48 protein-coding genes (1 of these 48 running past the window's edge) are annotated in these 57671 nt (G+C 49.5%); 23 read left to right on the forward strand and 25 right to left on the reverse strand.

Features of this window, described 5'->3' with window-relative positions; all coding sequences use genetic code 11:
* A partial coding sequence (locus tag H6750_19210; protein ID MCB9776438.1) for a VCBS repeat-containing protein occupies window positions 1–859 on the forward strand: 859 nt, incomplete at its 5' end.
* A 73-nt stretch (window positions 860–932) separates the two neighbouring features.
* The gene (locus H6750_19215; protein MCB9776439.1) at window positions 933–1724 is read left to right on the forward strand and encodes a hypothetical protein; all 792 of its coding nucleotides are present in this window, start codon (window positions 933–935) and stop codon (window positions 1722–1724) included.
* A 445-nt stretch (window positions 1725–2169) separates the two neighbouring features.
* Here the strand turns inward: H6750_19215 and H6750_19220 are convergent, their stop codons facing one another.
* Entirely contained in the window at window positions 2170–3573 is a 1404-nt protein-coding gene (locus H6750_19220; GenBank protein ID MCB9776440.1) for a hypothetical protein, read from the reverse strand.
* An 884-nt stretch (window positions 3574–4457) separates the two neighbouring features.
* On the opposite strand from H6750_19220, the gene msrA reads away from it, so the two are divergent.
* The 4 genes from msrA (at window position 4458) to H6750_19240 (ending at window position 9170) form a co-directional block, all read left to right on the forward strand.
* Window positions 4458–5096 carry a peptide-methionine (S)-S-oxide reductase MsrA gene (gene msrA, locus H6750_19225; GenBank protein MCB9776441.1) on the forward strand — a complete coding sequence of 213 codons (639 nt, stop codon included), beginning with the start codon at window positions 4458–4460 and terminating at the stop codon, window positions 5094–5096.
* A 602-nt stretch (window positions 5097–5698) separates the two neighbouring features.
* Window positions 5699–6934, forward strand: a complete 1236-nt coding sequence (locus tag H6750_19230) for a hypothetical protein (protein ID MCB9776442.1) — start codon at window positions 5699–5701, stop codon at window positions 6932–6934.
* A gap of 369 nt (window positions 6935–7303) precedes the next feature.
* Window positions 7304–7744 (forward strand): hypothetical protein, encoded by a 441-nt coding sequence (locus H6750_19235; protein ID MCB9776443.1) that lies wholly within the window; start codon window positions 7304–7306, stop codon window positions 7742–7744.
* Window positions 7745–7856: 112 nt separating this feature from the next.
* Window positions 7857–9170 (forward strand): matrixin family metalloprotease, encoded by a 1314-nt coding sequence (locus H6750_19240; GenBank protein MCB9776444.1) that lies wholly within the window; start codon window positions 7857–7859, stop codon window positions 9168–9170.
* A 114-nt stretch (window positions 9171–9284) separates the two neighbouring features.
* Here the strand turns inward: H6750_19240 and H6750_19245 are convergent, their stop codons facing one another.
* Window positions 9285–10211, reverse strand: a complete 927-nt coding sequence (locus tag H6750_19245) for an SUMF1/EgtB/PvdO family nonheme iron enzyme (protein MCB9776445.1) — start codon at window positions 10209–10211, stop codon at window positions 9285–9287.
* A 737-nt stretch (window positions 10212–10948) separates the two neighbouring features.
* On the opposite strand from H6750_19245, the gene H6750_19250 reads away from it, so the two are divergent.
* A complete protein-coding gene (locus H6750_19250; protein ID MCB9776446.1) occupies window positions 10949–11512 on the forward strand; it encodes a hypothetical protein in 564 nt (187 codons plus the stop codon).
* Between the two features lie 869 nt (window positions 11513–12381).
* Here the strand turns inward: H6750_19250 and ruvB are convergent.
* Both ruvB and H6750_19260 read right to left on the reverse strand, forming a co-directional pair.
* Complete coding sequence (gene ruvB / locus H6750_19255) at window positions 12382–13395, reverse strand: Holliday junction branch migration DNA helicase RuvB (GenBank protein MCB9776447.1); 1014 nt, start codon at window positions 13393–13395, stop codon at window positions 12382–12384.
* 161 nt (window positions 13396–13556) lie between these two features.
* Window positions 13557–14114 (reverse strand): hypothetical protein, encoded by a 558-nt coding sequence (locus H6750_19260; GenBank protein ID MCB9776448.1) that lies wholly within the window; start codon window positions 14112–14114, stop codon window positions 13557–13559.
* A gap of 180 nt (window positions 14115–14294) precedes the next feature.
* Between H6750_19260 and uvrA the strand changes: the two genes are divergently transcribed.
* Window positions 14295–16811 (forward strand): excinuclease ABC subunit UvrA, encoded by a 2517-nt coding sequence (gene uvrA / locus H6750_19265; GenBank protein MCB9776449.1) that lies wholly within the window; start codon window positions 14295–14297, stop codon window positions 16809–16811.
* 6 nt (window positions 16812–16817) lie between these two features.
* Here uvrA and H6750_19270 read toward each other — a convergent pair whose 3' ends face one another.
* Window positions 16818–16997, reverse strand: a complete 180-nt coding sequence (locus H6750_19270; protein MCB9776450.1) for a hypothetical protein — start codon at window positions 16995–16997, stop codon at window positions 16818–16820.
* Between the two features lie 856 nt (window positions 16998–17853).
* Here H6750_19270 and H6750_19275 point away from each other — a divergent pair.
* The 9 genes from H6750_19275 to H6750_19315 all read left to right on the forward strand — a co-directional run bounded on the left by H6750_19275 (window position 17854) and on the right by H6750_19315 (window position 28685).
* Window positions 17854–18744: a polyprenyl synthetase family protein gene (locus H6750_19275; GenBank protein ID MCB9776451.1), complete on the forward strand. Its 891-nt coding sequence runs from the start codon at window positions 17854–17856 to the stop codon at window positions 18742–18744.
* 130 nt (window positions 18745–18874) lie between these two features.
* Window positions 18875–19861: an NAD-dependent epimerase/dehydratase family protein gene (locus tag H6750_19280; protein MCB9776452.1), complete on the forward strand. Its 987-nt coding sequence runs from the start codon at window positions 18875–18877 to the stop codon at window positions 19859–19861.
* A gap of 583 nt (window positions 19862–20444) precedes the next feature.
* A complete protein-coding gene (locus H6750_19285; protein MCB9776453.1) occupies window positions 20445–20846 on the forward strand; it encodes a phage holin family protein in 402 nt (133 codons plus the stop codon).
* A gap of 144 nt (window positions 20847–20990) precedes the next feature.
* Complete coding sequence (locus H6750_19290) at window positions 20991–22793, forward strand: GHKL domain-containing protein (GenBank protein MCB9776454.1); 1803 nt, start codon at window positions 20991–20993, stop codon at window positions 22791–22793.
* A gap of 183 nt (window positions 22794–22976) precedes the next feature.
* Window positions 22977–23330: a hypothetical protein gene (locus H6750_19295; protein MCB9776455.1), complete on the forward strand. Its 354-nt coding sequence runs from the start codon at window positions 22977–22979 to the stop codon at window positions 23328–23330.
* A 160-nt stretch (window positions 23331–23490) separates the two neighbouring features.
* A complete protein-coding gene (locus H6750_19300; protein MCB9776456.1) occupies window positions 23491–24558 on the forward strand; it encodes an SAM-dependent methyltransferase in 1068 nt (355 codons plus the stop codon).
* A 372-nt stretch (window positions 24559–24930) separates the two neighbouring features.
* The gene (locus tag H6750_19305) at window positions 24931–25161 is read left to right on the forward strand and encodes a hypothetical protein (GenBank protein MCB9776457.1); all 231 of its coding nucleotides are present in this window, start codon (window positions 24931–24933) and stop codon (window positions 25159–25161) included.
* Window positions 25162–25795: 634 nt separating this feature from the next.
* Entirely contained in the window at window positions 25796–27583 is a 1788-nt protein-coding gene (locus H6750_19310) for an SLC13 family permease (GenBank protein MCB9776458.1), read from the forward strand.
* A gap of 97 nt (window positions 27584–27680) precedes the next feature.
* Window positions 27681–28685: a potassium channel family protein gene (locus tag H6750_19315; GenBank protein ID MCB9776459.1), complete on the forward strand. Its 1005-nt coding sequence runs from the start codon at window positions 27681–27683 to the stop codon at window positions 28683–28685.
* 18 nt (window positions 28686–28703) lie between these two features.
* Here H6750_19315 and H6750_19320 read toward each other — a convergent pair whose 3' ends face one another.
* From H6750_19320 to H6750_19405, 18 genes are all read right to left on the reverse strand, one after another.
* Complete coding sequence (locus H6750_19320) at window positions 28704–29492, reverse strand: sulfite exporter TauE/SafE family protein (GenBank protein ID MCB9776460.1); 789 nt, start codon at window positions 29490–29492, stop codon at window positions 28704–28706.
* A 1531-nt stretch (window positions 29493–31023) separates the two neighbouring features.
* Window positions 31024–32634, reverse strand: coding sequence for a PAS domain S-box protein (locus tag H6750_19325; protein ID MCB9776461.1), 1611 nt, complete (start codon window positions 32632–32634; stop codon window positions 31024–31026).
* 103 nt (window positions 32635–32737) lie between these two features.
* Window positions 32738–34171, reverse strand: a complete 1434-nt coding sequence (locus H6750_19330; protein ID MCB9776462.1) for a cytochrome c — start codon at window positions 34169–34171, stop codon at window positions 32738–32740.
* 281 nt (window positions 34172–34452) lie between these two features.
* The gene (locus tag H6750_19335; GenBank protein ID MCB9776463.1) at window positions 34453–34863 is read right to left on the reverse strand and encodes a response regulator; all 411 of its coding nucleotides are present in this window, start codon (window positions 34861–34863) and stop codon (window positions 34453–34455) included.
* 294 nt (window positions 34864–35157) lie between these two features.
* Entirely contained in the window at window positions 35158–36810 is a 1653-nt protein-coding gene (locus H6750_19340) for an FAD-dependent oxidoreductase (protein MCB9776464.1), read from the reverse strand.
* A 26-nt stretch (window positions 36811–36836) separates the two neighbouring features.
* Complete coding sequence (pyk, locus tag H6750_19345) at window positions 36837–38267, reverse strand: pyruvate kinase (protein MCB9776465.1); 1431 nt, start codon at window positions 38265–38267, stop codon at window positions 36837–36839.
* Between the two features lie 208 nt (window positions 38268–38475).
* Window positions 38476–39147, reverse strand: coding sequence for a cytochrome c (locus tag H6750_19350; GenBank protein MCB9776466.1), 672 nt, complete (start codon window positions 39145–39147; stop codon window positions 38476–38478).
* 9 nt (window positions 39148–39156) lie between these two features.
* Complete coding sequence (locus H6750_19355; GenBank protein MCB9776467.1) at window positions 39157–40392, reverse strand: molybdopterin-dependent oxidoreductase; 1236 nt, start codon at window positions 40390–40392, stop codon at window positions 39157–39159.
* 313 nt (window positions 40393–40705) lie between these two features.
* A complete protein-coding gene (locus H6750_19360; GenBank protein ID MCB9776468.1) occupies window positions 40706–41113 on the reverse strand; it encodes a hypothetical protein in 408 nt (135 codons plus the stop codon).
* Window positions 41114–41187: 74 nt separating this feature from the next.
* Window positions 41188–41364 carry a hypothetical protein gene (locus H6750_19365; GenBank protein MCB9776469.1) on the reverse strand — a complete coding sequence of 59 codons (177 nt, stop codon included), beginning with the start codon at window positions 41362–41364 and terminating at the stop codon, window positions 41188–41190.
* Window positions 41365–42071: 707 nt separating this feature from the next.
* The gene (locus tag H6750_19370; protein ID MCB9776470.1) at window positions 42072–42479 is read right to left on the reverse strand and encodes a cytochrome c; all 408 of its coding nucleotides are present in this window, start codon (window positions 42477–42479) and stop codon (window positions 42072–42074) included.
* Window positions 42480–42612: 133 nt separating this feature from the next.
* Complete coding sequence (locus tag H6750_19375) at window positions 42613–43140, reverse strand: DUF1264 domain-containing protein (GenBank protein MCB9776471.1); 528 nt, start codon at window positions 43138–43140, stop codon at window positions 42613–42615.
* 107 nt (window positions 43141–43247) lie between these two features.
* Entirely contained in the window at window positions 43248–43769 is a 522-nt protein-coding gene (locus H6750_19380; GenBank protein MCB9776472.1) for a hypothetical protein, read from the reverse strand.
* Window positions 43770–43845: 76 nt separating this feature from the next.
* On the reverse strand, window positions 43846–44400 hold the full coding sequence (locus H6750_19385; protein MCB9776473.1) for a DUF2892 domain-containing protein: 555 nt from the start codon (window positions 44398–44400) through the stop codon (window positions 43846–43848).
* A gap of 20 nt (window positions 44401–44420) precedes the next feature.
* Window positions 44421–45851 (reverse strand): MBL fold metallo-hydrolase, encoded by a 1431-nt coding sequence (locus H6750_19390; protein ID MCB9776474.1) that lies wholly within the window; start codon window positions 45849–45851, stop codon window positions 44421–44423.
* A 268-nt stretch (window positions 45852–46119) separates the two neighbouring features.
* The gene (locus tag H6750_19395) at window positions 46120–47505 is read right to left on the reverse strand and encodes a sigma 54-interacting transcriptional regulator (GenBank protein MCB9776475.1); all 1386 of its coding nucleotides are present in this window, start codon (window positions 47503–47505) and stop codon (window positions 46120–46122) included.
* A gap of 157 nt (window positions 47506–47662) precedes the next feature.
* Window positions 47663–49426: a hypothetical protein gene (locus tag H6750_19400; protein ID MCB9776476.1), complete on the reverse strand. Its 1764-nt coding sequence runs from the start codon at window positions 49424–49426 to the stop codon at window positions 47663–47665.
* Window positions 49427–49506: 80 nt separating this feature from the next.
* Window positions 49507–49992, reverse strand: coding sequence for a cupredoxin domain-containing protein (locus tag H6750_19405; protein MCB9776477.1), 486 nt, complete (start codon window positions 49990–49992; stop codon window positions 49507–49509).
* Window positions 49993–50192: 200 nt separating this feature from the next.
* Here H6750_19405 and H6750_19410 point away from each other — a divergent pair, with 200 nt between their 5' ends.
* From H6750_19410 to H6750_19430, 5 genes are all read left to right on the forward strand, one after another.
* Window positions 50193–50381, forward strand: a complete 189-nt coding sequence (locus tag H6750_19410; protein ID MCB9776478.1) for a hypothetical protein — start codon at window positions 50193–50195, stop codon at window positions 50379–50381.
* A gap of 754 nt (window positions 50382–51135) precedes the next feature.
* Window positions 51136–52605 (forward strand): YdiU family protein, encoded by a 1470-nt coding sequence (locus tag H6750_19415; protein ID MCB9776479.1) that lies wholly within the window; start codon window positions 51136–51138, stop codon window positions 52603–52605.
* Window positions 52606–52678: 73 nt separating this feature from the next.
* Window positions 52679–53467 (forward strand): SDR family oxidoreductase, encoded by a 789-nt coding sequence (locus H6750_19420; protein MCB9776480.1) that lies wholly within the window; start codon window positions 52679–52681, stop codon window positions 53465–53467.
* A 119-nt stretch (window positions 53468–53586) separates the two neighbouring features.
* Window positions 53587–54270, forward strand: a complete 684-nt coding sequence (locus tag H6750_19425) for a zinc metallopeptidase (GenBank protein MCB9776481.1) — start codon at window positions 53587–53589, stop codon at window positions 54268–54270.
* A gap of 171 nt (window positions 54271–54441) precedes the next feature.
* Window positions 54442–55122, forward strand: coding sequence for a DUF1614 domain-containing protein (locus H6750_19430; protein ID MCB9776482.1), 681 nt, complete (start codon window positions 54442–54444; stop codon window positions 55120–55122).
* A gap of 38 nt (window positions 55123–55160) precedes the next feature.
* Here H6750_19430 and H6750_19435 read toward each other — a convergent pair whose 3' ends face one another.
* Both H6750_19435 and H6750_19440 read right to left on the reverse strand, forming a co-directional pair.
* Complete coding sequence (locus H6750_19435; protein ID MCB9776483.1) at window positions 55161–55349, reverse strand: hypothetical protein; 189 nt, start codon at window positions 55347–55349, stop codon at window positions 55161–55163.
* Window positions 55350–55750: 401 nt separating this feature from the next.
* On the reverse strand, window positions 55751–57046 hold the full coding sequence (locus H6750_19440) for a sel1 repeat family protein (protein ID MCB9776484.1): 1296 nt from the start codon (window positions 57044–57046) through the stop codon (window positions 55751–55753).
* A 321-nt stretch (window positions 57047–57367) separates the two neighbouring features.
* Between H6750_19440 and H6750_19445 the strand changes: the two genes are divergently transcribed.
* Window positions 57368–57671: the 5' portion of a DUF488 domain-containing protein gene (locus H6750_19445; protein ID MCB9776485.1), read on the forward strand. The gene runs 248 nt beyond the window's last position; only the first 304 of its 552 coding nucleotides appear in the window; the start codon lies at window positions 57368–57370; its stop codon lies off the right edge, out of view.

Consider the following 57671-nt stretch of genomic DNA (forward strand, 5'->3'; position numbering starts at 1 on the left):
TACTAATGTGTTTTGGCGGAATGCGAGTAGCGGTGAAGTCGCTGTTTGGCGGATGAATGGGCTGACTATTACATCGGTAGGTTTTCCTGGAAGTACTTCCACGGAATGGAAGATTAAGCAGGTGGGAGATATCAATGGTGATGGTGAAGGAGACATCCTTTGGCAGAACACCATAAGTGGAGTAGTGGGTATTTGGCTTATGAAGGAGGGAGCAATACAATCGTTCGGTTTTCTGGGTGGTGTTTCAGCCGAATGGGTGGTTAAGGGGGTCGGCGATATCAATGGGGATGGCAAAGCGGATGTGATCTGGCGCAATCCTGATAGTGGAATGGTGACTGTATGGTTTATGGATGGGTTGTCGATTCACTCAGTCGGCCTCCTTGGAGGTACTCCAAAAGTGTGGGAAATACAGCAAGTGGGTGATATCAATGCCGATGGGAGGGCAGACCTGGTTTGGCAGAATCGGACGAATGGCACAGTGGCGGTCTGGTTAATGAATGGACTGACCATTACCTCGGTAGGTTTTCCCGCAAGCACTTCGCTGGATTGGGAGATTCAATTACTTGGAGATGTAAATGGGGACAGTAAAGTGGATGTGATCTGGCGCAATAAAAAAACTGGAATGGTGTCGGTGTGGCTGATGAACGGGGCGACGACACCCTTGGCAGGTTTTATAGGAGGCATACCCCTCGAATGGGAAATTAGGCAGGTGAGTGATGCGGATGGAGATGGTAGGGGAGATGTTATCTTGCAAAATCGGACGAATGGCAAAGTGGCGGTGTGGCTGATGGATGGTTTGAAAATCGGTTCGGTGGGTTTTCCTGGCAGTACCCCGGTGAACTGGGAAATTCAAAAATAAAATGGGTGATTACAACATCACCAGTCTGGTCAGATTTCAAGTGATTGGTCGGGGTTACATGCAGGGGTGAACGATGACAAATCAGATACAAGGAAAGCTAGGGTGGGGAGGCCATTTCTTCATGGTATTTGGCGGAGTACTCCTGGGTATCACTCTATGCGGCCTGCCGGATATGGCGTTGTCCTCTGATCGGCAGATTCCGCTTCATCTCGATTCCGGACGAGTGACGGGTCAGTTGCACCAGGTAACTCTTCGCACAGTCCTTGGTCAGTTGCATAAAGAATTGGGACTAGATTATGTGGCACCGGATGCAGAATTGGAGAAAGTCATTTCGGTTAGGTTACAGAAAGAGCCTTTGCACAGGGCACTCTCGAAGATCCTGGTTCAGTGGGACTATGCCTTTACATTGAATGCGGCTGGGAATATCACCACGCTTCATGTGATGCCTAAAGTGGCACCAGAAGTGTCCCTATCGGATAAGAATGCTAAAGTCTGGGGACCGGGATCTTCCGGGCAGAAGACCAGTGCACTCCCAAAAAACGGGTTAGCAGGCCATGGGTTAGATCTGGAGCGTGAAAATCAGGTGAATAGGACTATGTCCAGACCTGAACGGCAATCTCATGGAGAAAAAAGGTCCGGTGGACAGGTGTTTGCCATAAGGAATGTTCCCATGGAGATTCGTCCAGCTGCACCTGGTGCTTCCATGCCAATTTCCCCACCCAGTAGTAGGGACATGCCGATAACTTCGGGAGGAAGTCGTGGGCGCGTGATGAAAATTATTCCTCCGACTGCGTATCCTCCTATGAGCATTCAACCCGTGCCGAAGCATATGCAACAAGAAATGCTTCTTCCCCTGAACCCATAAAATCATACGCTCTCCCCACTGTCCTGCCACGTATTGGCAGGACAGGCCCCTCTGAATTTATGAGAAAAAAAGGCAGAACTATTATGCAAGAGTATTAGCAGTGAATTCGGTATATTCAGGAAGTATTTTATACTGATTAAAGCGGACCCCACCTCCTTGCAAATTCGTATGGCTCGCAGCAGAGGCTGCTTTCTGTTCCTACCATCCCGATGTTCTGAACTTGAATATGTGGTCGCGTTGCTCTGGGCCTACTCCATTTTCCCCTGGGCCTGCTCACCTCCTCATCGGTATCCTCAGCTTTTCCCATTTGGAGTAGTTCTGCTGAACGTGGCATTTTGAACACTCCATCTTTTGATCCTGGGTTGGTATTAAAATACGTTGGGCTTATGCCCCTGGCAAGTCATGGGGAAATCTGTTTATGAGGAAAGAGGGAGACTTTGAGTACTCAGGGAATGATGCTCACGAGCAACATGGCAGAAGTCTGGCCGGATTGGGTTGGAGAAGAAGAGGTATGCATTTGCTGGTTGTGTGCGATTTTGAGGCTGAGGGTTTGTTGTCGATGGTTCAGATGTAAGTAGTCACGGACGTCTTTTTTGAATAACAGTGAAATGTCATAAATTTGAGGATTGGCCGGAGTATTAGTGCGTTGATTGAGAACATATTGTCCGAGAACGGAAACATGCAAGGAGTCATCCATAGCAAGATAGGAGTACCCAAGCTTAGCCGCAAGTGTGTCAGTACGAAGGGCATCAAATCGATTCAGATCCCGGGCGAATTCGACTCCCGGATTGAGCGTCGAAGTTGTAGAAACTCTCAAATTTGAACCAAGCTTGGCAAAGAATCGATCGTTTACCATAGTCCCGCGGGATTTGACTCGTCGAGTAAATCCCCACTGGGGCGCGAGATCTACCGGCTCTAATAAATTTAAAGTTCCCCTCATCTTGGTTCCGATTTCTTCCTCTGATGCATTCTCTACAAAATCACTTTGAGACGTTTTATAGTATGAAGACCAATCGCCTTTGCCCGCTCCGTATAGGAACGATAGATTCGCCGAGACGGATTCTGTGGTAATGGCATTGGAGAGAGGTCCTTCGGGTCGGGTGAAGATGTCTGTCTGTTGCCTGGCATATCCAAGGGATAGGCTGGGCCAATTGGGAGCGGCCAAGAGCAATGAAAATTTTTGCTGGGTAGCGATGGTCTGGGCACGGGCCAGATCTCCCTCCACATTACTGGTGAATCGGCTGAGTTCAATCTTGGGAGTGAGCATGGGAAGACTCCATTCCCACATCAGTTTTCCCCCTATCCGGTCATTGGGTGTGGTAAATGAAGTGTTCCCGGTTTCTTGCCCGGAGAAGCCATACTGAGCATGATACTTCATGCTGGCCGTGGTCCCCTTAATGACGATTTGAGCTCCCATGCGGTTGGTAAAGGGTGTGGCGGAGTTGTCCGTTACCAATGGGTCCCGATACACCATCTGGATTCCAGCTTGCAAAGCTTCCTGAAAAAGAGAAATGTCATTTGACGCTTCGTATAATCTGCTACCGCCTTGGTTCACCAGGGAAGGCATATCACGAGCGCCCTGAAGGTTGAACGGTTCACGTTTTTGGGTAAAGTTGAAACGAGTGAGAGCATATTCATCCTTGGGTTCAGTGCAGAGCGTGCTTGTTGAAAAGAACGGGGAGGAACGTCCTGAAGAGGAATAGATTAGAGAACCACATGCATTGGACGATGTGTCGGTTCGCAGGCCTAGCCGATCAACAAGCGGGATCGCATCCGCAGAAAAGGCGAGGCTGCCCACGAATGGGAGAAGTAAACATCCCAGAACCAACCAGAGAACAGTCCGCACCATCACCTGCCCCCTTCCTCATGATTTTTTCTCCTATTCCTTATCGGTAAGCAACACAGATGCCGTAGTGTAAAAAGGGCAAAAATTTCCTCTCTAATGGTTGAGTTGTGTCAAAAGAAAAGGAAAGGAATTGATCTCATTGCCAGTATTATTGAGGATTTCGACAATTCGGAAACTGGAAAATTATTCCTATCCGCAGAAAAACGTAGGGGAGCCTGGGGGCTTCCAGACACAGGTTCCCTGTGGTTTTATAGCCACAAAAAACTGGGGTGAAAAAGGGGCGATATGAAGTGGAAGTAGATAGGGGGCCAATCCCAAAATCGGTGAACCAATCGTCCTGATTGGCAAATCTTTAAAAAATCAAAAATCTGTATCCAAAAGTCACAAAAGATGCCCAAAACGATATAAATGACGTCTATGGCCACAAATTTTTCACTGAAGAATCTGTGCAGTCGGCATTTCAAAAGCCAATGGATTTGTATAAGCCTAAAGGGCAGAACATTCGATAGAGTCAGTTTTATGCCGTCGTTTGGACGAGAATTTAAGGGATTGGAAGTATAGGATACAACTTGGCATCAGAGATGTGGTTAGCCTATAGGTGTTCTTATGCGTGAACGAACGCTGCACGTTCAAAATGTCATGACGCCAAAAATGGATTTGGAGAAGGGAATAGTGGATCCTCATGGTTGCTACTTTTCATCTCAGCAAGTTTGGGCTTTTGGTCAGAATTTTGGGCATTATGAAACGTCTTGAAATTCCACAAGAATCAGGTCCCGTAATGATATTCAGTTTCTTAAGACTAAGGAGTATGCTTATCTTCATGGGAAGATATATATGTATATTTAACTCATCAACATCCATGAGTTCTTAAAGGAAAGGGTGTTAAAATGGAGGCATTGATGAACCGAAATCCGTATTTTTTATTCAGCGTAGGATTGGCGGTACTGTCGATAGGGGGAATGGCGGCCTTGCCTCAAGGAACTCTTGCAGCAGAAAAGACTCAATATGCCAAAGCCACATTTGCCGGAGGCTGCTTTTGGTGTATGGAAGAGGTGTATGAAAAAGTTGATGGGGTGGTATCTGTCGTCTCCGGGTATACGGGAGGACACCTGGCCAATCCAACATATGAACAAGTGTCGGCCGGAGGAACTGGGCATGCTGAAGCCGTTGAAGTGACTTACGATCCCACCAAGGTCACGTATCAACGTCTGTTGGAGGTGTTTTGGCATAATGTTGATCCTACGACGCCGAATGCCCAATTCTGTGATCATGGCAATCAATATCGAACGGCGATCTTCTACCATGACGAAAAACAAAAAATGTTAATCGACGAATCCAAGCAGGCAGTGGAGAATTCCAAATCATTTCCGCAACCAATCGTGACTGAGATTATTCCGTTTTCGGTTTTCTTCTCTGCCGAAGACTATCATCAGGATTTTTATAAAAAGAATCCCGTCCGGTACAAATTTTATAAATGGAATTGTGGACGTTCGCAGCGCTTGGAAGAGTTATGGGGAAAACCTTAATCCTTCTATAGGACCTACCACCCCTTTCTGGCATTTACTTTCTCGTGGTGGCTTTGTAGCGGTGGTCGGCTTCTTCTTGTTCTCCTGACCTTTCACAGCCGGCACATACCGTGTGAGCTTATCTGACATGATGCACGGTGCTGGAATCGGGCGATTTCTTTTTTCTTCCGCCTGCTCACGGGCTATAGGGGAGCAGGATGGGGCAGCCAGCGCCCCTTTTTTGATGGTTCTATTCTATAATGGAATTCTATGCCGAGGCACTGCAGCAAGTCTAAGAGTCCAATCTATTCCTGGTACCTATACTAGTGAGGTGTGCGAACAATTTTCGAAAATTTTGGCCCAATCTTTCCTGTCCGGAAAAAAGACAATCGTCGTGTTTATTCATTTAGCGTCCCTTCAGTAATGGTATTGCCCACAAGAATGAGCACTGCCCCATAACTGCATGAGCCTCTCTAGTGCCTTTTGGCTATTGGTTCGCGATTCTTTTAACTCCGTCATTAACAATTGACTGCATTATAACCGGCATCTTCAGTTGTAGTCTGATATATTCCTTCCACTGGATGAAGCCCAGATTGAAGGACTCCTGCCTTAACAACGGAAGTATGAAAGACTTTCTCAGTAGCCCGGAATGGAAAAAGGTAATTTTCTCTTTGTGTATGGGCCGGGTGATGTGTGTGTGGAGATTGCTGGGAGTGGTGCTCGTTCTTTCTATTTGGGGTTGTCAGATGCGAGAGGTGCAACCAACATTTAAGGATGAATGTGGGATTCTTCGTTCCAACGTTGATTGGTCCAATCGGATTAAGGTGTTGAATCTCTTAAGCCTGGCCTTTTCCCAAAAATGCGATGCCGCAGTCATTGAGTATACGGAACAAGCGCAAGCTGGATTTCGCGATAAGACTTTTTCTTTTTCTCGTGAAATGGCCGGAGTCTTTTTATCTGATGGGGTGCTTACGGATTATGTGTTGGAATCGTATGAGCGGGCATATTTAAGCGTTTTGCTTGCCGCGAGTTATCTGAGGACCGGACATGCCGAGGATGCAAAAGTGGAATTACGGCGGTTGGACCATGAACTATTCGCCCCTTTGTATAATTTTGGTGAAGACCCTGTCAATCTTGTGCTTTCCGCCGTGCTCTGGGAAGTCCTTGGTGAACCCGGAGATGCCAGAACCGATTGGTTCAGGCTGGCGGAGCCCACCAGTTCTTTTCTTCTGCATGTGCCTCCCGCTCTTCAATCGTTTGCTCAAAAGCAGGTGATCAGGCTGGATCAGGGTGCTCGTCCTACGTCCCGGTGGGTAGCCTATGGGGTGGGTCGTTTTCCTGAGGTCGATTGGGATTTTAAATTGTTTGGCGCCCCCAATGGATACTTTGTGATTCATCCCAAGCCACCTTTTCAGGAGTTATGTGTTTCTGAAACGGGCCTGCGTCTTTCAACGGAAAGTTGGTTTGCGAAAATCGCACACAGGCATGATCATGCATACCATCCCCTTTTGAACATTCAAAGTTGGATTCGTTTACCTGTCGGCGTGGTTTATGGATTAGTGCCGTTTTCTCTTGGAGTCGGGGTAGTTGTTGGTGGATGTGCAGGGGCAGCGTCACTTGGAGGAAGAGGCAGCGGTGATTTGTGTGCCTTGTCCATTCTGGGTGGCACGCAGCTAATGCAAGTTGCTCCCACAGTGTTTCAGAATACCGTACGGCCGGATTTACGTCATTGGGAACTGCTCCCTGCAGCGATTATTGTTACTCAGGAGTCTGATGTGGGCTCTGAGCCCTGTGATAGTCATCAGGCTCCGTTGCACCATTTGGTGACTCGTGCTTCTGTCCCGCCTTTAAGCTCCTAGAATTAGGTAGTTTCTTCATAACCATTTTTCTCCGACGGGAGATCGCCTCCTTCCGGGTTAGTGGTTCATGCCGGTTCAAATAAAATGGATTAGGGTGATATTTCTCTAATGGGTCATAGGGCTTACGGAAACGTTGCGGGTCAATGGTCTAAAGGGATATCGCTACCGAATGAAATAGTTTCTAAGGATTTTATCCATTTAGATACAAGGTGTATCGAAAAAGGAGATTGAGGGAATAGACAAGGATAAGTTGACAGATCGACAAAAAAGAATACGCGTTGAATGTTACCTAGGTTTTTTCTTCACCCCCTGTGTATGTCATACTGCATTATCTTGGGAATAGGTCTTGCTTTATGAAAGGAATACCTTATGACATACACACCACTGGAAGATGCTCGACTGTTTCCTTTAAGGCCAACCGGGTTAATTGGGTCTCTCCGACTTGGCCTGACCTTGTTGGCAATGGGGGTCATGATGATGGGGGCCAGCAAGGGGTGTGCAGATGCCAAGCCTCCGGAAACCCTCGCTCCGGCTCCACAAAGTATTGCGGTTTATGCTCTTTCGCGTGGGAAAGGCGTGCCTGATCAGGCCATCGAGATCCTAGCCCATTCTCGCACCCTTCTTAAGTCTGCCCAGGAACGTGGGGAGGTTCGACGGATAGTGGAGCAACGTATTGGAATAGAAGGGGAGACCAGGCTCTGCGCGGAATTTTCTGATGTGGAATCGGCTCATTCAATAATCGAGCAGATTCAGCAACTTGGCGAGGGGGTGGATTTGATCAATGTAAAAGTTGAGCCCTGTCCTCCATGATCAACTTCTCTTCTCCACGAATCTTTTTTGGGGTAGCCGGTATTTATTGGTTTCCCTGGTGCTCTTCTTGATCAGCAGGGAGGCTCATCATTACTTTCAAAGGAGTGGAATTATGAAAAATTGTCGATTTTTTCTCAATCAGACATTGACGGTGATAGGAATGGTTGTTGGATTGACCGCCTGTTCCCAACTTCATTCATCTCCTCCGCCAGCTGTTGACAGTGGGCCAAAAATTTCTCCGGACCAGGGCAGGCAAATTTTGGCGGATAACGCAAAACAGAAGCGGGACGAGTGGAAAACCAAAACCTTTGAGGAGTTTAAAGCCCAAACCTATAAGGAACCCTTTGAAGGTGGGAAATATATTGTGAACGGTGATACTCCCATTCTCAATGAAAAACTCCTACAGGAATTTTTTGAAACCCGAATAAAGGAGTCGACCAGCTCTCGCGAAGGGGTTCGAACGAAATTAACCGTTCATCAAGTCAATGGTCAGGACGCAGTGTGGAATTCTCTAGAAAAACGGCAACTGACCTACTGCGTGAGTAAAACATTTGGCGCAAACTATGAAAAAATGAAGTCCGACATGGAGGCGGCCGGAAATGCGTGGGAGGCGGTGGCTGCTGTTGATTTCATTTATGTGGGGGGAGAGGATGATGCTTGTACGGCGTCCAACCCGAATGTGGTTTTTGATGTACGGCCGGTCAACGTGAATGGCCAATATCTGGCTCGAGCCTTTTTCCCGAATGAACAGCGGTCTTCCCGAAATGTCTTGGTGGATAACAGTTCTTTTCAATTGGATCCAAATGGCAAGCTATCGTTACAGGGGATATTGCGACATGAATTAGGTCATACGATTGGATTCCGGCATGAACATACCCGCCCGGATTCGGGTACGTGTTTCGAAGATAGTAATTGGCGGCCGTTAACCAGTTACGATGCCTTCTCGGTCATGCATTATCCGCAATGTAACGGTAAAGGGGATTGGACCCTGACTCTAACCAACATCGATAAAAATGGGGCAGCGTGTTTGTATGGCCCTGCGCAGGGATTCACCATTGATACCTCAATTTGTCAGGGACCTGATGAACCGCCGGGACCCATAGCCTGCGGACCCAAAACGGAAACTTTTGTCGGGCAAAGTGTGGCCAAGAATGCGGAGCAAACCTATGGCCCCTTTATGGTGGTTCCAGGAACATTAGTGGAAGTGGTTATGCATGGAGAAGCTAATTCCGGTGATCCCGATCTCTATGTTCGGTTCAACCAGGATCCGACAACGACTGCCTATGATTGCCGTCCTTATCTCTCGGGTGCGGAAGAAAAGTGCGTCCTGGATGTGCCAACCAATGGGACTGCGGTCCATGTTAAAGTTCGGGGATATTCTAACGCGCATTTCAATCTGACCGTGACTCATACTCCTACACATTAATAGCTCAGCACATCTGATCAGGGCAGAGAGGATTTAGCCTCCCTGCCCTGATCCAGTTGAAAGGCTGGAGTGAGGACAGGTCACTGAGAAGTTGTTGATGAGAGATTAACGGTGTTAGGGTGAGGATTGAGCGCAGCGGAAGCCGATGTTCGCGGAACGTTCTTCTGGAATGGCCCCTCCACGGGTCGCTGCCCGCAACATGACCGGCCGACTTTTCCATGATCCCCCACGTACAACCTTATAGCGTCCCGATTTGGGACCAGGCGGATTCCTTGGTGGCATGATGGGGTAATAATCCGGTCCCAGCCAATCATTAACCCATTCCGCGATATTACCGGCCAGATGCAATATTTTATAAATACTTTGGCCATCCTCGAAACTATCTACCGTGGCAACCAGGGGAATTTCATGGACGTGGTATTGTCCGAAAACGGCTAAGTCCTCTGTCGGGTCCATTTCCCCCCACGGAAAGATGCGGCCAGACTCCCCTCTTGCCGCTTTCTCCCATTCGGCTTCCGATGGCAGTCTCTTGTTATGATATTCGCAAAATGTTTTGGCTTCTTCCCAAGTGATGTACAGGGCTGGCCAGGTAGCGAGTGCCTGATCAGGGATGAAATGCACACTAATGAGATGCCAAATGAGTCCCCGTAGTTCCTGAGAGACCGGCCTGTTGGTTGTAAGCAGAAATGCCAGGTATTCGCTTAAAGTGCCTTCATAGCGATCCATGAGAAATCTATCCACCCAAATATGGCGTTGAGGAAATTCCGTGTCGTCATAATGCATTTCAAGACTATGCCGAAGGTCGTCTCGACGATTGGTCCCCATCAAAAATACTCCTTCGGGAATGGCAACTTGTGGGGAGGGTTTGGCCAAGCTGGCGATATGGGCGATATGCTCATCAACTTCGTCGGGAGGTGGGTGAGTCTCTCCGATTGCCAAAAAGGAAAATCCCAGGAGAAACCCTAGGGAAAGGAAGGCAGTCAGCAAACGATAATGTGAGAGTCGAACAGCTGTGAGCGGCAGGAAGAATATGTGAAGCATGTTCTCTAGTTGTGTATGGGAAGTCAAACGAGGGCAGTCTACGTGAAGGGCACATTGGGAGCAAGCCGGAAATAGCCGGAGAGGCAACATGATAATAAAGCCTGGTCGATGATAAGATTCATAAATCGCCCCGTAAGGGGATTAAAGTAATCTGAAATTCTGCCTATGGTCACAACATATACCCGTGCGAAGTAAATCAGGTTGGCGCAGGGCATGCGTTATACGGGAATGCCAGGAATCGTAAGGCGAGGGGTGAAGACATGCACAGATGCCTGATCCACAGTATCCATGCGCATTTTGATGGCTTGGTAATATTGCGGGAGGCGCAGGTTTCAAGGCTCCTAACAAAAATGTATATCAGGGCTGATATGAAAAGGAGATTCCTGAAAGCGCGGGTGCTACGGTGGTTTTGAAATGTGCCTGCCTGATCTTTGTTGAATTTTGAAAATGAGGTTTTTGTATTTAACCCGTATTGCGTCCATCACCTGAGTATACCCTAGCCGGTAGGGATTGTGGCGCGTCTGTTTTCTTTTAAAGGGTCAAAGTTGGAGTTGGGTTTGTCATGGGCTTGTAAGAGAACAAATGACGGATCGGTCCAGGGCCCCAGACGGCATTAATATTTTCAATTCATCAGGGAAAGTTTGTACCCTGCAAAACCCGGAAAGTCCTGTGGGCTTAGCCTATTAGGACAAATTACTGATTTTCACGGACGAGTTTTTGGCGAGGATGTCTGAGCGTTGAAAGCACAGGCTGACCATTATGGTATTTGCGAGAGGAAGATGAATGCCGATATTTTTCATTCTGCTTTGCGCTTGGGCCGGCATGTCTGGTTAAAAATGTTCTGTGGCCTACTAATGGTAGGCACTCTATCCGCATGTATAGGAGACAGGTATCAGCAGCAGGCGAATATCATTAAAGGCCATGTGGAAATGTTCTATGGTCATTTACAATCACATCAAGTTGAGCAAGCCATATTTGAAAATGAACAGATCGAGGTACTTGCGCTAAGAAGTGAAGAGCGCCTGCTCCGTCGTGTAGGCCAGATGAGGCAGGGTGAGAAAACGCAGGAATGGAAAATTATTAAAACGGCCAAAGAAACGGCTGCGGAGAATTGGTTAGCTTTGGCTCGTTATTTTACGGAAACCCAACAGTACAACAAAGCTCTGAACATCTATCGACGGATTATTGAAACCTACCAAGGTTTGGCCAACCAATTGTATGTCGATCGTGCGAAAAGGGGCTTGCGGGACGTGGAAGCCATCCTGCATCCCGGAGCTCTGCCTGTAGCTCCTGAAAGGTAGTCTTAACGGCACTGAGTGTTCTTTTTAGTTTTCTTTTCTATGGACGGGAATATCAATTTTCCCAGCTTTAGGGGAAGAATAGAAAATTTTCTCTGAAATTTACCTATTCCAAGTTTTTATGAAGTCTAAGAATAAGGTGGATGGTTCCGAGAGGGCACAGGAGAGTGTCGGTTTATTGTGCATAAAAACTTTCTCCTTCCAGCGGTGGGCACCAGGCCTTTACCATTTGAACCTTCTGAATTGTGCAGGGGGAAAAACTGGTGCAATATATTTGAGGCGCGACAGCTGTCATGTGTGATCCCACTATAGATTCAGACGCAATCCCCTCCGGCCATGGAGCAATGCCAAAAGCCCACTCGCCATCCGGACTTTTCGTGTCTTCATAAAACACATTAAAGCCAATGTATCCTCTCCCGGATGTTGTGCAATAATCATTGTAGGGTGGTATGTGGATATCAACATGAAAAATATACCCGTCTTCCACCCAGGAGTCCCCAAACTCGATAGGTAGTTCATCCGCCAAGGCTGAGGGTAGCAGCCTCAAGGAACAAAAGATGGCCAGAAAAAGGCCGCAACTCAGGGTTAAATACTTCAACGATGCTAAGGCTTTCCTGTAAACAAAATGAAAGGATGATAAGGCGCGTCTATTCATTTGGATATCCCCTCAAGGTTGTATTCATGAATTGAACAAACATTTTCTATTCATCTGACCCATGCCGTGTTTGTCAGTTTTCCCTACTATACCGCTCATTTTTCGGATACCGTCAATACAGCAAAGGAGGGGAAAGGGTCGGAAGCTTTTTTTTAAAATACAAGTGAGAGAGAAAAAATAAATAGTGGAGGGATGTAATTTAGGAAGGTGGATCAGGTCAGATCCCAATCGAAAAGAGATTCGGATTTTCTCCAAAATGTTGCAAAGCTTTTGCGGTGACTTGTCGGCCTCGGGCTGTTCGGTCCAGATATCCAGATTGAAGCAGAAAAGGTTCGTATACATCTTCTAGTGTGGATTTTTCTTCCTGGACTGCTGCGGCTAGGGCGTCGATGCCAACGGGTCCCCCCCGAAACTTTCTGATTATGGTCAAGAGTATTTTGCGGTCCATTTCATCAAATCCTGCCTGATCGACTCCTAACCATTGTAAGGCTTCCTGTGCGACCGATCTCGTGATCCGTCCTTGGGCTTTAACTTCTGCAAAGTCACGCACACGTTTGATTAACCTATTAGCAATTCGGGGAGTCCCGCGAGCCCGGCCGGCAATTTCTCCTGCTCCTTCATCCTCAATGCGGACTCCGAGTAATCTAGCAGAGCGGGAAATGATGACCTTCAAGTCTTCAGGCAGATAAAAATCCAATCGATAAACAAGCCCAAAGCGCTCTCGCAGCGGAGAGGTGAGGGAGCCTGCACGTGTCGTGGCCCCAATGAGCGTAAAAGGCGGGAGATCTAATTTCATGGTGCGCAAGGAAGAGCCCTGTCCAATCACTAAATCAATTTGGTAATCCTCCATGGCGGGATACAATACCTCTTCGGCTGCGGGGGGCAAACGGTGAATTTCATCGATAAATAGAACATCCCGTGGCTGAAGATTTGCCAAAATGGCGGCTAGGTCGCCCGCGTGGGTAAGTACCAGCCCGGAGGTGGAGCGAATTGTGCCCCCCATTTCTTTGGCGATTATATGAGCGATGGTGGTTTTACCTAATCCGGGAGGCCCATAAAAAATGGCGTGGTCTAAGGCTTCTCCTCTACCAGTTGCCGCGTCAATGCAAACCCGAAGCGATTCTTTCATCCGCTCCTGGCCGATATACTCCGTTAAGCGTTGAGGTCTCAGAGTCCCCTCAAGGCTTTGTTCTTCTTCTATGAGGTGAGTGGTAAGAAGCCGGTCGTCCATATATGGAATCTGTCTAAACCGAACTGTATGAAGAACTGCATTCTTGGCGATGTTGGGAAAATAGAAGAGGGAGGAGAAATTCCTCTTTGGGGAAATGACTCAAAAAACTGAAAGCAGACTGGCAAGTGAGATCAATAAAGCTGTTGCTACAAACAGGTTTCCTAGAATCCTGAAAATAGATCCTGGCAGCCAAGACAGAATTCCACATTTACCTGCCGTTCGAGAAAATTCACGAGAAACCCTTGCTTTTCATATAAGAGTTTGGCACCCATCAGTGTTTCATTGGGGAAATCCTCTGGTCCCAGCAGATCGCGAATTTCTTTTGTGGATTTGGCCCCGAGGATGTGTCGGAAGATGCCACGGACTTTATGGGCAAAGCGATTATTTATAAATATGAGATCCACTTTCCCGTCTGTGATACGGACTCCTGCCATGGCACCAGTTGGATTTTCTTTGTCCCACAATAAAATAAATGTGCCCTCTTGCTCTGCCCGAACACCGGAAATTCTTGCTTCGACAAGGGCCTCCACGGCAGTGGCTTCAGGGTCCCCTAATTTCACTCGATAGAGTGAAATTTCTGCAGCATTTATTTCCTTCGCCTCTTCAATGCTGTTGCGAGTAAGTTCGTATTTGGCCGCCCATCCTGGTGGAGAAATTGACAAAAGACTCGTCAGAATAATAGTGGCAGTCAAGATACATGCTGCTTTCAAATTCTTCATGAAATTCCTCATCAATAAGGGGAATGAAAATAAGCTTGGGGAAAAAAGGATACGATTCCGTCTATTCAAAATAGATCCATGAAAACTGCAAGATTGTATCCGACCTTTTGTGTGAGGGTCAATTCCATTGGTCAAAGAGAAGCCACAGTCAAGGGGATTCGTATGATATACTCGGCTTCCATGAACAACTCTATCGTGATTAGGGGCGCTCGACAACATAATCTCAAGAATCTCGACCTGGAGATACCTCGGGATCAGTTAGTGGTCATTACAGGCTTAAGCGGATCAGGTAAGTCATCTTTGGCTTTTGATACGATTTATGCCGAAGGACAGCGTCGGTATGTCGAATCACTCTCCGCCTATGCCAGGCAATTCCTTGACCAAATGACGAAACCGGACGTGGATTCCATTGAGGGGCTTTCGCCTGCCATTTCCATCGAACAAAAGACGACGAGTCACAATCCGCGGTCCACGGTGGGGACAGTCACGGAGATCTACGATTATTTTCGTCTCTTATTTGCCAGAATCGGACAACCCTTTTGCTATCTTTGTGGGAATGCCATTGCGGCCCAAACGGTACAACAAATGGTGGATGCCATAATCGGGCTTCCTCTTGGCACCAAAATCCACATTTTGGCCCCCATTGTGCGAGGACGTAAAGGCGAATATCGCAAAGAATTATTGGCAGCTCGCAAAGCCGGATTTGTTCGGGCTCGTATTGATGGAGACATTCGGGATCTCGGGGAATCAATTAATTTACATAAACAACGAAAGCATACCATTGAAATTGTGGTTGATCGACTCATCGTCAAGCCAGAGACCGGGGTGACTCGGCGTTTGGCTGATTCGGTAGAAACGGCCCTCAAGATGGCGCAGGGTCTCGTTGGAGTGCTGACAGAAGATAATTCAGTCCGAGTCTATAGTGAACATCTGGCGTGTATTCAGTGTGGTGTCAGCTATACAGAAATTTCCCCAAGAATTTTTTCATTTAACAGCCCCCATGGTGCGTGTGATGGATGTGATGGAATTGGGTATGAAGCTTCCAGTCATTCTGAATGGGAGGAATGGACTTTCGATACCCCCTGTGTGGTGTGTGGCGGAGGTCGACTGAAGAAGGAAAGTCTTGCCATAAAAATTGGGGGGAAGTCTATTGCTGAGGTAACCCATCTGTCTGTGGGGAATATCTTGGCATTTATGGATGCGTTAATTCTCACCGATCGCGAACAGATGATTGGGCAGCGGGTGCTGAAAGAGATTCGTGAGAGGCTGGAGTTCTTGCTCAACGTCGGATTGGGCTATCTCACCCTGGATCGTCCTTCTGCCACTTTGTCTGGAGGGGAGGGTCAACGGATTCGATTAGCCACGCAAATCGGATCGGGATTGGTGGGCGTGCTGTATATCCTGGATGAACCCAGTATCGGGTTGCATCAGCGCGATCACCGACGGTTACTCCAAACATTGTTACGATTGCGAGATATGGGGAATTCCGTGGTGGTGGTTGAGCACGATGCCGAGACCATGCGTGCTGCCGACTATATATTGGATTTAGGGCCGGGAGCCGGCGTGGAAGGTGGGCAATTAGTTGCCCATGGTCCTCCCTCGGTGGTGATGGCTCATCCAGGCTCGCTGACCGGGCAATATCTCAATGGGAGCCGTCGCGTGTCCCTGACTCAACGTGCACGGGTGGCCAAAGGATTTTTGACCGTCGTGGGCGCGAAAAAACACAATCTTCAGCATGTAACTGTAAACTTTCCATTAGGTCTGTTGACCTGTGTTACCGGTGTGTCAGGTTCAGGGAAGAGCACCTTGGTCGTAGATGTGTTATTCCGATCTCTGGAGCAGGGTTTTTCCCGGAAAAAGCCGGTGTTTGAGGGGTGTCGGGACATACGTGGTCTTGAACAGCTGGATAAACTGATTGATATTGATCAATCCCCAATTGGACGGACTCCTCGTTCGAACCCCGCCACCTATATCGGCCTCTTTAGTTTCATTCGTGATCTCTTCGCGCAATTACCGGAGTCTCGAGTGCGAGGCTACAAGCCAGGCCGCTACAGTTTCAATGTCAAGGGTGGGCGATGTGAAGCTTGTCAGGGTGATGGCCTCATAAAAATTGAAATGCATTTTCTCCCGGATATTTATGTGACCTGTGAGGCCTGCAATGGTCAACGGTACAATCGCGAAACCTTGGATGTGACCTATAGGGGGCGAACAATTGCAGAAGTCTTAAACATGACAGTGGCTGAGGCTTTGGAATTTTTCGTGAACATTCCCCCGCTTCGCACCCGCCTGCAAACCTTGTCAAATGTGGGCCTCCATTACATTAAACTCGGGCAATCGGCGACGACCTTGTCCGGGGGGGAAGCCCAGCGTGTCAAGCTTTCCAAGGAGCTCTCGAAACGATCCACTGGTCGCACGCTCTATATTCTGGACGAACCGACGACGGGACTGCATTTTGTGGATATTCAACGGTTGCTGGATGTGCTCGACCGGTTAGTGGAAAACGGAAATACGGTCCTCGTGATTGAGCATAATATGGATGTGATTCAGAACGCGGATTGGGTAATTGATCTGGGGCCGGAAGGTGGAGATCAAGGAGGATGTGTGGTGGCGGAGGGCACACCGCAATCCGTGATGAAGGTCAAGGCATCGTGGACGGGGCAGGCGCTGCTGGAAGATGTTAAAAACCGGCCTTCCTGATGAAGGCTAGGGTTTTTTCTTGTAAACATTCAGCCCGATTTTTTCTTCTCGATCGGGTATCGAGACATTGCCTTCGGTTGAGGCAATGATCGTTGTTTTGCCCGATGAAGAAGGCCCGAAGTCCTTCGACAGGTCTATCCTAATCGTCAGCATCGTTCCGTTGACAGTCAATTCCACATTTTTCATGGTTGTATCCTCTCAGAAGTTCAGATCAGGTTGAAGGGTGCTGGCAGAATTGCTGCCCTATTCTGATAGGCCCGCGAGGACCAAGAGTGCTCCTGCGCCGACGATATAGGGTAGAACGCAGGTATAGAATACCGATTCAAAAGAAGAATATTTCCATGTGGAAGTAGGGCGTGACAAATGGTTCTTATAAATGAATTCATATGAAAAAATAAGCATACCAATGGTCAGAACAAGCACCCGGCTGGTTCGAGGCCACGTGTAGAGACCAACGAACAGATAGCTGGCTGTATGAAAACCACTAAATGCGCAGAGGATGGGGGCCAGAAAAAAATGGAGAAATGATGCTGAAAGTCGAGGAGAACCCATGGCTCGGGGGGGCGAAATCCCTGGATGCTCCATTATTTGACTTCGGCAGGCTCCGAAGGCGTGGACATGGAAGTTTGGGGGAAGGTTTGCTGGTCTGCACACGTTTTGCACACACGCGGGCGTCTTTTCAGATAGGAGACCTTACCGCTAGCCAGACAACTATAATGAACGAAATGTTCACAGATGCTGCAACGAGACCATCCTCCACGGAGCATGGTAAGGTTCCGGTACAGGCCTTCGTGACACACCCCGCACATTTCGGGTTCTATACCCAATAACAGGGGTTCCCAATCTCCAGCTCGATTTCGAATGCTCATAGAGGAAAAGTATACTGAGTAATTCGGATGAAAACAATGAAGAAAACTTTTGGGAACCGTTTCCTGATCCTATGTCCCTAGGTTTTAGGTTCACAATTTGACACTCCAAAAATCCATTTGATAGGGTCACCAACGATTCCATTCGTCCTTCCACGTCGTCTATTCGCTCCTTTGTGAACATTCAAGTCTATTTAGACCAACAGCGCCAACGGGTAGACCGGTTTTTGGAGGGGACCCTGCCTCTGTTATCGGCCAATCCCCAACGATTGTATGAGTCCATGCGGTATAGCCTACTGGGTGGAGGAAAGCGCATTCGTCCGATTTTGACCATTGCCGCTGCCCAAGCCCTGGGGTATGACCGTGACGCCATGTTGCCGTTCGCCGCTTCCTTGGAGTTCGTTCATACCTATTCCCTTATTCATGATGATCTTCCGGCCATGGATGACGATGACTATCGGCGAGGCCGGTTAACCAATCACAAAGTATATGGCGATGGCATGGCGATTTTGGCAGGTGATGCATTGTTAACGATGGCGTTTGAGTTATGCAGTCAAGTTGATGGCACAGAGGATTTTTCGGCCGCTCAACAGTTAGCCATTGTGCGCGAATTGGCAAGTGGTTCTGGACACCAGGGAATGGTGGGCGGACAGGTAATGGATATTCAGGCTGAAAATCAGGAGATTGATTTAGTTCACCTTCAGCAAATCCACACCTTTAAAACAGGGCGTCTGATTCGCGCCGCAGTCCGGATCGGCAGTATTATCGGAGAGGCCACGACCCAGCAAATGCAGTGTTTAACCGACTATTCCGAAGATATTGGTCTGGCGTTTCAGATTGCCGATGATGTGCTGGACATGGTGGGGACACGGGAGGAATTGGGAAAAGATGCAGGGACGGATGAAAGAAGAGGAAAGAGGACCTATCCTTCATTTTTTGGGGTTGAGGGAGCCAGGCAACTGGGAGAGGAATGTGTCCAGCGGGCGATAGCCCGACTGAATACTTTTGATAAACAGGCTGACCCCTTACGACACATTGCCACGTATATAATGGCGCGACGGTCTTGATCCTCTCTAATATGGCGCTGCGGCCTTCACGCGACCTTACACTGTTTCCCGCCTCTTCTCATTGACAACAGTTTTGTTGGTGCAGGTCATGCGGTAATGTTATTGAACGCATTGGCAAGGGCAGATTTTTATGAAAGTACTCATTACAGGGTCTTCGGGCTTCATCGGGGCTGCGGTGACAAGAGCGGTCGTTGCCAAAGGCGATGAGGTCCGCGTACTCATTCGGCCCACCAGTAATCCGAAAAATCTTGAAGGGTTACCCGTCGAAATTATTCAGGGAGATTTGCAGGACCCCGTGTCCCTCAAGAAAGCTGTTGCCGGCTGCGAAGGCCTTTATCACGTGGCGGCGCATTATGCGTTGTGGGATCAAGACCCTTCTATTTTTTATGCCATCAATGTCGAGGGAACTAAAAATTTATTCCGTGCAGCAAGGGAGTCAGGCGTTCAACGAATCGTTTATACCAGCACAATTGGTGCGATCGGGTTGCCTGATGAAGGAGGCCTTGGAAATGAAACCCTCTTTCCTTCCTTGGCCCAACTGGCAGGGGATTATAAGAGATCTAAATTTTTGGCCGAGCAGGAAGTCCTCCGCATGGCTCAAGAAGGGTTGCCGGTGGTTATTGTCAATCCAACGGCTCCCGTGGGAGTGCGAGACGTCAAGCCCACTCCAACTGGCCAAATTATTGTAGATTTTATGCGTGGCCGAATGTTGGCGTATATTGAGACCGGGATGAATTTGGTGGATGTTGAGGATGTGGCCGTAGGGCACGTCCGGGCGATGGAGCGCGGTCGGGTGGGTGAACGGTATATTCTGGGAAATCAGAATCTAACCCTGAAAGAAGTATGTCAGATCCTCAGTCGACTAACGGGAGTGCCTGCCCCGCGGCTTCAATTGCCTTGGAGGCTTGTCCTTCCCATGGCGCATGTGAATCAATGGATTGCCAATCTGGTGACCCATCGTCCACCCAGAATTCCTTTGGAAGGAGTGCGGATGGCCAAATATCACATGCACTATGATTGCACGAAGGCCCGCCAGGAACTGTCGCTTCCCCAAACCCCGGTGGAGACGGCACTTAAAAAAGCCGTACAGTGGTTTCGCCAGCACGGATACGGCTGATCTCTTCTCCGCAAGCTTTTCCCATCTCCATTACAAAGCCAAATTTGGGAATTTACTTGCACGCATTGGGACTCTCTAGCCTGGGGTTTTTTGTCTTTTTCAGGCCTGTGCGAGGCAAAACTCCCAATATGGGGAAGGACCAGCAGGTTTTTCGGCCTCATGCAGGCAATGACTTTCATTTGTGAATATGCCTCGATCCGGATCGGAGTCCCATATGGGGGATGTGCGGTCCTCGGATTCCTCTCTCGTTATAGGTATCGTTGGATGGAGCGTTGCCGAAACGCAACAGACTCCATTTCTCGTGAGGAGGTGAAATGGACATTGCTACTAGGTAATGGTCTCTAGTATGGCATCCTGGCCTTTATTAGCGGGGCTTCTGAATCAGGGAAGGCTAATGGGCATAGGGGATTGCTTTATATTTACCTCCTGTTCACCGTAGTTTTTCTCTCAATGTGGCGAGGATGGTCCAATTGGAAAATTGCCGAGTCTTGAGGCGGGAGGAAGAGGCATCCCCAGGAATTTTTGTCCCCATTGCGGGTCGGGTCGCTTGAGGCCACTACCGCAGGGCCGGTATGATGCAACCATGAAGGGATTTCTAATTCGATGCGGGATCACGGGGTTTGCGGTATTGTTGGCAAGTCAGATAATCCCTGGCATTGAAATTACAGGGATTGCGTCGGGGATCGCTGCCGTGGTCATTCTTGCATTTCTCAATTCCATCATCCGACCTGTGCTTTATCTACTTTCAGCCCCATTTATTTTCGTAACATTAGGGCTATTCATGGTTCTCATTAATGGATTCCTGCTCTATCTGGTATCAATTCTGGTGAAAGGATTTTTGGTCTCTGGATTTTGGCCAGCGGTGGGTGGCGCGATCATTATTAGTCTGGTTAGTGGAGTATTAAATTTCTGGATTTCCGAGCAAGGCCGAATAGAAATTGTCACGCATCCTTCATCGGGTCGAAAAATTCGCCATATAAATTAACGGGACAACTCCTTAAATATTTCATCCTGGTGTTGAGGAGAGGTTCAGGAATTTTTAGAGGGCCGGGAAAACCTTCTTCGTCCCTTAACCATCGGCATATCCGACAATTCATTGTACGCCCATATTCTGAGAGGAAACGCATGCATGTCCAATCGTCTTGAATCCACATTAGCTACCAAGCAACAAAGTACCCTTCAAAAGATTCTGACCTCCGTGGTCAATGAGGTCGGGATGGAAGCGGTCTTGGTCGCAATTATGACGCATGATGGTGGACCATTGGTCGAGCAGGTTTCCAGGGGTTTTTCTCCAAGAGAAGTCCGCGCGATTCTTCGTGCACTTTCAATGGAAGATATGAAAAATTTGGCCATTCGAAATGGGGCGAGCGGGGAACTGGAAAGCGTCCTCAGAATTCGAATGGTGACGCCCGGGAGCAAGGTGGCATTGGTTCTTCCCTTAAAATTTGGTGGCCGAGTGTACGGCACGCTGGTATTGGCCAGGAGAGAAAATTCCGCGCTGACCAAAAGAGAAAAGGCGACTCTCTCCACCAATGTCGCGCATATTTCCACGGAATTAAAGAAAGCGGGACTATTTGGTTCCTCACTGATATTGAGTAAGCCGGTAGTCAGCAATGAACCTTTGGCATCGGTTGTGGCTGGGGAAGAGGGGCCTGCTCCCGTGGCTCGAACCTATTCAAATGCAGAAGTCCAGGAGCGGATAGGGAGCATTTTGACAGAAGAAGTCGATGGGGAATTGTCTTTCGATCGTGGCTGGGTCAGCATTTATGACCCACTCGCCGCGACATTGGAAGTGTTGGGTGTATTCGGAACTCAAAAAAAGGATGTGAGCCCCGGGCAGCTTCTCTCTCTGGATGATTCAGCTTCCGGGTGGTCTGTTCGGCATCGAAAGCCTCGCTGTGACAATAATTTGGCTTCGACCCAAGGGCGTTTTCACGACTATAAACAGCTCTATCGTGATCGGTTTGCGTCGACTATTGTCGTTCCTTTTTACGTCAGGGGACGTGTGGCGGGTACGGTCACATTAGCGTCTAAAAATCCTAATAATTTCGATCAAATTGGGAGCGACTCGAAAAGCCTCGAGGCCATTACAACTAAATTGGTGGAATTGTTTGAAGACCCATCGTGTCATCTCTCCGTCATGGATGTTGCCCCGATTCAATCCGAACCACCTGCCCTCAAAGGGCAGGTGGTTATGGCTCAACCGGAGGGAGGGGATGTTCGTAAGGAAGAGCGACGTGCCGCACTGCATGAAGTGAGCTCGTTTCTGGCTACAGAAATCCGTGAACCTATTGGGTTTATCAGGGCTCAGTTAGAAGAAATTACGACCGATGCCGACCTTGATTTCGATTCGCAAACCCGTGTGGAAAATGCCATGCGGGATATGATTCGTATTGAAACGGTCTTAAATGAAATACTGGACTTTGCCAAACCATTGGAACTTGATCGAAAAATGTGCCGGGTTCAGGATTTATTGGATAAGGCTTTTTCGTTGGTTTCGACGGACATACGCGTCAATCGGATTGAGGTTCTCAAAAAAGTACCGGCTCGGTTGGCCCAAGTCAGGTGGGATGAAGTGAAAATGCAGCATGTATTCCTGTGCATTTTCAAAAATGCCATTGAAGCCATGTCTCCAGGAGGGCATTTGCGGGTGGAAGTCATGCTCACTAGAGCTCGAAAACCGGAACTTCAGATTATTATCGCCAATGATGGAGTGCCCATACCGGCCGAATTTGTGGATAAGGTGTTTGAACCCTATTTCACCACCAAGCGATCAGGGACCGGATTGGGTTTGGCGACCGTGAAAAAAGTCGTTGAGGAGCATCAGGGGCAGATCAGTATCGCGAGCGAGCCGGAAAAGGGAACGACCGTTACTATTCTCATGCCGGCTCCACGACCAAGAACCCCGTATCGGCCGCGCCGTCCAACTTGATTGAACCAAAGAAAGTACCGGAATCGGTGCCATTTCGAAATTTTCGCCATTTTGGTTGGGTAAGCTTGACACTACCGGCCAATCTGAATAAGATCGCCTTTTCTATTTGAATAAACTTGGCTACGTACATATTCAGACCATTTTCTATTGTTAACCAGTCATAACCAACAAAGGAGCGGTCTTATGAAAGGGATTGGAATTTTTCTTGGAACGGTGGGTGCTAGCACCTTCGCCCTATCAATGGCCTTTGCCAATCCAGGGTTGTTACCAGCTCACCCGGGGTATCCGGCTGCTGGGAAGTCTCCAGTGACCGGTCAGCCTACGGCTAATGATCCTGGCCAAACGAATGCAGGAGGAGAGACGAGTCTGTTGTCTTCTCAAGGATTTGGCAGCAAAGCGGCAAAGAATGATGTTAGTGACCCTAATCGGGCGCGGATCCAAAAGTCGGCTGGCGCCGGTCGCCTGCCTGAAGTTGAAGGTCCGCTCAACAAAATTACCCCGAATCCAGCCGGGGCCAAATCGACTGTTATTAAGTAATTTTCTTTTTGCAGTTTGAATATTCAGGAGAAGGGTGTCAGCAATGGCACCCTTTTTTTGTGACATATTTTCCCCTGCAGCATTTTTCATGATCTGCTCCTACCTCTCTGCATGCTTTTTTCACTCTCACCCTCAACACATTTAAGCCTGGACTTATACCTTGAATCGGATTGATACGGAGCTTGGAAAGGCCTTAAAAGCCAAAATTCGAACGCAAGGGCCAATGACCTTCAGGGACTTTATGGCTGCGGCCTTATATGATGAAACTATGGGGTTTTATGCAAAGGCACCAAAAATAGGGAGCCCGGATGGGCCGTTTGACACCAATGCAAGATTCCCGGCCTTCGGATATGCCATGGCCAAAGCCATCACGTATGCCGAGAAGGCGTTGGGATTTCACCTGCGGGTCTTGGAATTAGGTGGAGGAACAGGCCAGTTGGGAAACAACATTATTTCTTATCTTGAAAATGCTCATGAATACGTTGTTTTAGATCCAAGCCCTGGGTTGCGAGATAATCAAAAACAAAGAGGATTGCAGGCGATCCACAATATCGACTGTTTACCCCCAGGGCCGACATTTACGTTCGGGAACGAAGTGCTTGATGCGTTACCCGTTCATCGAGTAATGGGAATGGGCCATGAGGAAGTGTTGGAATTGTATGTGGATCTGGATGAGGATGGGGAGTTTTGTGAGCAACCGAGTCCTCTGTCAACTAGGGAATTAGCCGAGCGGTTGAGTGCCGATAGGGTGCAGCTTGGGCGAGGGCAAGTCGCAGAAATTTGTTTGGAGCTGAAACCATTCCTTAAAAGCATAGGGAGAGTTGTGGATCCAGGGTATGTAATTTTTATCGATTATGGTGATCGCGCCTCAAATTTATATTCACATCGGCATAGAAATGGGACTCTTCGTTCCTACTATCACCAGCAACAAGTGTATGACCCATTTTTCGCTGTGGGCCAACAAGACTTGACGACAGATGTGGATTATACGGCTGCTTGCTTCATCGCAGAGGAAGTTGGTTTTGAGGTAGCAGGGCCTATCCCACAAGGAACATGGCTGAGAAATCTCGGAATTCTGGATTATAAAGGGCAATCGGGTGTTAGGGAGTCTGATCAAGAAGAGATTGATATGCTCACCAGGCCGACCGGCCTGGGAAGTACTTTTGACATTCTCATATTCAAAACAAAGGGTCTCACTGATGGGCCAGGTCTACAGCCGGCTTCATAAAGGACCTGTCAAAATATCCACTAGCCTGCCAAATCTCACCATATTTTTCTTTGAACCGACATAGGCGAACGGGACTGTGGCGAGAGGTATGTCAAAAAAAAATAAATTTTTTTAAACGAGCATGGTGCCTAAATTTTAGTCAGTGTTTCAGTCACACACAAAATGTGTGTTTGCTCTTTTTTTTTATCACAAAATATTGTAGACTCCAAAAATTCATTCGATTTTCTCGTGATCTCCTTTCATTTTCCGCAATCATACACACCTAATTTAGTGGTGCTTTTCGAGATCTCACGTGGTGCGTGGCACGCGTGATGCACTGACTCACCTGTTAGGAAGAGTGGGAAGCAGGAGGCTTTCAAAGGAGGGAGAGTTATGAAGTGTGTACGATGTGATGGGCTTATGGTGGTTGATGATTGTCTGGACATTAAGGGCGCGATGGGGGAACTTTGGATTAAAGCGTATCGATGTATTATGTGCGGGAACCTTATGGACCCCGTCATTAATCATCATCGAACTGATGGTCCGGTTCAGGCGCAGGTTATTCCATTCCGGAAGCGACTACGAAGAGCTCCAAGGACTCCTGTTGCCCGATTGACGGCCTAAAAGGGCGGAAAAAAATTTTAAGAGGTCCGGTACGACTTGGGAGGAAATACTCTCTTAAGTACCGATTGGCTCCTGGCTCAGGATGAAGTTCTCGTGCTCCGCTGTGGCCAGGGCCTGGAAGGAATAAAATACATTCCCGGTTCTTCCGGCATTTTTGAATCGGTTGTGTTTTAATTAAATTTTTTTATTCACATGGCCTTGGTATAGTCCTTTTCTCGAACCGCTGCCAATTTTTCATCTGTGACTATTCTGTTATGACTGCTTGAGTTTGCCTGGTAATTCTTGCCTGAATTTTTTATTGGGCGTGCCCCCCATGGGGATGATGGGCAACCTTCAAGCCGGTATTCAGCTCTGCTTGCCTGTGCCCACCTTTTTGCGGGAGAGTTCCAGCCAGTCTGTAAATGTCATTTTTCCCCGGCTGGATGGGAAATCTGGAATATTTCATTCCTCACGTTGATACGCTATATTGGTTAGGAAGTCTCAACTTGACCTGAGTATGCAATGTAAGGGCGTTTAGGTATAAATTTTAGGAGTGCTTTGGCAGCTTCCCTCCCCTTCCCACCCCCATCATCGATGCCCTGATAGAGGATTCATCTCATTTGTGAACAGTGACCACCTCTTTTTCCTGGGCCTAATGGGAATCCTGTTAGTGTTCTTTATCTGGGAACGATGGCGCTATGATTTGGTCGCCCTCAGTGCCTTGCTTCTTTCAACCGTGTTGGGGTTCGTTCCCTCCGAAGAAGCATTTTTAGGATTTGGTCATCCTGCCGTGATCACCGTGGCAGCTGTGTTAATTATCAGCCGTGGATTGAGTAACGCGGGGGTCGTGGAAATTCTTACGCGCTATGTTAGGGGTGCCACGTCTTTTTCCCCGTCCCTCCATGTAGCGGTCTTATCTTCTCTCGGTGGATTGATTTCAACCGTCATGAATAATGTGGGAGCCCTGGCGTTACTAATGCCGGTGGCTATCCAATCGTCCGTTGAAGCCAAGCGGTCCCCGGCCGTGGTGTTGATGCCCTTGGCTTTTGGAACGATTTTGGGCGGAATGGTTACTCTCATTGGGACACCTCCCAATATCATCGTAGCCCATTATCGCGCAGAAGTGGCCGGCGAGCCATTCGGAATGTTCGATTTCACTCCTGTAGGAGGAGTCATGGCGCTGGTGGGAATTCTCTTTGTGGCGCTGGTGGGTTGGCGCCTCATTCCCATTGCCCGACGATCTCAAAATGCGCCCCAAGACCTCTTTTCAATACAGGAATATTTAACAGAGGTTGAAGTGCCTGAAAATTCCAAGGCAATAGGAAAATCTCTGTCCGAATTGGAATTGGCCACTGAGGATTCTGACGCCTTAATAATTGGACTGGTGCGGGGTGACCAGTCTATTCGGGGGGCGGCTTGGAGGGAACACATTCAGGCTGGCGATGTCCTCGTCCTTGAAGCAGGACCACAGGGGATTAATAAATTTGTGTCCACATTGGGTTTGAAGTTGACAGGAACCCAGCCCAAGGAGGAGGTTCAGGAGTCTGAAAAAAAGCCATCCGCAGGTAAGGATGGAGATATGCTGTTGGAGGCGGTCATCCCTCCTGATCGTTCTTGGCTGGTCGGGCGGATGGCGGGCTCTTTAAAGTTGCGAAGCCGGTTCGGAATTAACCTGTTAGGAGCATCTCGTCAAGGCACTCCTTACCGAGGCAGGCTGAGGGAATTTCGGTTCAAGGCCGGCGATGTGTTGCTGCTGCAGGGAGAAAAGGAACGGGTGTTGGAAGTGATTGGCCTGCTTGGATGCCTCCCGTTGGCGGAGCGAGGCCTTCAGTTGGGAAAGCCCGGACAGTCGTGGCTCGCTGTCGGGATCTTCGCGATCGCCCTTGGCAGTGGTATGGCCGGATTGGCAACATTGCCGATTGCGTTAATATGTGCCGCACTGGTGATGGTACTGTTGAGCATTGTTTCTCCGAGGGATGTGTATCAGGCTGTCGATTGGCCTGTCCTCGTATTGTTAGGATCCATGATTCCCATCGGACAAGCACTCGAGCACAGTGGAGCAATTGCGGTGTTGGCTCAGTTCATGGTGAATTGGGCAAAAGGATTTCCTCCTATTTTGCTCTTGGGGTTTATTATGTTGGTGACGATGGCGTTGTCGGCTGTCCTCAATAATGCGGCAACGGCATTGGTCATGGCCCCATTGAGCGTGGCGGTGGCCCAGAATCTGGTTGTCAATGCGGATCCGTTTCTCATGGCGGTAGCTATCGGAGCATCTTGTTCATTTTTGACACCAATTGGTCATCAAAATAATTTGTTGGTCATGGGCCCAGGGGGATATCGATTTGGAGACTACTGGCGGATGGGATTGCCTTTAGAGTTGTTAATTCTTGGAGTCTCGCTTCCTCTCTTAACCTTCATGTGGCCCTTAACGGGTCAAGGGTAACGGGTTCTTGAAGAAATAAAAGGAAAAAGTGTCGTTCTCATTCCGAACCCATTCTTCCCGAAAGACCTCCCGTCTCTTTTTTAGGCGGGTGGTCTACATGCCCACCGACCTTGATCCGTTTCGCACGCTCTTGAGCAGAATTATATTGGTGGTCATGCTGTTTTGTTTTTTGACGGGAATCCTGTGGTTGGATCGAAACGGGCTCAAGGATCAGATGGACGGAGAGGTCTCATTTTCAGATGTGATCTATTTCACGATGGTCACGGTGACCACGGTCGGCTATGGGGACATTGTGCCGGTCACTACACGGGCGCGCCTGATTGACGCATTAGTCGTGACGCCGGTCCGCATATTTTTATGGGTCATTTTTTTAGGGACCGCCTATCAATTGGCGTTTAGACAATTTACCGAGGTATTTCGCATGGCAAAACTCCAGAGATCTCTCGATCAACATGTCGTCATCTGCGGATTCGGGCATACCGGATACTCGACCGTCAAAGAACTGCTTGCCAAGGGCACAAACCCCGACCATATCCTGGTCATCGATCCCGGTGAAGAACGAGTGCGCATCGCGGGAGAATTGGGAGTCGTGGCACTCCGAGGCGATGCGACGCAGGAAGGTCTGCTGAAATTTGGTGCGTTTCTTAATGAAGCCAAAGCCGTCATTATTTCGGCTGGGCGTGATGATACCAATGCACTCATTTTGTTAACTGTCCGCAATTTGAATTCCCGTTGCCGGGTGATTGTCAGTGCGAAGGAAGAAGAAAACGTCAAACTCTTTCGGCAAGGAGGGGCACAAACCATTATTTCCCCGGCCACGTATGGCGGATATATGTTGGCGGCCGCGGTGGACCAACAATATTTGGCAGATTATTTAGAAGATTTTTTGACGGCGGGGGGAAAGGTCAATATCCAGGAGCGAACAGTGGAGAAGCAGGATGTCGGAAAGACGGCGTTGGATTTACAGCCGGATGTGCTCCTGCGAGTGTATCGCCAAGGAACGATTATTTCTCCCTGGGAATTTCAAAAAAGCCATAGACTGGAACAGGGCGACGTCATGTTATTGTTTAAGCCGGTTTCAGAGGATACGACTTCCGCTTGAAGGCACTCCCTCCCATTCCTAGAAGAGGAGTGGTCTTGCGTTGGCCAGGATTAATAAAATTCCGATGACCCCGATTAAGATGGCCACGCCCCGTCTCAAACGGTGAGCAGGAATTGCCTGAGTGACTTGTGAGCCAAACAGTAATCCGAGAAGGCTGCCGAGTAACACTAATCCTGTTAGCACTATATCCAGGTGTGCCCCCTTGAAATGGCCGACTACCCCGCCGATGGAAATAAGGGCAATGATCAAAAGTGATGTGCCAATCGCTAAGCGAATGGGAAACCCCATGAGAAACATCAAGGCGGGCACAATAAGAAACCCTCCTCCGACTCCAAAAAATCCGGTCAATAGGCCAACTCCCCATCCAAACGTGAGGGCTTTCAACGAACAGCGCCAGGAGAAATCTTTCGCGCATCCGCTCGGGACGTCATTGTGTTCCCTTTCATCATTTTTCCAAAACGTCCACATGCTAATAAACAGGAGCAGATTGCCAAATGCAAAAAGGACCAGGGAGTCTGGAACGAGTTGGTGGCCATGAGCCCCAGCCCAAGCACCGATCATACCGGTCAGACTGAATAAAATAGCAGAGACAAAGTGAACACGTTGCTGCCGGCTTTCATGCCATGCCCCAAAGAGTGCTGAATAGCCAACGACGATAAGTGACATGGTTGTGGCATTTTGAACCGGTACGCCAACGACATAAACCAATAAGGGAATGGCCACTAATGATCCTCCCCCTCCTGTAGCCCCTAACAGCATACCGACGATCCCACCAGACAGAAGCGCCAACAGATAGTGGAAGTCCATGAGAAATTAAGTTGAAAGCCGAACGGATGAAAGAATAAGGCCTGAGGCGTGCGCCATGCTTTAACTAGCCACGGGGAATATATAAACAAGCATAATCGGCAATGAATTGTTGCAGGAAGAACGATGAGAGCACATAGGAGACGCCTGTGTTTTCTCCTCCCTTGGTTGGCATGAAAAGATGTATCATCTATTTTTCACAAAATAACCAATCTATGACCCTGCTTAACCGGATCTTTTTGAGTTTGCAAATGCTATGCATATCCTCCAGCTTCAGGAGCCACCACACCCATTGCACTAAGGCTAAGGTTGGAACCGTTCATCCCACAGGACGTAAGACTTATCAAGGCCATGTGGATACGTAATTAGACCGCATATCGGTCATGAAATCCCCCTAGTATGAATAGAAAATTATGTAAAGGGAAGTGTGGGTTCATTGTATGGGGAGAAATCAAATGAGACAAGGGTTCTCGTGGCGGACGAAGGTATTCTCCCCATTCCCTTTTTCGATGATTGGTCGTACTCATGAGTGATTAAGGCTTTCCAGTGCGTGACACATGCAGTTGCTTGAAAGTCACCTGAATAGTACAGATTGACCGGCAGGCAAAACATCATTCCGGTTGTGCCCAAGGCTTGTAGGCCTGGCCGAAGGGAAATCTTTCACGAATGGGTTGGCCAGGATCTCCATCAATGAGTGCTTCTGAAAAAACCTCATTCTCTGGGGATATATGGGGATAACCCATCGCTCCCGGATGCAGAAGTTTCGGTTTTTGGGTGGAAGGTTGGTTCATTGCATAGAGCGGGTGGCGAGCTGAGTTGGTGAATGAAGGGCGGTTTGGCCGTTCTTGTATTGTCGTCTAGATCATGTTTGGTCTCGGGATGGCGGCACTGCATTTTCTTGACCGCGATCAAGTCTCAATTCCAAAGCCTCGTTTTTGCTCCCGGGCATACACAACACGATCATTTTGCGGTCTGTTCTTCTTTCAATGAAGAATGTGTTCTCAAGTTTATCCCTTGTATTCTCCACGTGGAACTGGCTGGAATAACATCCCCTGCCCATGACCGTCACGTGTAATATTGCTACGGTCGTGGGCAATGCTCATCTCGACGCTCATCCCCGTAATCTTCATTTTCCCCATTGTTTCATAGGTCTAAGGGATCGTAATGCTGTATTGGATGGTGTCAGCTAAGGTTTATACTCATCCCAAGGCGTTGTATGGATGGGGCCAAGTTAGCCCGATTTGCCACAGCCCGATCATCCCAAAATGGACCATACAGAAAGGCCTGGCATGCCATCGGAGTTGCTTTGTTCCTACGAGTGCCACAAGGATCAATCAGAGAGGAAAAGAGGAAAGTCTGATGGGTATCGATTTGTGATTTGGTGCAGGGAAATGAGGGGGAACTCGTAGTGAGAGAAGGGCGCTTTGAGACCGAAACGGATCTCAGCAATAGCGGGTTAGAAAATCAATGGAGGCAATTTCCTCCATTTTCAGACTGGGTAAAGTATGACTCTTTCTCGTATCGCATGATCATGTCATGATTTTCCAGACTTGGCTGGAGATGAAGCCGTTTGAGTTATGGGAAGGACAAGACGAAATGTTGTTCCGTGGCCCTCTTCACTTTCGACCCTAATGTGACCGTGATGGAGGTCAATGGCATCTTTCACAATTTTTGTGCCGAGGCCCGTTCCTTCTTTTTTGGTGCTAATGGCCTGAGCGGTAAAGAGGCGGTCTCGAACTTCAGGCGGCATGCCTTTCCCGGTATCGGCTACCGTCATCTCTACGGTATCCGGGCGGGGTCCCGGAGATCCGCCGACCGTGACTGATCCTCCACGGGGAACTTCCGGGATGGCATTATTGATGAGATTGTAAAAGGCGTTGAACAGGCGACGTTCATCTGCATCAATAACAGGGAGGGCATCAAGGCCATCGGTCAGAAGGGTAATCCCTTTTTCTGCTGCATAGGTGCGAAGCGTATCCAGCACTCCATCTACAATGCTCGCAAGGCGGCAGGGAGTAAAATGTGGTGGACTGGTGACACCTTTGACGGCATCAGCAATTTCCCGCACACGGTCCTGAATCCGTCGGGCATTGGTGACGATCATTCGTATCAGATCCAGACTGTTAGTATAACTGGCTTCCGCCCCTTTGGCCTTTTCCTTAATTAACAGGGGAAACTGCTCGTCCAATTCATCCTTTAATAAATCTGCTCCCGACAACACTGGCATCAACATATTTTTGATATCGTGCCCGATATCTCCGAGGACTCTGGTTACTTCCGCGAGTTTGGCTTCCTCCAACAATTGAGCGGCCATACGTTTCTTTTCAGTAATATCCTGAAAAGTGACCACAGCCCCCGCCAAATTTCCCTCGTTATCCCAGATGGGGGTGCTTGTATACCGCGCAGGAAAGCTTGTCCCATCTTTTTTCCAGAACACTTCGTCCTCACCCTGGTGGACCAATCCATCCTTATAGGCCCTATAAATGGGGCATTCTTCGGCAGGATAAGTGGAACCGTCAGCTTTGGTATGGTGCCAGGTGCGGTGACTGGGTTTTCCAAATAACTCCCCAGGTTCATATCCTAACAATCTGTTGGCAGCCGGATTCACAAAGGTATGGTTGCCTTCGAGGTCCAACCCGAAAATGCCTTCACCAGCGGCCTGTAAAATCATATCGTTGTGTCGACGAAATTGTTCAAGGGATTTTTCGCATTGTCGGCGATAGGTAATATCTTGAAAAATGACAACGGCGCCGACAAGGACCCCTTCATGGCGAATCGGTGTGCTGGAATATTCGACGGGGAAACTTGTGCCATTTTTTCGCCAAAACACTTCGTTGTCCCCTCGATGCACCTGGCCATCCTTGTATGTCGCATAGTTGGGACATTCTTCCTGTGGGTAGGGAGTGCCATCGGCTTTGGTGTGGTGCCAAAGGGAATGGCTGGGTTGGCCGATTAATTCCTGGGGTTCATAGCCCAACATTTTCGCTGCTGCAGGATTCACAAAGGTGTGTCGGCCGTCGAGATCCAGCCCAAAGATGCCTTCACCTGCGGCCTGTAAGATGAGGGCGTGGTGTTGTTCAAGATGTTTCAGCATTTGTGAAAGGTCCGTCTTGTCCTGCTGTATATTCTCTGGTGCTATGGACATCCTGGTTTTCCTCTTTGGAGTCAGGGACTGGAACGGTTATCTCCAGTCCCCAAAATGTTGACTTGTCAACCTAAAGTGAAAGTGTCTAAATGCCAATTTCAGGTTATTTGGCCAAAGTCCGGAGGTACTGAATCAATTGCCAGACTTGTTCATCGGGCATACCGGAAAAGGCCATCATGCCGGTTCCTGCGGATCCGTTTTTGATAATCCAATACAGTTGCCCGTCAGAAATGTCTTTCATCGTTTCTCCACAGGTAAAGTTTCGAGGATGTGGATTCAACGCTGCGCCCATGGGTCCTTGCCCGTCACCTTTATCGCCATGACATTGCTTGCAGGCCAAGGGTTGAGCGGTTTCGTGATACAGCTTTTCTCCCACCTTGATGTGCTCTTGGGAGGCGGGTAACGGACTGGTCATATTACGAAATTTTCCAGGCGCCTGTTTCGTGTTGCGTGGTTGTGGACAGACTCCTGATGGTCCTCCGGATGATGAAGCCGCGCTGGCCATCTCCGGGGCACCTTTAAACGTGGTCTTTAAATAGGCAATGACATCGGATACGCCTTCAGTCCCGCCTATGGTCAGTCCCCAATACGGCATCATAGAAGACTTCCCAACAGATTTCCCCCCGTAATAGATCACGTTATACAAATAATCGAGAGGGATTTTTTCAAAGGGAATATTGGCATGCACCGCCGGTTTGGGTTCCAAGCCTGAAGCCGCCGGGCCATCCCCTTTGCCCTCCGCCCCATGACATTGTGCACAATATTCCTGATAAATTTTGGCCCCGTTTTCGACATTCGGGTGGTCGAAATCGGCGCTCTTCCATGGTTCAAAATAGGGGAAATCCTCATTCCCTCGGGTGGCGATAAACCCTGTGACATATCGCAGCCCCAATGCACTGACGTCCCCGACAAACTCTCCACTGTGTGGCACGAAGTCTGGGGGATCGGAATTGAATCGATAAATCCAATCAGCCTTCAGCCTTTTCCCCGAATTAAAGAATGAGGCGCTTTGCGGGCCACCGGTCTTTTTCCCATCCACCATAATCTGATGACAGCCAATGCAGGAATGTTGAACAAAGATTTCCTCTCCAAACTTTGCCTCCTGTTTACTAAAGGTCGACATATCAATGGACCCCGGTTTCACTCGCGGGTCTTGTAGGTGTGTCTCAAAATAGTCGGCAATGGCTTCAGCTTCCTGTTGAGAGACGGCCATGTGCTGGTCAGGTTGCTGGCCCTGATCCCAACGGTAACTCTTGGCATACAGCATCGGTTCTTTCCCTGTCAGCCATCCAATGAGCCACTCACGTTGAAACTTGCTGCCCCCCCACATCAGATCCGGCGCTTTCAAATTGAAGCGACTCTCTCCTTCACCTTGAAACTTGTGGCAGGTGGAGCAGGTGGTGCTGATCAGGGATTCCGCATCTGTTCCGTCAGCGGCAAACAGGGGACCGGGAACATAGAGACAGAGAAGGATGCCCACCGTGAGTACGAGAGCATGGCCTTGACTACGTAAATGGACACTCCTCCTGTGAGTCATAAAAAAACCCTCCATAAGTAATTGGTGAAGAAAGACAAGAATTCTTATCATGTTTGGGGTTTTGTAATTTAAAAGAAATTTTTTTGAACATTCCTATGGGGAAAAATTCCTCATCCCAAGCATATCTACATTGGGGTATTTTGACTCATAAAACCCATTCTCAGTACTTTCCTAATAGAGAGGAAGCAAAATCAACACCAAATGGCAAGGCTAAAGATGTACTCATAGTTTTCCCATATCGATAGACCTTTTGCCTCAAAAAGAGGGAGGAAGGCTCCCTCTTATAAACGGTTGATCTCCCGTTCTTCCATGGCCTTCGCAACCGCAGTCAGAAGTTTTTCTTTTTCAACCGGTTTGACCAAATAGTCAATAATCCCATTCTTCATCAAGGATGTGGCCATGATTAAATCCGGGAATCCGGTAAGCACAATCAAGGATACATGCGGGAATTCATTTTGAAAAAACTGAATAGCCTCCAGTCCATTCAGCTTGGGCATTCGGATGTCGGTGAGGATCACGTCTAGTAACAGAGGGTTTTCACCATTTTTGATTTCTTGTACTGCCTGTTGACCGTCTTCGGCCTCAATCACATCATAGCCGGCTTTTTCCAATGACAACCTCACAACTTTGCGAACATCCGGTTCGTCATCGACTACCAAGATCCGGCCCAAGGATGTTTGACCGCTGAACATGGCCGCTGTTCGAGATTGACTGGCTGTTTGTTCCATGAGGACCCTCCTTCGGTAAAATTTGTTAAGACACCTTTCGATTTCTCTTCTTCATGCCAATAACAACAGCAAATCAAATGCCACATGAAATAAGTGACAAAAATGTAAATAACATCAATTGTTTACAGTGAAATGTGCAATGTGTAGCAACGAAAAATATGGTGGAATGTTAAGCCTGATTTAACGGATGGAGTTAACACGTTAACTGCTCAGGCTTTCAAAGATTTACTGGTTTGGTTGGATTGAGGGAATCGAGTTTTATTGAGGAAAGCTTAAATAGCCACCGGTGAGGTTGAAGACCTGGGTGAAGCCATGCTGGAGGAGAATGCGTGCCGCGAGATACCCGCGTAATCCGACACGACAATAAACGACGGTTTCCTGAGAGGGATCCAGTTGCTGAAGATGGTCTCTCAGTTCATCAATCGGAATGAGTCGGGCATGAGGAATGTGAGCTTCTTGATATTCGTCCGTGGTCCGGACATCTAATAACTGGAGGGCGGGGTTCGTCAGCAATTTCTTTTGTAATTCTTTCCCCGTGAGCGTGTTGACCTCACCGCGTAGCGTATTGGCGGCGACGAAACCCGCCATAATGACCGGTCCTTTGGCCGAATTAAATTGAGGGGCATAGGCCAAATCCAATTGTTCCAAATCCTGGACGTTCAATTTGGCATGTATGGCGGTGGCCAACACATCAATGCGTTTATCGACGCCCTGATCACCCACAATTTGAGCACCTAATAATTTGCCGGTCTGTTGCTCGACGACTAATTTCATGTGCAGCGCTTCTGCTCCAGGATAATACTCTGCGTGATCCAAGGGGTGGGTGAGGGAGAGAAAGTACTTCAACCCATAGGCCTCGGCTTCGTCTGCGCTTAATCCCGTTTTGGCAGCGGTGATACCCATGCTCTCGACAATGGCCGTTCCCAGTGCACCATGAAACTGTAAGTCTCCGCCGGCAGCATTGGCTCCGGCGACCCTCCCCTGCTTATTGGCCGGCCCGGCTAAAGGAATTCTTGCGTGTTGGCCGGTCACCAGATTGATGGTTTCGACCGCATCACCCGCTGCATAAATAGTAGGGTCAGAAGTTTGCTGTCGTGTGTTCACGGCAATGCCTCCTGCTGGCCCGATTTCAAGCCCCGCCGTTCTGGCAAGCTGGAGCTCCGGTCTGACGCCGATCGAAAGAATGGCGAGGTCCATCGGCACCCGTGTTCCGCTTTCCAATTCCGCTTCTTTGGCGAGGTCCCCCTCCTGCCGAAATCCGTTGATACCGTCACCCGCAATAATCTTTACTCCCTTTTCTTGCAGGTGATGCGCCACCAGGGTGGCCATGTCCTGATCAAAAGGAGGTAGAATTTGAGGAGCTTTTTCTATGATTGTCACGGTCAATCCAAGGCCCATCAGGGCTTCGGCCGTTTCCAGTCCAATAAACCCTCCTCCAATAACCAAGGCTTCCTGAGAAGGGTGGGTGGCGAGAAAGGTTTTAATGGCATCAGAGTCAGGAACGGTTTTGACGGTAAAGATATTCCTGGCGGGAATGCCGGGTATGTCGGGCATGATTGCTCCGGCACCGGGTGCCAGAATGAGTGTGTCGTAGGGGTGAGAAGTGATTTTTTGAGTCATCAAGTTTTTCACCTGCACGCACTTCGCCCTTCGGTCTATGTGAAGGACTTCGTGTAACACGTGGACCCGGACTCTGAATCGTTTCCAAAACCGTTCCGGGGTTTGAAGTAGGAGATCATCACGATCCGGAATGGTCTTTCCCACATAGTACGGGAGGCCACAGTTGGCAAAGGATACATAGGGCCCCTTTTCAAACATCACAATGTTTGCCGTTTCGTTGGTTCGACGCGCCTTAGCGGCCGCGCTGGCTCCGCCGGCCACTCCACCGACAATAATGATGTTGCGGGACATGCTCCTCACGTACTCCCAGCAGAAATTTACACGACCATATGTGCTTTGATGATGTTGGTTCCAAAGGAATGTCCCAGGCGTTCTCCAGTGACGATGACAACGAGACGGCCTTCTTGAAGCAGCCCAAGGGTTTTGAGGTAATCCTGGGCGGCATTAATGCGCTCATCGGTGGCATCAATTTGCGGAAAGACACATGAGACAATGCCCCATACTAAGATTAATCGACGGGTAACAGTTGGCGAGGGAGTCAGTGCGATAATCCGGACCGTCGGGCGGTGGCGGGCCAATAACATGGCTGTATGGCCGGACTCTGTGAAAACCAGGATGGCTTGGGCGCCAACAGATGTGGAAAGAGAGACGGCAGCCTCGCACACCGCTTCCGGAGTCGAGCGCAGGATTTTTGTAGGCGAAATGAGGTGTTGCCTTTGACGAAAAAGTTCTTTTTCTGTTTGTCGAATAATGCGATCCATGACCTCAACCGACTCGAGAGGGAAATTTCCCGTGGACGTTTCGGCGGACAACATGACAGCATCCGTTCCGTCCAGCACCGCGTTTGCCACATCCGAAGCTTCGGCGCGAGTGGGCGAAGAATTTCGAGTCATCGATTCCAGCATTTGCGTGGCTGTGATCACTGGTTTTCCCATGCGATTGGCCTGGGCGATGATCTGCTTTTGCAGGAGAGGGACTTCTTCCGGGCTCATTTCCAACGCCAGGTCGCCTCTAGCGACCATCACGCCATCTGCCGCATCAAGAATGGCATCAAGGCATGTCAGGGCTTCAGGTCTTTCGATTTTGGCAATGACAGGAATCAACGATGATCGATCGGTCAAAGCCGTTTGGAGCGTATGAATGTCCTGCGGATTTCGAACGAAAGAGAGGGCGATATAATCGGCTTGCACGTCGATGGCCACCTGAAGATCCCCGGCGTCTTTCTCCGTAAATCCCGGAATGTCGAGTCGGAGGCCAGGGAAATTGACACCTTTATGTGAGGTGACCTTGCCTCCGACCAGGACTTTGCAGATTAGTCGGTCGGTTTCTTGTTTTTCCATGGTGAGGGACATATTGCCGTCATCAATTAAAACGATTTGACCTGGTTTCATTCGATTCGGGAAATGGGAAAGGTGAACCGGCAGGGTATCCTCCGATTCGTTGGGTCTTGAGTTGTGATCTGACTTCGCAATCAGAATGATATCCTCACCTTTCTTCAAAACGGTTCCCTCGTTTGGAAGGTCCCCCAGACGGATCTTCGGACCTGCCAGGTCTACAAGGATGGCAAGTGGTGTCTTTTCTTCTAGAGCAAGGCGTCGAAGGCCTTGAATGGTTGTCCTGTGCCAATCAGTGGTTCCATGGGACATGTTAAACCTGGCAACATTGATTCCGGCATGGAGGAGTTGTTTTAAACATTCTTGGGAAGAAGTCGCAGGGCCAATTGTGGCTACAATTTTGACATGGCGCATGGGAATGGTCTCAAGAATTGGTTAATAATGGGCTAGCAGATATTGGTGGGGGAGGTGGGACCTTTTGTGACTGCAACAACCAAAAATTCCACGAGAATTTTTCTCAGATTTCATGGAGCATTGAATGGAAAAAATTTGTGTCATCGGGCAAACCCAAGAGAGATATTCCCCCGCTGATAGAATGGCCTACTAGCCAGGCTCCCGGGATTCATCGCGGTGATGCAGTTAAGGTTCGAAGAAATGAAAGAAGATGATTCAACTCTAATGCATTCAGATCGTTCCTCCAGGCAGGCATGGCTGTGCCCGCTCGGCCGTTGCGAAGGGTATCAAGAATGCTTTGATCTGATTGGTTGCCGAGTAACGTGAGGTTGGCCGCTGGGGGAATCAGAGCCTGTCCAATGGGACCATCCCCTTTCCCGCCAAGTCCATGACACGTCACGCAGTGTCGTTCATAGAGGGCTTTCCCTTTTTGGGGATCGCCAGATTGAGTGAAGGATTGAGCGGGTGTTTCCTTGTGGTCGTCATGCTGAGCGGTAGGCGTAGAAGGTGAAGGTTGGAGTGTATTTTGCGTCACCAGATAGTCGACCAATAGAGCCATGTCCTCATTTGAAATTGGACAGCCAAAGGTGGTTTTCATTTTGTTGACGATTTTCATCCAATGCTCACTGTGATGAGGTGGTTGCGTATACACATATTCTGCCGAGTGACACATGAGGCAGTAACGGCTTGCGAGTTCACTCCCCGGACCGGGTTGATAGGAAATCGGATCAGCAGGAAGGGTGAGAATGGATACCGGTACTCCGTCATCGCCACCGGTCGGCAGTCCCCAGGCAAACTCCGTGGCCCCAACCAACAACAAGAAGATCAAAATACAGATCATGAGGTGGCCTCAGGATGCATGAATATTCACACTTTCGACCACATTGCGAAGATATCCACTTGGATTCCATCGGGCACTGAACCGCTGTGATTCTCCAATCCGATTGATGGCCAGTGATTGGAGTGCATACGTATGCCCGGGTTTCGGAATAAACTGGGCTTCCCACGGACGAAAGCTGAAATCTCCAAAGTCTTTACCTAATCGAGCGGACTGCCATTCTTGGCCTCCATCCACGGAGAGCAACACGCGATCAATGCCATACCCCTGGTCAAAGGCAATGCCTTTAATGGCGCAAGGCTTCCCTCCCGGTATGGCTTGACCATCTTCCATATTAGTAATAAAGGAACGAACGGGCATTTTCCCGATCGGCACGGTATCGGTTAGGGCTTCTCCGGGATTTACGCAATGACAGGCATTAGCCGGTAAGCGATAGGCCTGTTTCGTCCAAAAATTTTGATCGGCCTGATTGAGCACTTCAATATCATTCAGCATCTTTACCCAATAGGTGGCATACCAGCCAGGCGCCACGAGGCGAAGAGGAAAGCCGTTCAGCATGGGAAGGGCCTCCCCGTTCATGGAGTGAGCGACCAAAACCTCTTCCTGGAGCGCATCATCAAGGGTGAGAGATTTTCGAAAATCAGCGGTACCCTGCGCGACGGGTTGGTCCAGGCCATCGAACCTCACCTGCACTGCGTCCCCCGATAGGCCTGCCCGATGCAGGAGATCACGGAGTCTGATTCCTTTCCAATTGGCGTTTCCCATTGCTCCATTGCCCCATTGTCCGCCGGGCACCCGGGGTTGGAAAAACCCGCGACTATTTCCTCCGCATTGGCAGACAGCCGCAATTTCGACTTGTTCAAATTGAGTGTGTAAATCATGAAGACTCAATGATAAGGATTGATTGACTCGACCGCGAATAGTCAGCCGGAAAGTGTTCACGTCAATTTCCCTAGGGATATTGGCGAGATGCCAGCGAACAAAAAATGCATCATTGGGCGTGAAGATGTCTTCATTAAAAATATGAAAGGGGGTTTCCAATTGAGGAGGCCTTGTGGTCATCACCATGAGGGGCCGCTTCTGGGGAAAAGCCACCAATGGACGGCGACCCCGTTCGAACGGAAGAGTGATCGCCGGGGAATCGTTGGCCCAGAGAACTCTAGGGGTGAGTAGGCTTACCAACCCCAGAGCCAGACTTCCCTTCAATAAATGTCGACGGTCTATACCCGGTTTTCCTTCATTCTTCATAAGTCAATCTACCGTGGTTCTTCCAAAGAAATCATATAGCCTGTCCAGGTATAAATCAGGCCTTTATGTTTTTCCTTCGTGCTGCGAAGGCACGAATGGACTGCCTCACTTACGGTGTCCGGTCATCAGGCATTCCGGAAAACAGCATCATGTGCATTCCCGGGTTCCCATTTCCATAATCCGATTTTATTGACTATCCTGCAGATCATTCAGCTGAAAAGAGGGATTTGAGGGGAAGCGAAGTCCTTCCCTGATCTGCCAGCGACCAGATGGATAATTCAGGGAAGAGCCCCTGCTGGGGAAGCCTGCTTTTCTAGCAGGGTTGTCCGTTAAAGACGCAAGGTTTGTATCGGCTCACATCAAAATCGGTCTCTTCCTGATAAACCTGTTCGTTGCCGTTGACACCATCGACAAACGGGTCATTCCACATCGTATGATTCCACCAATAAAAAATGGGAAACTCTAATGTGTAGTATACCGGATTCCCATAGGTGCTTCGCACATGTTGTTCGACGGTCCGTCCTGTGACGTAATCAGCTTTCCCATTTCCTTTTAAGGAATACAGGGACAGGAGGAGGCGGGATTCCTGGTCGTAGATCTCATCAATGCGAGTACTTTCGTCGGGTTCTGAAGGTAAAGTTAAGGTCGCTGAGGGGGCGGGAGTTTCCACTGAGGTGAACGCTAACCAGGTTGCAAGAACGACTAAAGGCATAACCGTCATACGCCAAGTCCTCCTTCCTAGATGTGGTCCAGAGTATAGCCCGGGAAGGAGGCCATGCTCATGAACGGAACAAATTAGGGTTGAACAACTGCAAGCCCATACGGAGCGGCTGATTCTTTTCCGTCCACCATATTGGTGAGAAGGGTAATACCTATCAATTCACCGCCTTTTCCAGCATGGAAGATTTTGGTCTTAGCCACTCCAAGCCTGGACCGTTTAGCATTATTGCCATCCTTGTGATTTCCGGTCAAGAGATTGGGGCCCCCACAATAATCAAAGCATAATGGCGGTGCCGAAAAAAATCAAATAAGGATCAGGGCCGGATCATTGCTCCGTGTACCCAGAAGGAATGGACGCCAGGCTGGAATGGGTGCTTGAATCACATATATATCGCAATCGTCTTTCCATGCGTGATCCACATTCCAGAGGTAGCGTCCAATGGTTCAATGCCCGGGAATGTTCGAAAATATTATGTCGCGGGAAGCGATCAACTCGATCAAGACCGAGTCAGAAAGTTCCGCAGGATCGACAGCAAAGACGTCATAAGGAATGCGGCACGATGGGACATTCGTCAACCGAGTTCAGATACAGCGTGTTCCCGATTTGATAGCCGCCGAAATCTGGCGTAAGAATTTTGGTATTCGTTAAGGCCGTGGATGATTTTTTGCCGATGATTTCTTAATGGTGACTACCAGGTATGCGTTTTCCCGTAGCGCCACGAAATCCTTGGTGCATCCGTAGCCGCGCAAATGAGGGTTTTTATCCGGCCCTGCTCCACCGGCCATGGAGTGTCATCGGCAAGCTGTTTGCCATCATGCTTATCCAAGATCCTGAATTTTCTTGAGTCGTTCATAGGCTTCACCGGAAGAGATGCCAGAGCCCATGAAAAGCTAAAATTGATTCCCAATGGCTCTTCTTTATGCCGGCCTCATTGGTGCGCGAGTAACAGAATCGTATGCTATTTCCCCCTCGATTCAATGCCAGTTCCAAATGATCTCACATACAGTATCACAAGCCAGGCTTCGTCTTCTGTCAAGACTAGTGGGATGAATGAGGCCATATCCGTACCCGGACTGCCGTTTTGCAAAATCCAGAAGAGCTCCCCATCCGTGCGAGCTGCCTGCCAGGTCTTGTCCGTAAAGTTTCGTGGGAGCCTACCTCGAAGGCCAGGAATGTCACCCAGGCCTTTGCCTTCTGGTCCATGACAGGTGACGCAAAATGCTTTCCCGTGAAAAATGTGTTTGCCCTTTTCAATATTTTCCGGGGTTGAAGGGAAAGGATTCTTATTCGCCCGGGCTTCCTGGATTTGTTCAGGAGGAACCCTGGGTTTCAATACTTCTGAATCGGCGGCATGCACGAGACCCATTCCGGCTATCCCCGCAACAAAAAAAGCCGACACAATCTTTAAATTTTTCTTAAGCAGGGTCAAGTTCAATGCCTCTCAAAGTAGAGTCCAGATCCCGGAGATTCCAAAAGGGAATCTCCGGGACCATCTTGGATTATTCCGGTTGATTAAAGATATGCCCGAGAGATTGCGGGTAGGTTACAGTCCCGTCCGGAAAATCTTTCCCCTTTTGCCATAGATGATAAATGACTCCGTCGGTTTTTGACGCGGCTTCGGCAATGGCTTTGACCTTTTCTGGATCATCAATATCTAAAATTTGTACACGCCCGGTGGCGATTTCCTGTTTATGATCATGGAAAAACCGATGCCATTGGATCAACGGCAAGGTCCGGGAAAGATCCTTGGACACGAAATATTCAATGGCCACAAGAGGGGCATTGGCGTCTGTGGTTTCAAAGAGGAGACATTGCAGGATCTTATCATTAATGCCTTTACAGTAGTGGTGATAGGGTCCACCTGGGGTGCCATCCGGCATTAAATGAGGGGCTTGCACATGGATGTCATATCCTTGGGCAGGTCCTGGGGCAGGCGCAGCCTCGCTCGTGGCTGGAGTGGTCATACACCCCATGGCCAAAAGACTAAAAGTCCCTAACATGAAAAATGAACGGATTGAACGCTGCATGGCAACCTCCTTTATGTTGTTCAGTAATAACCCTCCAACAATGTGGAAGGCCTTGGGAACCTGGTGAAAATTCGCCGCATACTATCATGTCGTTCTGTGAACGACCATTATTTGACGTCAATGCTCATAATGACAAACGGCTTGTTCAATTGGCTTCCCTGGGGTGGCTCAACGTAGCTGTCGTCATAGTAATACCATTGGAGGGGTATCATTTCGCCAAGTTGTTCAGGGTGCCGGGGCAATTTCGCCAGATCGAGCCCGCTAGCGATAAACTGATCGGGGTTTATGTAATAGACGATATCTTCTGTGGTTTGTTCGGGGTGTTGATTGAAATGCACCATATTATGCTTGGAGACGGTTTCCAGCATGCACATTTCCCCACTGGCCTTCGTGGCGTCGATGGGCATTAACTTTGAATCATCAGTTAACAAATTGGCAATCGCATTGATCTCTTTTTGGGCATTACCTTCCAATTGCAACACCGGCCCAAATTTCGCTTGTATGTCATTCAATTGAGTGGTGGCATCGGAATTTTCAGCAGCCTGGGCTCCTGAGGTTGAGGCAATTATTACAGCTACTAGCAAAAGCTTTCTCGCATTCCCATTCAAAAAAATCCTTCCCTGGCCCATCTAAAACCTTCTTGGTATTACGATAAGCAAAAACTTTCAAACATGAAAGTTTTTGAGTAAATAGAATGAGGAGCAATTACTCCCGGATCCGGTTATAGGGCAACTTGCTCAAGAGCATCCCCATCAGACAGGAGTCGGTAAGTCCTGCATGGATAAGTCCAACCCCTACCAGGGTTGGAAGGAGAAGGAATCCTGTGTGAACTGTCAGGCCCAATCCAACCCCTGCGAGAATTAATACCCCTGCGATGGCGCGCACTTGTCCTTCAAGGGAAATTCGTTGTTTTCCCCTGACGACAGGTTTGCCCTGATTAACCCAGGCCGTGATGCCTCCTTCGAGAATGCCGCAATTCGTTATCCCTTGGTTAATTAAATATTCGTAGGCAATCTTCACCCGGTTTTGTGTTCGGCAGATCAACATGATGCGGTGCTCACGAGAGAGGGTTTTCAGTTCGGTCACAAATCTGTGCAAATCCGGTAGAGGAATATTTCGAGCACCTGAAATATGCATACCTTCAAACTCTTGTGGTGTCCTGACATCGATATACAGAGGTTTCTTCAATGAAGGGGGCGACAGCTGATTGTTCTTACTCGTTCCCGATTTTGCTTCTTGATCTATTGCCAATAAATTCATTGGGGATCTTCCTTGTCCGTTTATTTCGCGCATGCGGATATGGTTTGGGGTTGAAACTTTTGGCGTGGATGACTCCAGGTGGTGAGCCAGGCGTCATAGCCACCGACAAGATCCATGGCTTGGGTTCGTCCGGCTTGTTCCAAAATCCCTATGGCGGTAGATGACCGGTATCCACTGGCGCAATGGACCACCACCGGGGTATCTGCAGGAATGTCCCGAACCTGTTCGGCCAGGTGAGGCAAAGGGATGTTGAGGCTTCCGTCAATATGCCCGGATTCCCATTCTTTGACCGATCTCACGTCGACGACCATGGGGGGATGTTGGGCCGTCAGGAGTTCTGCAAGTCCCTGAGCCGTGATGCGTTGGACTTTTTGGACCACATCAGGGTTCATCTCAAGGGATTGCATGCCGCCCTTCAAGTAGCCCAGGACGCGGTCAAATCCAATACGGCCTAATCGTTGAATCGCCTCCTTTTCATATCCAGGCTCTGCAATGATAACGATGGAGGATTTGGGGTTCAGAACTGTTCCGGCCCAGGTCGCAAACTTTCCTCCTAATCCAATGTTGAGACTTCCCTTCAGGTGCCCTCCCGCATATTCAACGGCATTTCTGACATCAAGGACTTGAACTCCATTTTCCTGATGATCCAAGACAGCCTGAAGGGAAAGAGGAGTCAGGCTGTCCCGAATCACATCATTCAGAACAGGATGCTGTTCCCTATTCATCCTTGCGTCATATCCAAAATACGAAGGCGCTTCAGGTTGATCAGCCGTAACCAGATCAATAAATTTTTCTTTCGTCATGGGTTGAAGTGCATAGTTTTCCCAACGCTGCCTGCCCAATGTGGACACCGTGTCGCTGCTTAAATTTTTTCCGCACATGGATCCCGCTCCGTGTGCAGGATAGACCAGTGTTTCATCGGGAAGACGCATGAGTTTATTTCGGAGCGAATCGTATAATTGCCCCCCTAATTCTTCGGCGGTGACACCAATGGAGGCCATAAGATCCGGTCTGCCCACATCGCCAATAAACAGCGTATCTCCCGTCAGCACGCAGTGCGGATGATCGGCGCTCTTGTCCAGGTCGTAGACGGCAAGTGAAATACTTTCCGGGGTATGCCCCGGTGTTTCTAGCACTTGAATGCGCACCGACCCAAACTCAAGAACCTCTTGGTCCCGAAAGTTTCGAATGGGGAAGTCGGTCTTGGCTTTGGCGCCAAGGCAGATCTCAGCGCCGGTTTGTCGTTGGAGTTCAAGGTGCCCGGCTAAAAAGTCTGCATGGAAGTGGGTGAGAAACACATAACGGATCTTCCAATCGTGGCGTCGGGCCTCCTGAAGATATTGCTCGATGTCCCTTTGAGGATCCACGACCACAGCGGTTGAGGTTTTGTTATCGCCGATCATGTAAGACGCATGAGCCAAACAACTCAAATAAAATTGTTTCACAATCATGATGAATACCCTCCTCTCCTTCGAAAAAAAGGAGCATTGGTTGAGATTAATTGAGCTCGTTTCGAAATATTCTTGTAAGATTCTTTCCTTGTACCATCCTTACGCATGGATTGTGCCAGATGATGATACGCGGAAGAATTTGAAAATTTTATACAAAATCAATGCTTTAGTGGATAAGTTGAAATCAGGAGAGGCCTGAGTATGGCCTGAAAGTCAGATGACCTGAACAAAATACGCTAACTGTTAAGTTAACGTGTTAACGATCTGATTAGGCGTTGGGAGGAGTCTGAAGCTGTTTGATTTTCTTCCAAAGGGTGACTCGACTCACTCCAAGAAGCTTGGCAGCTTCCGTTTTGTTGCCTTTGGTCTGTTGGAGGGCTTCCGCAATACGAGCTTCCTCCTCCGGTGGAAGGGAGTGCTCTGTGCTGGTCGAGAGCGGTTTGAGGCTTCGGGACCTTGGAGGACTCTGAACTTCTGAAGGGAGGTCCCACAGGGTGAGGCAATCACCATTCACGGTGACGAAGGCGTGTTCGATCGCATTTTTTAATTCGCGGACATTGCCGGGCCAGTTATAGTCAGTTAACCGTTGCAGGGCATCCTGGGCAATGTCTCCTATTTCGCGACCAAACGTCTTGGAGTTGGCCGCCATGAAATGGTGAACCAGGAGAGGAATGTCTTCTCGTCGGGCTCGCAATGGTGGAAGGGTAATCTCGAACACATGAATCCGATAATAAAAATCTTCCCGGACCGTGCCTTCTGCCATAAGGGCTTTCAAATCCCGATTGGTGGCCGTAATGAGACGGACATCGACCCGCATGCCCCGGTCATCTCCAACCCGGCGTATTTCGTTTTCCTGCAGGACCCTGAGCAATTTTAATTGCAGGAGAGGGCTGGTATCTCCGATTTCATCTAAAAATAACGTGCCACCGTCAGCGGCTTGAAAAACCCCGATTTTATCGCGTATGGCGCCGGTGAACGCCCCCTTCACATGCCCGAAGAGTTCACTTTCAAGCAAGGCTTCTGGAATCGCTGAGCAATTGATGGCGAAAAAGGGTTTATCGTTTCGATCACTTAAGGTGTGAATGGCTCGGGCCGCCAGTTCTTTTCCGGTGCCGGATTCCCCGGTGAGCAATACCGTGACATCGCTTTGTGCAGCCAGTCGGAGCCGGCGAAACACCTCTTGCATCGCCGGGCTTTTGCCGATGAGCTGTTGAAAGGACTCACGGGATTTTGCCTGTTCCTCCAGCACGGCAATTTTTTGGTTATTCAAAATAAATGAGGTGAGGTCGGTAAAGGTTCCGACAGCGCCCCCGACCTGGCCTTGTTCATCCCGGATGATTGAAACATTGCCGAAGAGGTAGAGTTCGCGGCCGTCTTTCCCCAGCACTTTGCATTCCTGATTGCAGATGCCCCAAGGATAGGGGGTGGGGTTGTCCAAAAATTCCGTCAGGATGCGAAAGCCCTTGCAATTTTGACCTTCTAGAATATGACAGGATTTCCCCAGGATATCCTGGCTGGAATATCCCGTAATGCGAGCTGCCCCGGTGCTCCAGGCGACAATGTGACCTTTCGCATCGACCGTGAACACGCCATCCGCCATGACGTCTACCATGTTGCTGAGGATGGCGGGATTTTTCCGGAAATCTAGCTCCATGGTCTGTGATTCAAAGAATGTTCATAGGGTGAGATTGAGCGGGTTAAAAAAAGGGGTAGGTGAACCAAGAAGGCTGGAGAACGTGTATTGAGACAATACCATTCTCCAGCCTTGCGTGATTTTTAGGTTGTCCGTAATTTCATAAGGCCTCATACACCTAATTTGTAGGTTCTACCTGTGCTGCCAGCAATGACTTGAAGGCGGGATCATTCTCGACTAACCCCTTCAGTGTATCGTTGTGCAACATATACGCCCAGCTTTGCGGGCTTGAGCCGGGAGTTTTCTCAAACCAGTCACGTGCCTGCTGCAGGAGACCCAGCATCGCCTGATTGTCACGGGGAACGTGAAATGCCAGGCTATAGGCCATCGCATAGGTTGCCGTAAATTTGTTAAGGGGATCTTTCGTGAGCTCGAACGCTTTCTGAGCCGCCTCATAACCTCTCTGAATGTCGGGATCGTCATAATGCCGATTCCAGGCCACTTTTCCAATTCGGGCCCAGGCTAACTCTAAGAGCACTTGTGCGCGAAGCTCTTCCTGTTCGGCTGGCACCTCAGTCAATAATTCCTGTGGCGCAGACAGGGCCGCCATTTGATCGTTCGTCCACCGGTAGGTCGAGGACAATCGAATCCGGTTGTTGAAATCACCGGGCTCCAGAGATGCTAATGCCTCCATTACAGGGATCATTCGATAGAGATAATCGGCTGGCATCGGCTCAGACTTCCCGCCTATTTCCATTCCCAGGGACAGATCAAATCGATCGGTTTGGGATTGCACCGTCCAATACAGTTCGTTGAACCGTTGGGCCAGACGCTCATCACCCAATTGAAGGCCGTTCAAGCGACCTCCATACTCTAGAAATCCTTGGTATAGTTGATCTGAAAAAACCTCCAGTGCGGGTTTGTGGGAGGGGCCAATCAGCAAAACCCGGTTCAGTCTCATCACGGATTCCAGTCTGGTCGGTGCAGTTTGTGCTTGTTGAATTCCTGTTTGGATAGCTGGCAGGCTCTCTGGAAGACCAAACCATTCTGTTGAGCGCGGAACATAGCCACCCGGGTCCACGACGAATGGAATGGTGGTGCCACGGGGGCCATCGAGCACCAGATCCAGCACGGCACGATCCGTTGGAAAACCCAATTGTTTCAGATCTGAGAGCACGACCCACTTCACGTTGACGGATTTGACGACTCGCTGGGCTTTTTTGTAGGGCACGGCCCAATCCTCGGCACCGGGCGCATTGGCGATGGGTGCCGTCAAGGCATTCGGATAAGACACCTTGGTGGTGAGAAAGGCTGTGGGTGCGGCTACCACCCTGGTCTCATCCGGAGAAGGAAATGAGGCATGGGGCAGGGTTCCCGATTCCACGGCCTCAATGAAAAATGGAGTTGTAGGTTCTTGAACTGCAATGGCCTTCATAACAAAAAACGATGGAGCCAATTGCTGATTAAGCGTCTCCGCAATATAAAATCGTTCGAAATCGGAAAAATCGACCAGTTTTCCCGGTCCCGGCCAGACATTATCTAATGCCCGGTCATTTTGTTGAATGGCTCGTTGGTGGGACTCCTGCCGACGCTGGTCACACCATTCATAGATGGGGTTTGACGGGTCGGGAAAGTTTCCGTTTGACAACAACTGCTGTTGAGCCATCTGATGTAAGCACACAAAATCCCGTTGGCCCGCCGCGACTTGATCCCCCTTTCCGACCGCATTGGCATATTCCCGAACGGTGGAGAGCAGGGCTTCCTCATTGACGGACGCGGGATCGGCGGCCCACACAGGAGCGGAGGCCAAAAGCACAGAACCACACAGGAGGCCTACCAGTTTGAGCGTAGGCCACATCCGGTGAACAGGGGACCCGAGACGATAATCTGCCTCAGGTTTCAGGGTATTTGTCTTAGTTGGTTGACGACGAACAATACTCATGGAACCAAACTCCTCCTCAAACATGCTTGGTTAATGATTTTGTGTAGCAGAGAGGGGAATGTCCCTCATAATCCAGGTTGCTAATCTACCACACCCTCATTCTTATGCACCACGATGGTACCCTGCATCACATGACCTGGTAAATCGCAAAAATAGGGAAACGTACCGGGATGCGATGGGATAAAAACAATGTCGGTTTGGCCTCGGGTGGGAAGCAAAACGCGGCTAAGACCTTCTTTGGAAAACTGTGGAGCACCACTTCCGCTGACATTCAGGTGGATATCGGTAAGTAGGCCGATTGGCAGAAATGCATGCAGTTCCGAATCCAGGTTTTTGAGGACCAGCCGGGTTTTTTGCCCCACGGTGAGTGAAAGGGTGTTGGGGCTGAATTCCCGGGATTTAATATTGATGGTCACGACTTGTTCTTGGGAATCAGTTGCAGGAGCGAGACTGACCGGGGTCGCTCCCCAAACTGTACCCGACTCCGGGAATGCAAACACCGTGAGGCCAAGCATCAGAATGAAAACCTGAAAAAATTTAAATAATAAGGCCAGGGGAAACATCATGATGGGAATATTATACCGGTTAGCGATTCTAGGGCGAAACGAGTAGGCGGAATTGTTCGTCAGTTCCCTACAAAAATATGGCACAGCCGTAAGTGAAAATATGTATAAATGGGAAAAGATTTTGGAGAGGAAAGAGAAAATATTAAGATCGGGCCGAAACGTCCGAAAAATATGAAAATACATCAGGAGAATGGTATACGGTGCATCTCTTAGAATTATTAATCGGGGATGATCCTCTTTCGATGGCCATAGCCCTGGTATTGGTCCTGAGCGTGCTGGCGTATGGATGGTTTGAGGTTCGTCGAACCGCACGCCTCCCTTCTATCGGGATGGTCCTGATCAAAAATCGATTGAAGACGACCAGCAAACTCCCAACTCCGCGCCGATAGTAAGCCTTCCCCGTCCTCTCGTTTTTCGGCCTCAAGCCGCAACCCCGACAACGCTTAGCTGTTGCGATTCCCCTGTATGCAGCCGGGATGGATATCGACCATCCGGTCTGGACACACACTTTTGTGATCTACCATCCTGCAACGGGAATTTCAGCATCAGACAACGGTGAACGTTGCCTAGAAGGAGGCTGACGAGGGAGAGAGAGTCGCGGTTGAAAGAGGGCGACGGCCAAGGTTTCGCGTGAATGCTTGGCGAAGGAGGATTCCATGGTCATGGCAGATCCCGTGGGATTCCGGTTCATTGATTTCTCCGGATTCCCCAGGGTTCCTTCCAAGAATTCCAGCCTTGCCTTCCTGTCGACACCATGCACAAATCCGAATCATGCATTCTCCTTTTTTTTAAGGGCACACCCAACCACACGCGCACCCAATAACCATCAGCTCCTCAGCATAAGACTTCTGCATTATGGCAAAAGCAATTATTGAACCTAAAAAATATGATCCGTAATATATTGTATGTATTGGTGTTTTTCAATTTTCAAAGAATTAAAAATAATGGTTGTTGAGAAAATACCACACACAGTTGAATCGAAAGAGATACGGCTCCGAGGGAAGCGTTTTGAAGCAAACACTAATGTGGAATTTCTTGCCGAGTGTCTTAAAGGCTTTTGCGGTCACCGCTGAAAAGGTCTCTAAAGTGATGCAACGATGATTGTGGTTGCCCGACCCCGGCTAGGTCACGGATAATGAACTCATGGCCAAATTAGAACATCTCAATTTTCAGAACACCTATGCAGGCCTGCCCGATGTGTTTCATGAGCGGGTCAAACCAACGCCTTTTCCTCATCCTTACCTTGTGAGCGTGAATCCGGCAGCTGCAGAATTACTCGATATTGACCCCACGGAATGGACCCGTCCGGAGTTTGCCGAATACTTCTGCGGGGCCAGGCTGTTGCCTGGGAGCGATCCCATTGCCATGTTGTATTCGGGGCATCAATTCGGGCATTACGTGCCACAGCTCGGTGATGGGCGGGCCATCATGCTGGGGGAGGTGCGCAATCAAAACGGGGAGCGATGGGAGTTGCAATTGAAAGGCGCAGGGCTCACGAGATTCTCACGCGACGGCGATGGTCGGGCAGTGATGCGTTCGACTATTCGGGAATATCTTTGTGGGGAAGCCATGCATGGATTGGGCATTCCCACAACACGCAGTTTATGTATTGTGGCCGGAGAAGAAATTGTCTGGCGGGAAACTCCGGAACCGGGAGCCATGTTGCTGCGGATGTCGCCGACCCATGTGCGGTTTGGCAGTTTTGAGGTGTTTTACTATCGCCGCCAACATGAATACCTGAAAACGCTGGCAGACTATGTTATCGAACATCACTATCCGCATTTGGTAGGAGCAAAGGATCCCTACGCCAGGTTGTTGCATGAGGTAGCGGTTCGCACCGGGCAGCTCGTGGCCCAATGGCAAGCTGTGGGGTGGGCGCATGGTGTCCTGAATACCGATAACATGTCGATCCTCGGCTTGACGCTGGATTACGGTCCGTTCGGATTTATGGAACGCTACGATCCGACCTTTATCTGTAATCATTCAGACCATCACGGCCGGTATTCCTTTCAGAACCAGCCCGACATCGGTTTTTGGAATATTCGGGCGCTGGCCAGAGCCTTGTCACCGTTAGTGGACCAAGACGCAGTCAACGGCATACCGGAAATCTATGAAAAAGCGATGCTGGCCAAGTATGCCGAATTGATGCGGGCTAAGCTGGGGCTGGTCGAAGCGCACGCGGGAGACGACAAGCTCGTGACCGATCTGTTGAACCTCATGGACTCCAGCCGAGTGGATTACACCAACTTGTTCCGGGAATTGGGAACCGTCCGTCAGGAGAGTTCGTCAGCGCCGGACGCATTACGAGACCAATTCCTTCATCGGGAAGCGATTGACGATTGGACGGCACGATATCGGGAACGGCTACGGGCGGAAAAAAGCAATGACGAAGAGCGCCAAGTCAGAATGGATCAGGTGAACCCCAGGTACATCCTTCGAAATCATCTCGCACAACAGGCCATTAGCCAAGCGGTTCGGCAGAAGGACTATTCCGAAGTTGATCGATTATTGAATCTGCTGAGCGACCCGTTTACTGACCGCCCCGGCATGGAATCCTATACTGTGCTTCCTCCGCCCGGTGAGCCACCGATTATCGTTTCGTGCTCTTCGTGAACCATTCAACAACAAGATAGGTAAAACCTGGTCGGGGATTTCCAATCATCCGTCATGGGAAGGGAGTGTCATCATAAATCTGGATTTGAATGGTAAAATGGCCTTGGTGACGGCGTCCTCAGGAGGCATCGGGCTGGAAATCGCGCGTGCTCTCGCTGCCGAGGGCGCCAAAGTTGTGATGAACGGTCGTACGCAGGCCAGTGTGGAGCAAGCTATGGCGGAGATCCGGGCCGATCTTCCCCATACAGAGATGATCCCTCTTGTGGCTGACAACGGGACTGACGCCGGTTGCAATCTCACCATCTCCCAGGTGCCCAAGGTCGATATTCTGATCAACAATCTCGGCATCTACGAGGCTGTCGGATTTTTCGAGGAAACAGATAAGGCGTGGCAGAGGATGTTTGAGATCAACATCATGAGCGGCGTGCGGCTTGCCCGCCATTACCTCCACGGCATGCTTGAACGTGGTCACGGGCGAGTCGTCTTCATTTCAAGCGAATCGGGCGTCTCCCCGGCTCCCGAAATGGCCCACTACAGTGCAACCAAAACCATGCAATTAAGCATCGCCCGCTCGTTGGCCGAACTCACCAAAGGGACGGAGGTCACGGTCAATTCAGTGCTCCCGGGACCTACCCGCACGGAAAGCGTGGAGAAGTTCATCCGGAACATATTCCCTGATCTTCCGCCCGCGGAAGCCGAACGCCGTTTTATGTCAGAGAATCGCCCGACTTCCCTGATCGGTCGGCTGATTGATCCAAAAGAAATAGGAGAGATTGTGGCGTTTGTCTGTAGTGCCTGCGCCTCAGTGATCAATGGGTCTTGTATCCGGGCTGAAGGCGGTCTCGTGCGGACAGTCTTTTGATGGAACAGACCAATAAGCAGAAACACCCCTTTGAAAAATCCTTGTATGTAATCAGGAAAACAACAGAAGGAGCAATCCGCTTCTTGGTAAGGAGCGGGCTGAGGGGATAGAGTGATTCCATGCGCATGATTCTTCTTTTTCTCCTTCTCATGATTATTGTCTTGGGACCCCAACTGTGGGTGTGGTGGGTCTTCCGCCAATATCGTCAACACCGTGAGGATCTTGGAGGGACGGGTGGGGAGTTAGCGCGTCATTTGCTCAATCGGTTCGGTTTGCAACGAGTGCGAGTTGAGCCCACGCCGATGGGAGACCATTACAATCCCGAAACCAAAGTCGTTGGTTTGAACCCGAAGCATTACAACGGCAGATCCCTCACCGCGGCAGTCATCGCGGCGCATGAAGTCGGCCATGCGTTGCAAGATCATGAGGGCTATACCCTCTTGAAAGATCGAACCCACCTGATCAAATTTGCACAAAAAGCCGAAAAGGCCGGGTCCTATCTGATGTTGGGTATTCCGGTCCTGGCTGGAGTAACCAGGATCCCTGCCGTGGGTCTTGCCGTCTTAGTCGTGGCGATTGGAACCATGAGTGTCTCTGCCATGGTGCATCTCATCACCCTACCAGTGGAATGGAATGCCAGCTTTCGTCGAGCCCTGCCGATCCTCAGAGAAGGCGGATATCTGGCACCTCCGGATTTGCACGGCGCCAAACGTATCCTCACCGCCGCCGCCCTCACCTATGTCGCCTCCTCTCTCTTCAGCCTGGTTAACATGTGGAGATGGATTCGGCTGGTCCGCCGCTAACTAAGTGTGGGGGATAAATTCAGTAAATCCGGGACCGACAAGCCGATCGAAAATGGGAAGTCTTCTTCCCGACGTTAGGCCTTATTTTTCGCTGATGCACGTGCCAAGTTTCCTGAATTGGCTTAGCACCATTTTTCAAATTAATGGCCGGGCAGGGCTGGAATTTCTTCCATGAACGGACGATTGGGCTGCCTTCCGATTTTCCTATTTCTGCTGCTGCTCTTCCTGCTGCCACTCGTGTTTGCCCAATTCATGGGCCTGGCCCTGGCCAAACTGCGATTGGACCCCTCTGTCGCGATGTTTGTGATCGTGGGAATTTTCCTGGGGAGTGTCGTCAATATTCCCTTTACCCGTATTACCCGTCAGGATGAAGTGATTGCTCACCCCTACCCTCTGTTTGGTTTTCTGGACATTGGGTCTCACCTCCAACGAAGCCCGAATGAAACCATCCTGGCCGTCAATTTGGGAGGCTGTGTGATTCCCACGCTGGTGGCGGTGTATGAAATTCTTCAAATTCTTAGGGACTCCTGGATCTACCTCCTTCCGATCGTGTTGGCGATAACCATCAATACAGCGGTTTGCTACCGGCTGGCGAAGCCGGTCAAGGGAATCGGTATCGCCATGCCGGCATTGGTGCCGCCGCTGGTGGCAGCGCTGACAGCACTACTCCTTGCCCCCGAGGAAGCACCATCGGTGGCCTTTGTTGCCGGGGTGTTTGGTCCCCTCCTGGGCGCTGATGTCTTGCACATACGGGAGATCCCGCGCATCGCGACGGGCATGGCCAGCATCGGGGGAGCCGGCACCTTTGACGGCATTGTCCTCTCGGGAATCCTGGCCGCCTACCTGGCGTAACCCTATAACAAAAATGGTGCGATGTGTTGTAATTTTGGCTACACAGCAGTGAGGGACACAATATTGATTCCGGCGTGGCCGATGGGGTCGGTCCCCAATGGGTTGAGTCGTTCCTGATGACTGTCGCGAGCATTCACTCGCCTGACGGATGGGAACCGGTATGAGCTGGTCCTACTGAGTCCGGCAAAGAGGCGCCCGGGCATCCCACCAAAAAATTTTCTACCCATTTTAATTCCAATATTCAGAAATTTTAAAAGAAAAGATATGATACTATTTCGATCCGTACAGGTTCTGAGCCTATCACAACTCTAAAGACCCAAATTAAAACGCCCCTAAAAATTCTAGTTTCTCCACCTAAATCTATATTCGAGTTGCAGGATACTTCGATTTTTGTCTTTACTGTAGGCTCAGCCATGGACTGATAATTAAAATTTCCCGCTACGTGCGGGGTCGGGCTTCAGTATTGCCTCATGCCGGCATTGGGAGCCCGAGAGAAAAAGTCGGCAGAATTCCAGGAATGTTGGATGGAGCAATAAAGGTGGGAATACACGGATTAACCTTAGAAGCGTGGCTGTACTCCTGATTGCGGGATAGACGTCCGAAAAGAAGAATGCACGTTTATGCTCACTTATTGGCAATAACCTCCGCTCGAAGTGTTGCGGCCCATCCAGACTCCCCCGGCGAAGTTACATGAGGATTCGTTCGTGGCCTTTCCCCTTTCGGCCTGGCGAGCAAGGGCTTCGGCTTCCATTTTGTCAAACTCTTTTCCTTTTTCCCGCATGTATGCCAATCGTTCGTTGTGGTTGCGAAAGGTGACCCCTACGGGATCGGCCGGGCAGCGTAGAAATCCAAGCGTCTTCTGCTCTTCCTCATTTCGGAAGCCGATGCAGTTGGAGTAATTGTTGAGCCAGCGCGCCCAATAGTTTCCGTCCGGATGTCCAAGGCTGGCGGCTTTCTTAAACGTTTCGATTGCAAGTGCCCGGTTTTGTGGCACGCCCATGCCGAATTCATACATGCGACCCAAAGCGAACGCTCCATCCTTGTACTTCGGTGCGCTCAGGGAATATAGGCGAAAGGCTTCAGCCCAATTCTCTCCCACACCCTTTCCCAATTCGTACATTAGGCCGAGTGTTTTCTGGGCAATGGCATTCCCCTGATCGGCGGATTTGCGGTACCACGCCACAGCCTGACTTTCGTTTTTCGGGACACCTTCGCCAAATTCGTATTGGACGCCGAGCGATAGCTGGCATTGATGGTTGCCCATGTCCGCGCACTGGCGATACAGCCTGGCGGCCTTGTCGTATTGCTTCTGTTTGTAGGCGCGATAGGCTTCCTCTTTGATGCTCTGTCCGGCTTTGGGGTGCAAGCGATCCTGTTCGTGCTTTTCAATAAATTTCGGCGCGGCCTTGTCCCCCAGGGTTGCGGCCTTGTCGAGAAGCTCTCGCGCCTTAGCTTCGTCGTGCGGTACGCCCAAGCCGAGACGGTATAATTCTGCCAGGCGCCGAACGGCTGCAGGGTTTCCATTATCCATGCCTTTTTGATACCACTTGGCTGCAGTAGCGGGGTTTTCTGGAACTCCGTTTCCTTTTTCATAGAGGATGCCCAGGACAAGTGGTGCCCGCTTGTCACCGGCATTGGCGGCTTTTTCCAACCAGGGGAGCGCCTTGTTGATATCATGTTGCACGTAGAGATGAATCGCTCCCGCGCAAAACATGGAATCCACTTTGCCGGATTTCGCCGCGACAAGATGGCTCTGCAGGGCGATACCGGCCGGTGATTTCCCAAGGCAGTCTTCTTGAAACGAGCCTGCGGCAAAGAGAAGACTTCCGGACAATATTCCGCCCAGCACGAACCACGCCAGAATGAACTGGTGCGTGTGGACAGAAGAAAAAATTGAGAAGTAGGAGGAAAACGGTATCCGCATACGGGACCTCCCGGGGAAAGGAGAATGCGCCAAAGATTACTGCCGGATATTTAAGGTGTCAATGCAATGCGTTAGAAAAGCAGATGGGTCAGAATAGCCCGCTGTTCTCGGGAAAAACCCAAGTGCCAGGGAAATGTTAAGCGCTGGCTCTTCTTCTTTTATGGCGGATAAGGTAATTTGGTGCCCCATAGATCTTCGCCGATTTTGATTATTAGACGCTCAAAGCATTCTTACGAATGCGGGTGGAAATTCTAAGCGATGGAGATGAACCAGCCTCCTGGACTCAGCAAGCCTGCCGACACTCACTCGGCTGAGACACCTATGTCTCCGGAGTTGTGGACTATTGGCCATTCGACGCGACCTATTGAGGAATTCGTCGGGGTACTTCAATCACATGGCATTCAAGTGCTGGTCGACGTCAGAACGATTCCGTTTTCCCGACGCAATCCGCAGTTCTACCAGGAGACTCTTGCCCAGAGTCTTCGTGAAACCGGGCTGCAGTATCGGCACATGCCGGAGTTGGGAGGTCGGAGGAAAACCCGGCCGGATTCGGTGAATGTGGGATGGCGGAATGAGGGTTTCCGAGGTTACGCGGATTACATGCAAACTCAAGAGTTTTGGGATG

This window comes from Nitrospiraceae bacterium (assembly GCA_020632595.1).
Taxonomy (GTDB): Bacteria; Nitrospirota; Nitrospiria; order Nitrospirales; family UBA8639; genus Nitrospira_E.

What these genes read in the sequence shown, in the direction of transcription:
- H6750_19320 (MCB9776460.1), bottom strand. Translation starts at nt 29,492, where the DNA reads ATGGACTTCCACTATCTGTTGGCGCTTCTGTCTGGTGGGATCGTCGGT.
- H6750_19280 (MCB9776452.1), top strand. Translation starts at nt 18,875, where the DNA reads ATGAAAGTACTCATTACAGGGTCTTCGGGCTTCATCGGGGCTGCGGTG.
- H6750_19270 (MCB9776450.1), bottom strand. Translation starts at nt 16,997, where the DNA reads ATGAAAAATGTGGAATTGACTGTCAACGGAACGATGCTGACGATTAGG.
- H6750_19220 (MCB9776440.1), bottom strand. Translation starts at nt 3,573, where the DNA reads ATGGTGCGGACTGTTCTCTGGTTGGTTCTGGGATGTTTACTTCTCCCA.
- H6750_19245 (MCB9776445.1), bottom strand. Translation starts at nt 10,211, where the DNA reads ATGCTTCACATATTCTTCCTGCCGCTCACAGCTGTTCGACTCTCACAT.
- H6750_19330 (MCB9776462.1), bottom strand. Translation starts at nt 34,171, where the DNA reads ATGACTCACAGGAGGAGTGTCCATTTACGTAGTCAAGGCCATGCTCTC.
- H6750_19335 (MCB9776463.1), bottom strand. Translation starts at nt 34,863, where the DNA reads ATGTTCAGCGGTCAAACATCCTTGGGCCGGATCTTGGTAGTCGATGAC.
- H6750_19290 (MCB9776454.1), top strand. Translation starts at nt 20,991, where the DNA reads ATGTCCAATCGTCTTGAATCCACATTAGCTACCAAGCAACAAAGTACC.
- H6750_19400 (MCB9776476.1), bottom strand. Translation starts at nt 49,426, where the DNA reads ATGAGTATTGTTCGTCGTCAACCAACTAAGACAAATACCCTGAAACCT.
- H6750_19430 (MCB9776482.1), top strand. Translation starts at nt 54,442, where the DNA reads ATGAACGGACGATTGGGCTGCCTTCCGATTTTCCTATTTCTGCTGCTG.
- pyk (MCB9776465.1), bottom strand. Translation starts at nt 38,267, where the DNA reads ATGCGCCATGTCAAAATTGTAGCCACAATTGGCCCTGCGACTTCTTCC.
- H6750_19295 (MCB9776455.1), top strand. Translation starts at nt 22,977, where the DNA reads ATGAAAGGGATTGGAATTTTTCTTGGAACGGTGGGTGCTAGCACCTTC.
- H6750_19385 (MCB9776473.1), bottom strand. Translation starts at nt 44,400, where the DNA reads ATGAATTTATTGGCAATAGATCAAGAAGCAAAATCGGGAACGAGTAAG.
- H6750_19380 (MCB9776472.1), bottom strand. Translation starts at nt 43,769, where the DNA reads ATGGGCCAGGGAAGGATTTTTTTGAATGGGAATGCGAGAAAGCTTTTG.
- H6750_19370 (MCB9776470.1), bottom strand. Translation starts at nt 42,479, where the DNA reads ATGGGTCTCGTGCATGCCGCCGATTCAGAAGTATTGAAACCCAGGGTT.
- H6750_19440 (MCB9776484.1), bottom strand. Translation starts at nt 57,046, where the DNA reads ATGCGGATACCGTTTTCCTCCTACTTCTCAATTTTTTCTTCTGTCCAC.
- H6750_19235 (MCB9776443.1), top strand. Translation starts at nt 7,304, where the DNA reads ATGACATACACACCACTGGAAGATGCTCGACTGTTTCCTTTAAGGCCA.
- H6750_19305 (MCB9776457.1), top strand. Translation starts at nt 24,931, where the DNA reads ATGAAGTGTGTACGATGTGATGGGCTTATGGTGGTTGATGATTGTCTG.
- H6750_19285 (MCB9776453.1), top strand. Translation starts at nt 20,445, where the DNA reads ATGAAGGGATTTCTAATTCGATGCGGGATCACGGGGTTTGCGGTATTG.
- H6750_19375 (MCB9776471.1), bottom strand. Translation starts at nt 43,140, where the DNA reads ATGCAGCGTTCAATCCGTTCATTTTTCATGTTAGGGACTTTTAGTCTT.
- ruvB (MCB9776447.1), bottom strand. Translation starts at nt 13,395, where the DNA reads ATGGACGACCGGCTTCTTACCACTCACCTCATAGAAGAAGAACAAAGC.
- H6750_19435 (MCB9776483.1), bottom strand. Translation starts at nt 55,349, where the DNA reads ATGGGTAGAAAATTTTTTGGTGGGATGCCCGGGCGCCTCTTTGCCGGA.
- H6750_19350 (MCB9776466.1), bottom strand. Translation starts at nt 39,147, where the DNA reads ATGATCTGTATTTTGATCTTCTTGTTGTTGGTTGGGGCCACGGAGTTT.
- H6750_19240 (MCB9776444.1), top strand. Translation starts at nt 7,857, where the DNA reads ATGAAAAATTGTCGATTTTTTCTCAATCAGACATTGACGGTGATAGGA.
- H6750_19405 (MCB9776477.1), bottom strand. Translation starts at nt 49,992, where the DNA reads ATGATGTTTCCCCTGGCCTTATTATTTAAATTTTTTCAGGTTTTCATT.
- H6750_19325 (MCB9776461.1), bottom strand. Translation starts at nt 32,634, where the DNA reads ATGTCCATAGCACCAGAGAATATACAGCAGGACAAGACGGACCTTTCA.
- H6750_19415 (MCB9776479.1), top strand. Translation starts at nt 51,136, where the DNA reads ATGGCCAAATTAGAACATCTCAATTTTCAGAACACCTATGCAGGCCTG.
- H6750_19260 (MCB9776448.1), bottom strand. Translation starts at nt 14,114, where the DNA reads ATGAAGAATTTGAAAGCAGCATGTATCTTGACTGCCACTATTATTCTG.
- H6750_19425 (MCB9776481.1), top strand. Translation starts at nt 53,587, where the DNA reads ATGCGCATGATTCTTCTTTTTCTCCTTCTCATGATTATTGTCTTGGGA.
- H6750_19360 (MCB9776468.1), bottom strand. Translation starts at nt 41,113, where the DNA reads ATGACGGTTATGCCTTTAGTCGTTCTTGCAACCTGGTTAGCGTTCACC.
- H6750_19340 (MCB9776464.1), bottom strand. Translation starts at nt 36,810, where the DNA reads ATGTCCCGCAACATCATTATTGTCGGTGGAGTGGCCGGCGGAGCCAGC.
- msrA (MCB9776441.1), top strand. Translation starts at nt 4,458, where the DNA reads ATGGAGGCATTGATGAACCGAAATCCGTATTTTTTATTCAGCGTAGGA.
- H6750_19355 (MCB9776467.1), bottom strand. Translation starts at nt 40,392, where the DNA reads ATGAAGAATGAAGGAAAACCGGGTATAGACCGTCGACATTTATTGAAG.
- H6750_19315 (MCB9776459.1), top strand. Translation starts at nt 27,681, where the DNA reads ATGCCCACCGACCTTGATCCGTTTCGCACGCTCTTGAGCAGAATTATA.
- H6750_19310 (MCB9776458.1), top strand. Translation starts at nt 25,796, where the DNA reads ATGGGAATCCTGTTAGTGTTCTTTATCTGGGAACGATGGCGCTATGAT.
- H6750_19390 (MCB9776474.1), bottom strand. Translation starts at nt 45,851, where the DNA reads ATGATTGTGAAACAATTTTATTTGAGTTGTTTGGCTCATGCGTCTTAC.
- H6750_19230 (MCB9776442.1), top strand. Translation starts at nt 5,699, where the DNA reads ATGAAAGACTTTCTCAGTAGCCCGGAATGGAAAAAGGTAATTTTCTCT.
- H6750_19395 (MCB9776475.1), bottom strand. Translation starts at nt 47,505, where the DNA reads ATGGAGCTAGATTTCCGGAAAAATCCCGCCATCCTCAGCAACATGGTA.
- H6750_19215 (MCB9776439.1), top strand. Translation starts at nt 933, where the DNA reads ATGACAAATCAGATACAAGGAAAGCTAGGGTGGGGAGGCCATTTCTTC.
- uvrA (MCB9776449.1), top strand. Translation starts at nt 14,295, where the DNA reads ATGAACAACTCTATCGTGATTAGGGGCGCTCGACAACATAATCTCAAG.